The 57,671-nt window shown below is 46.2% G+C and carries 54 protein-coding genes and 1 tRNA gene (2 of these 55 cut by a window edge); 23 read left to right on the forward strand and 32 right to left on the reverse strand.

Annotated elements, in window-relative coordinates; genetic code table 11:
• The 3 genes in view from CWI76_RS10320 to CWI76_RS10330 are tightly spaced (at most 40 nt apart) and all read left to right on the forward strand, a layout consistent with a single transcriptional unit that may run on beyond the window.
• On the forward strand, positions 1-1,722 hold the 3' portion of the coding sequence (locus CWI76_RS10320) for a sensor histidine kinase (protein WP_126760276.1). It extends 9 nt beyond the left edge of the window; only the last 1,722 of its 1,731 coding nucleotides appear in the window; the start codon falls outside the window, past its left edge; the stop codon is at positions 1,720-1,722.
• Positions 1,723-1,762: 40 nt separating this feature from the next.
• Entirely contained in the window at positions 1,763-2,668 is a 906-nt protein-coding gene (rdgC, locus tag CWI76_RS10325; protein ID WP_126760277.1) for a recombination-associated protein RdgC, read from the forward strand.
• Complete coding sequence (locus CWI76_RS10330; RefSeq protein ID WP_126760278.1) at positions 2,665-4,338, forward strand: dipeptidyl-peptidase 3 family protein; 1,674 nt, start codon at positions 2,665-2,667, stop codon at positions 4,336-4,338. The genes rdgC and CWI76_RS10330 overlap by 4 nt, the downstream gene beginning before the upstream one ends.
• Positions 4,339-4,394: 56 nt before the next feature.
• Here the strand turns inward: CWI76_RS10330 and CWI76_RS10335 are convergent, their stop codons facing one another.
• The 3 genes from CWI76_RS10335 to CWI76_RS10345 form a co-directional block, all read right to left on the reverse strand.
• Positions 4,395-4,625 (reverse strand): hypothetical protein, encoded by a 231-nt coding sequence (locus CWI76_RS10335; RefSeq protein ID WP_126760279.1) that lies wholly within the window; start codon positions 4,623-4,625, stop codon positions 4,395-4,397.
• A gap of 18 nt (positions 4,626-4,643) precedes the next feature.
• On the reverse strand, positions 4,644-5,603 hold the full coding sequence (locus CWI76_RS10340) for a hypothetical protein (RefSeq protein WP_126760280.1): 960 nt from the start codon (positions 5,601-5,603) through the stop codon (positions 4,644-4,646).
• A gap of 288 nt (positions 5,604-5,891) precedes the next feature.
• Positions 5,892-6,605 carry a tRNA1(Val) (adenine(37)-N6)-methyltransferase gene (locus tag CWI76_RS10345; protein ID WP_126760281.1) on the reverse strand — a complete coding sequence of 238 codons (714 nt, stop codon included), beginning with the start codon at positions 6,603-6,605 and terminating at the stop codon, positions 5,892-5,894.
• Positions 6,606-6,660: 55 nt separating this feature from the next.
• On the opposite strand from CWI76_RS10345, the gene srmB reads away from it, so the two are divergent.
• Positions 6,661-7,878, forward strand: a complete 1,218-nt coding sequence (srmB, locus tag CWI76_RS10350; protein WP_126760282.1) for an ATP-dependent RNA helicase SrmB — start codon at positions 6,661-6,663, stop codon at positions 7,876-7,878.
• 1 nt (position 7,879) lies between these two features.
• Here srmB and CWI76_RS10355 read toward each other — a convergent pair whose 3' ends face one another.
• Both CWI76_RS10355 and thiI read right to left on the reverse strand, forming a co-directional pair.
• Entirely contained in the window at positions 7,880-8,248 is a 369-nt protein-coding gene (locus tag CWI76_RS10355; protein WP_241968017.1) for a VanZ family protein, read from the reverse strand.
• A 47-nt stretch (positions 8,249-8,295) separates the two neighbouring features.
• On the reverse strand, positions 8,296-9,786 hold the full coding sequence (gene thiI, locus CWI76_RS10360) for a tRNA uracil 4-sulfurtransferase ThiI (RefSeq protein ID WP_126760283.1): 1,491 nt from the start codon (positions 9,784-9,786) through the stop codon (positions 8,296-8,298).
• 126 nt (positions 9,787-9,912) lie between these two features.
• On the opposite strand from thiI, the gene CWI76_RS10365 reads away from it, so the two are divergent.
• The 3 genes from CWI76_RS10365 to dxs are packed head-to-tail and all read left to right on the forward strand — an operon-like array spanning position 9,913 to position 12,917.
• The gene (locus CWI76_RS10365; protein ID WP_126760284.1) at positions 9,913-10,149 is read left to right on the forward strand and encodes an exodeoxyribonuclease VII small subunit; all 237 of its coding nucleotides are present in this window, start codon (positions 9,913-9,915) and stop codon (positions 10,147-10,149) included.
• Positions 10,146-11,033, forward strand: a complete 888-nt coding sequence (gene ispA, locus CWI76_RS10370; protein ID WP_126760285.1) for a (2E,6E)-farnesyl diphosphate synthase — start codon at positions 10,146-10,148, stop codon at positions 11,031-11,033. Before CWI76_RS10365 ends, ispA begins: the two co-directional genes overlap by 4 nt.
• Positions 11,034-11,036: 3 nt before the next feature.
• Complete coding sequence (dxs, locus tag CWI76_RS10375) at positions 11,037-12,917, forward strand: 1-deoxy-D-xylulose-5-phosphate synthase (RefSeq protein WP_126760286.1); 1,881 nt, start codon at positions 11,037-11,039, stop codon at positions 12,915-12,917.
• Here the strand turns inward: dxs and CWI76_RS10380 are convergent.
• From CWI76_RS10380 to yajC, 10 genes are read right to left on the reverse strand one after another with little or no spacing between them, the layout of a single operon-like run.
• Positions 12,879-13,352, reverse strand: a complete 474-nt coding sequence (locus CWI76_RS10380) for a phosphatidylglycerophosphatase A family protein (protein ID WP_126760287.1) — start codon at positions 13,350-13,352, stop codon at positions 12,879-12,881. The two genes, dxs and CWI76_RS10380, sit on opposite strands and share 39 nt — an antisense overlap.
• 3 nt (positions 13,353-13,355) lie before the next feature.
• The gene (thiL, locus tag CWI76_RS10385) at positions 13,356-14,354 is read right to left on the reverse strand and encodes a thiamine-phosphate kinase (protein WP_126760288.1); all 999 of its coding nucleotides are present in this window, start codon (positions 14,352-14,354) and stop codon (positions 13,356-13,358) included.
• Between the two features lie 11 nt (positions 14,355-14,365).
• Entirely contained in the window at positions 14,366-14,785 is a 420-nt protein-coding gene (nusB, locus tag CWI76_RS10390) for a transcription antitermination factor NusB (protein WP_126760289.1), read from the reverse strand.
• An 11-nt stretch (positions 14,786-14,796) separates the two neighbouring features.
• A complete protein-coding gene (ribH, locus tag CWI76_RS10395) occupies positions 14,797-15,261 on the reverse strand; it encodes a 6,7-dimethyl-8-ribityllumazine synthase (RefSeq protein ID WP_126760290.1) in 465 nt (154 codons plus the stop codon).
• A gap of 50 nt (positions 15,262-15,311) precedes the next feature.
• The gene (locus CWI76_RS10400) at positions 15,312-15,920 is read right to left on the reverse strand and encodes a lysophospholipid acyltransferase family protein (RefSeq protein WP_126760291.1); all 609 of its coding nucleotides are present in this window, start codon (positions 15,918-15,920) and stop codon (positions 15,312-15,314) included.
• A 6-nt stretch (positions 15,921-15,926) separates the two neighbouring features.
• Complete coding sequence (locus CWI76_RS10405) at positions 15,927-16,799, reverse strand: DUF3014 domain-containing protein (protein WP_126760292.1); 873 nt, start codon at positions 16,797-16,799, stop codon at positions 15,927-15,929.
• Between the two features lie 18 nt (positions 16,800-16,817).
• Complete coding sequence (gene yaaA, locus CWI76_RS10410) at positions 16,818-17,600, reverse strand: peroxide stress protein YaaA (RefSeq protein WP_126760293.1); 783 nt, start codon at positions 17,598-17,600, stop codon at positions 16,818-16,820.
• A gap of 30 nt (positions 17,601-17,630) precedes the next feature.
• A complete protein-coding gene (secF, locus tag CWI76_RS10415; protein ID WP_126760294.1) occupies positions 17,631-18,578 on the reverse strand; it encodes a protein translocase subunit SecF in 948 nt (315 codons plus the stop codon).
• Between the two features lie 12 nt (positions 18,579-18,590).
• On the reverse strand, positions 18,591-20,438 hold the full coding sequence (gene secD, locus CWI76_RS10420) for a protein translocase subunit SecD (protein ID WP_126760295.1): 1,848 nt from the start codon (positions 20,436-20,438) through the stop codon (positions 18,591-18,593).
• Positions 20,439-20,457: 19 nt separating this feature from the next.
• Positions 20,458-20,793, reverse strand: a complete 336-nt coding sequence (gene yajC / locus CWI76_RS10425) for a preprotein translocase subunit YajC (protein WP_126760296.1) — start codon at positions 20,791-20,793, stop codon at positions 20,458-20,460.
• 187 nt (positions 20,794-20,980) lie between these two features.
• Here yajC and CWI76_RS10430 point away from each other — a divergent pair, with 187 nt between their 5' ends.
• Together CWI76_RS10430 and CWI76_RS10435 are read left to right on the forward strand one after the other, a co-directional pair.
• Positions 20,981-21,607 (forward strand): trimeric intracellular cation channel family protein, encoded by a 627-nt coding sequence (locus CWI76_RS10430; protein WP_126760297.1) that lies wholly within the window; start codon positions 20,981-20,983, stop codon positions 21,605-21,607.
• Positions 21,608-21,609: 2 nt separating this feature from the next.
• The gene (locus tag CWI76_RS10435; protein WP_126760298.1) at positions 21,610-24,987 is read left to right on the forward strand and encodes a hybrid sensor histidine kinase/response regulator; all 3,378 of its coding nucleotides are present in this window, start codon (positions 21,610-21,612) and stop codon (positions 24,985-24,987) included.
• Here CWI76_RS10435 and CWI76_RS10440 read toward each other — a convergent pair.
• Positions 24,965-25,663: a response regulator gene (locus CWI76_RS10440; protein WP_241968018.1), complete on the reverse strand. Its 699-nt coding sequence runs from the start codon at positions 25,661-25,663 to the stop codon at positions 24,965-24,967. The genes CWI76_RS10435 and CWI76_RS10440 overlap by 23 nt on opposite strands.
• 72 nt (positions 25,664-25,735) lie before the next feature.
• Positions 25,736-27,964, reverse strand: a complete 2,229-nt coding sequence (locus CWI76_RS10445) for a TonB-dependent receptor (RefSeq protein WP_126760299.1) — start codon at positions 27,962-27,964, stop codon at positions 25,736-25,738.
• 233 nt (positions 27,965-28,197) lie between these two features.
• On the opposite strand from CWI76_RS10445, the gene CWI76_RS10450 reads away from it, so the two are divergent.
• Genes CWI76_RS10450 through CWI76_RS10460 form a run of 3 tightly spaced genes read left to right on the forward strand, consistent with a single transcriptional unit; the run spans position 28,198 to position 32,360 of the window.
• Positions 28,198-29,493: a GntP family permease gene (locus CWI76_RS10450; RefSeq protein WP_126760300.1), complete on the forward strand. Its 1,296-nt coding sequence runs from the start codon at positions 28,198-28,200 to the stop codon at positions 29,491-29,493.
• A 27-nt stretch (positions 29,494-29,520) separates the two neighbouring features.
• A complete protein-coding gene (locus CWI76_RS10455) occupies positions 29,521-31,188 on the forward strand; it encodes a long-chain fatty acid--CoA ligase (protein WP_126760301.1) in 1,668 nt (555 codons plus the stop codon).
• Positions 31,185-32,360 (forward strand): E22 family MetX-like putative esterase, encoded by a 1,176-nt coding sequence (locus CWI76_RS10460; protein WP_126760302.1) that lies wholly within the window; start codon positions 31,185-31,187, stop codon positions 32,358-32,360. The genes CWI76_RS10455 and CWI76_RS10460 overlap by 4 nt, the downstream gene beginning before the upstream one ends.
• A gap of 52 nt (positions 32,361-32,412) precedes the next feature.
• Here CWI76_RS10460 and CWI76_RS10465 read toward each other — a convergent pair whose 3' ends face one another.
• Positions 32,413-34,197 (reverse strand): TIGR03545 family protein, encoded by a 1,785-nt coding sequence (locus CWI76_RS10465; RefSeq protein ID WP_126760303.1) that lies wholly within the window; start codon positions 34,195-34,197, stop codon positions 32,413-32,415.
• Between the two features lie 6 nt (positions 34,198-34,203).
• Positions 34,204-34,710, reverse strand: coding sequence for a TIGR03546 family protein (locus CWI76_RS10470; protein ID WP_126760304.1), 507 nt, complete (start codon positions 34,708-34,710; stop codon positions 34,204-34,206).
• Between the two features lie 185 nt (positions 34,711-34,895).
• Between CWI76_RS10470 and CWI76_RS10475 the strand changes: the two genes are divergently transcribed.
• Complete coding sequence (locus tag CWI76_RS10475) at positions 34,896-36,359, forward strand: RimK family protein (RefSeq protein ID WP_126760305.1); 1,464 nt, start codon at positions 34,896-34,898, stop codon at positions 36,357-36,359.
• A complete protein-coding gene (locus tag CWI76_RS10480; RefSeq protein WP_126760306.1) occupies positions 36,359-36,850 on the forward strand; it encodes a GNAT family N-acetyltransferase in 492 nt (163 codons plus the stop codon). Before CWI76_RS10475 ends, CWI76_RS10480 begins: the two co-directional genes overlap by 1 nt.
• Here CWI76_RS10480 and glpQ read toward each other — a convergent pair.
• The 3 genes from glpQ to rcsF are packed head-to-tail and all read right to left on the reverse strand — an operon-like array spanning position 36,828 to position 39,320.
• Positions 36,828-37,892 carry a glycerophosphodiester phosphodiesterase gene (gene glpQ / locus CWI76_RS10485; protein WP_198678611.1) on the reverse strand — a complete coding sequence of 355 codons (1,065 nt, stop codon included), beginning with the start codon at positions 37,890-37,892 and terminating at the stop codon, positions 36,828-36,830. The two genes, CWI76_RS10480 and glpQ, sit on opposite strands and share 23 nt — an antisense overlap.
• Positions 37,889-38,932, reverse strand: coding sequence for a cysteine synthase A (locus tag CWI76_RS10490; RefSeq protein WP_126760307.1), 1,044 nt, complete (start codon positions 38,930-38,932; stop codon positions 37,889-37,891). Before CWI76_RS10490 ends, glpQ begins: the two co-directional genes overlap by 4 nt.
• A gap of 25 nt (positions 38,933-38,957) precedes the next feature.
• Positions 38,958-39,320: an Rcs stress response system protein RcsF gene (gene rcsF, locus CWI76_RS10495; RefSeq protein ID WP_126760308.1), complete on the reverse strand. Its 363-nt coding sequence runs from the start codon at positions 39,318-39,320 to the stop codon at positions 38,958-38,960.
• A 323-nt stretch (positions 39,321-39,643) separates the two neighbouring features.
• On the opposite strand from rcsF, the gene CWI76_RS10500 reads away from it, so the two are divergent.
• The 3 genes from CWI76_RS10500 (at position 39,644) to cfa (ending at position 42,348) form a co-directional block, all read left to right on the forward strand.
• Complete coding sequence (locus tag CWI76_RS10500) at positions 39,644-39,982, forward strand: P-II family nitrogen regulator (protein WP_126760309.1); 339 nt, start codon at positions 39,644-39,646, stop codon at positions 39,980-39,982.
• 10 nt (positions 39,983-39,992) lie between these two features.
• Positions 39,993-41,165, forward strand: a complete 1,173-nt coding sequence (locus CWI76_RS10505; RefSeq protein WP_126760310.1) for an ammonium transporter family protein — start codon at positions 39,993-39,995, stop codon at positions 41,163-41,165.
• A gap of 73 nt (positions 41,166-41,238) precedes the next feature.
• Positions 41,239-42,348: a cyclopropane fatty acyl phospholipid synthase gene (gene cfa, locus CWI76_RS10510; protein ID WP_126760311.1), complete on the forward strand. Its 1,110-nt coding sequence runs from the start codon at positions 41,239-41,241 to the stop codon at positions 42,346-42,348.
• A gap of 23 nt (positions 42,349-42,371) precedes the next feature.
• On the opposite strand, the gene CWI76_RS10515 is transcribed toward cfa, so the two are convergent.
• A complete protein-coding gene (locus CWI76_RS10515; protein WP_126760312.1) occupies positions 42,372-43,412 on the reverse strand; it encodes an AI-2E family transporter in 1,041 nt (346 codons plus the stop codon).
• A gap of 65 nt (positions 43,413-43,477) precedes the next feature.
• Here CWI76_RS10515 and CWI76_RS10520 point away from each other — a divergent pair, with 65 nt between their 5' ends.
• Positions 43,478-43,969, forward strand: a complete 492-nt coding sequence (locus tag CWI76_RS10520; protein WP_126760313.1) for an Mpo1 family 2-hydroxy fatty acid dioxygenase — start codon at positions 43,478-43,480, stop codon at positions 43,967-43,969.
• A 175-nt stretch (positions 43,970-44,144) separates the two neighbouring features.
• Here the strand turns inward: CWI76_RS10520 and elbB are convergent, their stop codons facing one another.
• Positions 44,145-44,795 (reverse strand): isoprenoid biosynthesis glyoxalase ElbB, encoded by a 651-nt coding sequence (gene elbB, locus CWI76_RS10525; RefSeq protein ID WP_126760314.1) that lies wholly within the window; start codon positions 44,793-44,795, stop codon positions 44,145-44,147.
• Positions 44,796-44,803: 8 nt separating this feature from the next.
• A complete protein-coding gene (locus CWI76_RS10530) occupies positions 44,804-45,811 on the reverse strand; it encodes a hypothetical protein (RefSeq protein ID WP_126760315.1) in 1,008 nt (335 codons plus the stop codon).
• 103 nt (positions 45,812-45,914) lie between these two features.
• Between CWI76_RS10530 and CWI76_RS10535 the strand changes: the two genes are divergently transcribed.
• The 4 genes from CWI76_RS10535 to CWI76_RS10550 all read left to right on the forward strand — a co-directional run bounded on the left by CWI76_RS10535 (position 45,915) and on the right by CWI76_RS10550 (position 49,007).
• Entirely contained in the window at positions 45,915-46,556 is a 642-nt protein-coding gene (locus tag CWI76_RS10535) for a c-type cytochrome (RefSeq protein WP_126760316.1), read from the forward strand.
• 20 nt (positions 46,557-46,576) lie between these two features.
• On the forward strand, positions 46,577-47,578 hold the full coding sequence (locus CWI76_RS10540; protein ID WP_126760317.1) for a c-type cytochrome: 1,002 nt from the start codon (positions 46,577-46,579) through the stop codon (positions 47,576-47,578).
• A 78-nt stretch (positions 47,579-47,656) separates the two neighbouring features.
• Positions 47,657-48,199, forward strand: a complete 543-nt coding sequence (locus CWI76_RS10545) for a DUF3750 domain-containing protein (protein ID WP_126760318.1) — start codon at positions 47,657-47,659, stop codon at positions 48,197-48,199.
• Between the two features lie 148 nt (positions 48,200-48,347).
• On the forward strand, positions 48,348-49,007 hold the full coding sequence (locus tag CWI76_RS10550) for a LiaF domain-containing protein (RefSeq protein WP_126760319.1): 660 nt from the start codon (positions 48,348-48,350) through the stop codon (positions 49,005-49,007).
• Here the strand turns inward: CWI76_RS10550 and CWI76_RS10555 are convergent.
• Positions 49,001-49,213, reverse strand: coding sequence for a hypothetical protein (locus tag CWI76_RS10555; RefSeq protein WP_126760320.1), 213 nt, complete (start codon positions 49,211-49,213; stop codon positions 49,001-49,003). The two genes, CWI76_RS10550 and CWI76_RS10555, sit on opposite strands and share 7 nt — an antisense overlap.
• A 107-nt stretch (positions 49,214-49,320) precedes the next feature.
• Here CWI76_RS10555 and CWI76_RS10560 point away from each other — a divergent pair, with 107 nt between their 5' ends.
• Positions 49,321-51,507: an OsmC domain/YcaO domain-containing protein gene (locus tag CWI76_RS10560; RefSeq protein ID WP_126760321.1), complete on the forward strand. Its 2,187-nt coding sequence runs from the start codon at positions 49,321-49,323 to the stop codon at positions 51,505-51,507.
• Positions 51,508-51,567: 60 nt separating this feature from the next.
• On the opposite strand, the gene CWI76_RS10565 is transcribed toward CWI76_RS10560, so the two are convergent.
• From CWI76_RS10565 to rpoD, 6 genes are all read right to left on the reverse strand, one after another.
• Positions 51,568-52,485, reverse strand: coding sequence for a tetratricopeptide repeat protein (locus CWI76_RS10565; RefSeq protein WP_126760322.1), 918 nt, complete (start codon positions 52,483-52,485; stop codon positions 51,568-51,570).
• A gap of 102 nt (positions 52,486-52,587) precedes the next feature.
• Positions 52,588-54,129 carry a S10 family peptidase gene (locus tag CWI76_RS10570; protein ID WP_241968019.1) on the reverse strand — a complete coding sequence of 514 codons (1,542 nt, stop codon included), beginning with the start codon at positions 54,127-54,129 and terminating at the stop codon, positions 52,588-52,590.
• A 194-nt stretch (positions 54,130-54,323) separates the two neighbouring features.
• A complete protein-coding gene (locus CWI76_RS10575) occupies positions 54,324-56,399 on the reverse strand; it encodes a S8 family peptidase (protein ID WP_126760323.1) in 2,076 nt (691 codons plus the stop codon).
• 124 nt (positions 56,400-56,523) lie between these two features.
• A tRNA-Ile gene (locus tag CWI76_RS10580) sits at positions 56,524-56,599 on the reverse strand.
• A gap of 93 nt (positions 56,600-56,692) precedes the next feature.
• The gene (locus CWI76_RS10585; RefSeq protein WP_126760324.1) at positions 56,693-57,487 is read right to left on the reverse strand and encodes an amidohydrolase family protein; all 795 of its coding nucleotides are present in this window, start codon (positions 57,485-57,487) and stop codon (positions 56,693-56,695) included.
• A gap of 130 nt (positions 57,488-57,617) precedes the next feature.
• A protein-coding gene (gene rpoD / locus CWI76_RS10590) for an RNA polymerase sigma factor RpoD (protein ID WP_126760325.1) crosses the window boundary here: on the reverse strand, positions 57,618-57,671 show its 3' portion. Its footprint extends 1,791 nt past the window's final position; the window shows 54 of its 1,845 coding nt (coding positions 1,792-1,845); its start codon lies off the right edge, out of view; its stop codon occupies positions 57,618-57,620.

Consider the following 57,671-nt stretch of genomic DNA (forward strand, 5'->3'; position numbering starts at 1 on the left):
TCGAGTATTTCAAAATCCCTTCTTACCAACGTACTTTCAGTCTATTTCGTATTGACTCTGATTGTGACGTCGGTGCAAGTTGTGGGGGAATATTACGACACCAAAAATATGTTGGTTCAGGAGCTGCACAATCAACAAAGCACGTTTAGCCATTCTTTGGCGCGCTCGCTGTGGGAATACAATACGCCACAAATTGAAGCCATTGCGGACGGCCTTATCAATATTCCGGCGATAGCAGGATTGGTGATTCGTGATGATACTGGGCGTATTGTTAGCCAACTGGGGCGCACCCCGCCGCTTCGCGCCTTTCCTACTATATCGGCAGATAGTTACGAACTACCCGAGCGCGATGGTGTATTTGGTTACTACTCCAAATTAGTGTTTGAGTTTTCTGGTGATTCAACCCAGGTTGGCGATGTGACACTTTACACCACCCGTGATATTGCCATTCAGCGCATTAAAGTAAGTCTTTACTTCATTATCGGCTCAGCGATTGTCAAAAGTACCTTTTTAATCATGCTGTTTAGCGTGGCGTTTCATCGCATGTTGAATCGCCCCATGCGTGATTTAATCAGTCAAATTCAAAACTTCCGACTCGACGATCTTGAACATTCAAAATTACACATTCGTAGCCTACGAAACACGGAGTTTTTGCTACTTGAGCGTGCTTATAACCAACTGGTCGAGAATCTCAAAGAGTACCAAGAAGATCTTGATAGAGCGCAGAAGCAGCTGTTGCATGTGAATCAAAAGTTGGATGAGCAAAATGGTATTCTCGAGCAAGAAGTGGCACGTAAAACCAGTAATCTCAGTCGCGTTCTGGTTGACTTGGAACGGCAAAAAAATGACCTCGAGTTACGGCAAGACACACTGGAAAACGAAATTCGCCAACGACGTGTGGTTGAAACCGATTTGCGCGAAATTAATACGCGCCTTCAAGAGTCGCTCAGTGCGCTTGAACGCACCCAAGATCAACTGATTGAATCAGAGAAGATGGCTTCTCTCGGTGGTCTCGTTGCCGGTATCACGCACGACGTCAACACCCCAATTGGCATCTCGGTCACGGCGGCAACATATATTCGTGATCAGTTAACCGAAGCCGAAGAAGCGTTGAATAAAAAGGCACTGACCCAAGCACAGCTTACGAAGGTGTTTAAGCTCAGTAAGGAATCGCTCGATTTACTTGAAAGTAACCTAGCTCGTGCATCGGATTTAATCAGCAGCTTTAAACAAGTTGCCGTAGACCAAACTTCTGAAGTAGTTCGCGAAATTAACATTAAAGACTACTTAAACGGTGTGATTCAAACGCTCAATCCGCGCCTAAAACCGTTTAAACCACGCATTCTGATTGAATGCCCTGATGATATTGAAATTCGCTGCCCAGCAGGTGCCTTTGCGCAGATTTTCACAAATTTAATTATCAATTCCTTGATTCACGGCTTTGAAAATAAGCAAGATGGTGAGATTGGCATTACCATTGAGCGCAACGATGACAAACTTGTGATTGATTATCGCGACAATGGGAAAGGTTTGACGCAACAGCAACTCGATCAGTTATTCGATCCGTTTTTCACCACCAAGGTACAACAAGGTGGTAGTGGTTTAGGAACACATATTATTCGAAATCTCGTGACCCAAACCCTCAACGGTACCGTTGAAGCTGAAAGTGAACCGGGACAAGGCTTAACCTACCGCATGACATTAGCGGTAACATTTATCTAATTCATTTCGATATCTCGAAGTTATTAATCAAGGACATAACATGTGGTTTAAGAACTTGCGAATTTATACGCTCGCAGATGATTTTGTTTTACCCGAAAACCTCGAACAACGCCTAAGTGATCATGCTTTCCGTCCATGTGGCCGTCAAGAATTAGCAAGCTTTGGTTGGAGCTCGCCATTCGGTCAACACAGTGACGTTCTATTTCATCAAATTGGTCACGCGTATTTATTTTGTGCGCGAAAAGAAGAAAAAGTATTGCCTGCCGCAGTAGTGAGCGCTGAAGTTGATGAAGTGGTGAATCAAATTGAGGCTGAACAGGGTCGTAAAGTTGCCGGGAAAGAGAAGCAAAACCTTAAAGAAGACATTATTCACCGACTGTTACCGCAAGCATTTACACGGTTTCGACTAACTTGGGGCTTACTTGATACCGATTTGAATATTGTTGTTGTGGATGCGTCCGCTGCAAATCGCGCTGAAGACTTTCTCGGCATGCTTAGAAGCAGTTTTGGTTCTCTGCCAGTCAAACCATTATTTAGCGAGAATCCAAGCGAGCTTTATTTCACGCAGTGGTTAAAAGATGGCAAAGCACCGGGTAACTTCGATTTTGGTGATGAAGTTGAATTACGAGATAACAGTGATGACGGGGGTATCGTCCGTGTGCGTCAACATGCGTTGACAGGTACTGAAATTGAAACTCATCTTGCCCATGGTAAACAAGCGACAAAAATAGGTTTAGACTGGAACGAACGTCTCACTTTTGTGCTAGAACATGATCTAGCAGTAAAACGTTTCAAGCCAACAGACTTATTAGTTGATGAACAAGATAAGCTTGTTGATGCGACCCCAGAACAAAAAATTGATGCTGATTTTGCTCTCTTGGCTGGAGAGATCCGTGCATTTTATCCAGACCTTGTGAGCTTATTTGCCCAAAGGAACGAACAATGATTAAAACAATCCGTTTTCCACTGACTGCACTGGCAGTCAGCCTAACACTGCTCGGATGCAGCCAAGAGCCTGCACCGGTTGAAAAGGCGCAATCCGAAGCTCCGGCTGTTGAATTAGTCGCCGATGCCAAATCACGCCTCGACATCTACTACCCAATGGACTTAACAGCTGATTTAAGCCACCTTTCTGAGCGTCAACGCCATGTGGTTGAACTGTTAATTGAAGCCTCTGAAATCATGGATGACTTATTCTGGCAGCAAGCCTATGGTGCGAGCGCAAGCAGTCTTTTGAATCGCATTAGCGACGAGAACGTGAAGAATTTTGCGGCAATCAATTACGGCCCATGGGATCGTTTAAATAACGACAAGCCATTCTTAACTGGATTTGGTGAGAAGCCAGCCGGTGCCAATTTCTATCCGTCTAATATGACCAAAGAAGAGTTCGAACAAGCCGAATTTGAAGGCAAAATCGACCTTTACACTCTGGTTCGTCGCAACGATCAAGGTGAGCTTTACGCGGTCCCATACAATGAGGCATACCGTACACAGTTAGAGAAAGCTGCAGGGTTATTACGCGAGGCCGCTGAGTTTGCTGAAGACGAAGGTTTCAAAAACTATCTCACCATGCGTGCTGATGCGTTTTTGAGTAATGAATATCAACCTTCTGACTTCGCTTGGATGGATATGACCAACAATGCGATTGACGTGGTGATTGGCCCTATTGAAAGCTATGAAGATCAACTTTATGGCTATCGTGCCGCGTTCGAGTCTTATGTGCTGATTAAAGATCTCGAATGGAGTGAAAAGTTAGCGGTGTATGCGCAGTACTTACCTGAGCTACAACAGAATCTTCCGGTACCAGCTGAGTACAAAGCCGAAGTGCCTGGCGCAGGTGCACAGCTCAATGCTTATGATGTGGTTTATTATGCCGGTCACTCGAATGCCGGAAGTAAGACTATCGCCATCAACTTGCCAAATGACGAAGAAGTGCAGTTACAAAAAGGCACGCGTCGATTACAGCTGAAAAACGCCATGCGCGCGAAGTTCGACGCAATCATGTTACCGATTGCCGACGAACTCATTGTGCCTGAGCAACGCCAGCACATTACCTTTGATGCGTTCTTCGCCAATACCATGTTCCATGAAGTTGCACACGGTCTTGGTATCAAAAACTTGGTTGGCCAATCTGGCACAGTGCGTGAAGCGCTTAAAGAACATGCTTCAGCGCTAGAGGAAGGCAAAGCCGACATTCTAGGTTTGTATATGGTCACTCAGTTGTTAGAAGCTGGCGTGATAACTGAAGGCGTTCTAGAGGATTACTACACCACGTTCTTAGCGGGTATCTTTCGCTCGGTTCGTTTTGGTGCCTCAAGTGCACACGGCAAAGCAAACATGATTCGCTTTAATTACTTTGAACAAGCCGGTGCGTTTTCACGCAACGAGCAAGGTCAGTATTCCGTGAATATGGATGCCATGCGCGCCGCCATGAATAGTTTGTCAGAGAAAATTTTAACCCTTCAAGGTGACGGCGATTACCAAGGTGTTGGCGAACTCTTTGATACCATGGGCAACATTAGTCCGCAGTTACAAGCTGATTTAGATCGCTTGTCGGCTGCCGACATTCCTGTGGATATTACTTTCCGCCAAGGTAAGAGTGTTCTAGGTCTTTAATAGATTGAAGGGAGCCAAGATATTTGGCTCCCTTTTCCTGCCGTTTTGTTCATGATTCACGCGCGCTCAAATTTATTCACAAACCAGTAAAGCGCAGCACTCGGTATTCCTGAAACGAGTGTTAAAACGAACCAAAAAAAACCATTCAATAAATAAATATCCTTACCTGCTCTTCGGGTAGCAAGCGCATTTGAATAAACGGCAATGGCTAATACAACATGAACTGTGGCTGTAAGCAGTAGATAAAAAATACCAAGGCCTGAAGTAAAAGAATGTTCTAAAACCATCTACATTTCCTTTTGCGATTAATTACAACTGTATGAACAAAGATATTTTCCATCGCCTGAATATCTACATGATGTGAAAAATGTATTATTCGTACACACTGTACCTGAAAACTCAACGTTAAAATAAGAACCGTAGTTCTGAAATCCATTAAAACTACTGAGACTTCCGAAATTAAAGTTTCCTGAGAACTCGCTCTCTTCCGTCGGTATTTGATTATTTTCGCAATCGAATGCACTACCCTCTACTACCTCAAATGTATTTCCATCTCCCGATATGATTACATCAGCAACCCCCCCATCGGGAAAGTTTATCGTTTGAGGTAACCCAAATAAACTTCCCTCTACAGAGAGAGAAAAGGCACCTGAACCTGTTGTAAATGTAATGTTCGCTTTGCTTAGGAAGTTATTCCAAGTGTTTATGAATGATTGACTCACCGGATACCATTGAAGCATTTTGTCAAATACATTTTTTCTAAATTGGGAGTCTAATATAAATTCGTAAACTCCTTTATCCGAAGCTTTGCATGATTTCCCGTTGTTTCCCGACGTATAATTCGCTATTTCTCGAAAAACTTTAGATTCCTTCGGTGATGACCCTAGCCCTGAGACACTAACTGACGATATGAGATCGCTCAGCATATTAGGTGATGACTCAAACTCAGCAATTAAATTTCTTCTTGATTCAAAAAACTCCTGAACAGCTAACTTCACATCTTCTCCCGTTTCGAGCCCACTTACGCGCTGCCAACCAAGCTCCATGTCAATGTGGACTCGATACAAAAATAGTTTCTCAGTCTTTAAGTCTATTACATAATGCGAAGATAATTCTCTAAAGGGGTTAATCTTATATGCATTTTCAAGAACTCTAGATTTATGCTCTTCAACTGAACAAGCGTTACACTCTAGTAAATAAGGTGATGCGAGAGCCTCATTTAGTAAAGTCACTGTAAAGGCAATTAGAATAAATAACTTTCTCATTGTTCATTCCTTTTCTTATAATATTGAAAGATCAGACTAAATACTCGTGATGGACATTTCAAATAAATTCACATACCTCATAAATACCTACAATGATCCTTTTAAAACTATAAATTTTCTAACATCACATATTAGCCATCTTTCATGTGAAATTAGCGACATTCCTGTAGATACTACTTTTCGCCAAGTTAATTGCGTACTTGGAGCGTAACCACCAGTCTTAGCTAATGGTCTTGAGTAAAGCACTGCGCACTGGTTCCATTAATATGCTAAATAAGTGAGAGATTTTTATTCAAAGTTTAAATAAAAGTCTCTCGTTATTTGTTTAAAGCCCGCCGTGTATTGCCCTGCTTCGTCGCGAATTACTAGTTTTTCGAACTTCGTAGATTCCGCTTTTGAAGCGCTAATAAACTCCAATAAGATTAAATAAGGTGCTTTTTTCGGGGTGCTCTGAACCTTGTATTGGCGCGCCAATTGCAAGTTCATGGCCGCTAATTCAGAAACAATTGTATCCTGTGCTTGTATTGGTGCAACCACCGCAATTCGACCATTTGGCGCAAGTAACTGAGCGGCCCGTTGTAACCACACTCGCCAAACATCGCCTGTGCCCTGACGTGCCAATTCACGCTCTTTGCTGGCGCTCGCCAGATGGTTGGCGAAGTACGGTGGATTCATGACGATGAGGTCGTACTGATTCTCACGATAAGCCGCGGTTGTGACATCACCTTGTGTGATCATGATTTTGTCGGGCCACGGCGATGCCAACGCATTCTGTTGTGCTTGAATGGCAGCGCGTGCATCGAGTTCAATCGCCTCAATTTTTGCTGATGCCGTGCTTCGTTGCGCCAACATTAATGCAAGAATGCCACAGCCGGTGCCCATATCGAGTATGCGTTGCGCCATATCGACCTCAACCCAAGCTCCGAACAGCAGGCTATCGGTGCTAACTTTCATCGCACATTGGTCATCTTTCAGGTAAAATTGCCGGCATTGAAAGCCCATAGGCTTCTCCGTAAGAAATTTGCGTACTACTTATCCGTAACGACAGGAACTAAGCATGACACCCGATTGGGAACAATTAGAACTGGATGACGAGCTCATCGATGTTCTCAAGGCTGCTGACATTAACAAGCCAGCGAAAGTACAGCAAGCAGTTATTCCGGCAGCTCTGGATGGTCAAGACTTATTAGTCAATTCACCAACAGGTACTGGTAAAACGCTCGCATTTTTATTGCCGGCTATCCAACACCTCTTGGATTTCCCTCGTCGCCAACCTGGTTCAGCACGCATTCTTATTTTGGCACCAACACGCGAACTGGCACAGCAAATTGCTGAACAGGCCGACGCTTTTGGTGAAACAACAGAACTCAAAACGGTACTCATTACCGGCGGCGTAAATTACGGTTCGCAGCATCAGCAACTCCAAGCGAGTCACGATATCTTAGTCGCAACGCCAGGACGTTTGCTTGATTTGATTGGCGCTGACCAATACGAGCTTGAAAACGTTGAATGGCTGGTTATTGATGAAGCTGATCGTATGCTCGACATGGGCTTTAGTAGTGCCGTGAAACAGCTGGTTAATGAAGCGCGTCACCTGAAGCAAACATTACTGTTTTCCGCCACACTTGAGAGTGCTGGGGTGAAGCGGTTCTCTGCCGAAATTCAAAAAGAACCACAGCACATTACTGTGGAGCCGCCGAAGCGCGAGCGCGGTAAAATCTTACAGCGTTGGTATCAAGCCGATACTGCTGAGCACAAGTTGAAGCTGCTTGACCGTGTGTTAGCCGAAAATACTGGACGCCGAATTGTCTTCGTTCGTACCCGTGAGCGCGTTGAAGAACTATCAGGCAAGTTACAGTCGGCAGGTATTAAAACCCTCACGCTGCGGGGCGATATGCCGCAATCAGACCGTCAGCGCATTATTGCGCGCATGGAGAAGTTTGAAGACAGCACCCTGATCGCAACGGATGTGGCTGCTCGCGGTATTGATGTTGAAGATGTTGAGTTAGTGGTGAACTTCGATTTGCCGAAGACGGCCGATGTTTATTTGCACCGAATTGGTCGTACTGGTCGCGCTGGCAAATCTGGTTTAGCTATTGCTTTGGTTGAAGCGCACGACGCTGAATTACTTGGTCGTATTGAACGCTATCAGAAAGTCAAACTTGAACGTCGCGTATTCGACGATTTAAGACCGCAATATAAATTCCCAACGCCGGGAAAAGCCAAGAAGAAAAAGGCCAAGAAAAAAGAAGCGAATAAAAAGAAAGCGAAGTAATTTACTTCGCTTTTTTCTTTTGACGAGATTGGTTGCGGCGAAACCGCCAGTAAGCCCATGCATAATACGTTGAAGCACCTGCAGCATCAGCTACGAGATCGCCAACGCTCGCGCTTCGATACGGTAACATTCCTTGAACCCACTCAATGGCGACACCGTATAAGGTAAGGACAATCAACGCCGCCCAAATTGGTATCGGGAAAGCACGATGAAACGTCAACGCCAACACAAAAAACGCCACAAAATGTACCACCTTGTCAGCATTCTCAAAGCGCGGTACTTGGTTGCTTGATACTTGCATTAAAAATGCTGCAGACAACCCAATCAGTACGATTAAAAATATAAGCCGCGCGATGTTTCTTGACGTCATTTACTATCCTTACTGCTATCGTCTAAATGATTTGGTTTACGTTTTACTTACTTCTTCACCGGCGGCTGATAAACCGCCACGTTCTGATATCCTTGCTCTTGTAGATAAAGCGCCTGCAATTTACTCATAACGCCTTTCTCGCAATACAGTAAATAGGTTTTACTATTATCCAAGTCGGCAAAGGCCGTTGCCAGTTTAAAAAACGGAATATGCCGCACCACAATATCGTCTTTCGGTGCCACAAAAGGCTTATTATCCACTTCATCCTGGCTGCGAATATCGATGATTTCATGAGTCTCGCTTGTGACGCTCTGCACCGCGTCCACTTTTTGCACGCGCTGCTCAGTGGTCTCGCCAATTTGACTCACATCTTCAACGCGCGATTGGCGCACCACGTGCTTAATTAACTCGATATCGAGTTGGCTCTCCGCTTCAGCTAAGGCATCACGCTGTGCTTTTACGGTCGGCTTATTCGAAATGACACCACAATATTCTGGCATACTTCGCGCAAAGTCGGCGGTGCCAATTTGTTGCGCAATGTTAATGATTTCTTGCTTATCCATGGTGATTAATGGGCGCAGTACCAGTTTGTCAGTGGCCTCATCAATCACACTTAAGTTGCTTAAGGTTTGGCTCGAAACCTGACCTAACGCCTCGCCCGTCACAATGGCTGCCGTGTGTAAATTATTAGCGACAATCTCTGCTGCTCGCAGCATTTGACGCTTCAACACCACGCCCATTAAGCCGTTATCAACTTTGGTCAGTATTTCTTCAACCACCGGCGCAAAATCAATGCTAATAAACTTCAACGGATGCGAACTGGCGTACTGTTGCCATAAATAATAGGCCGTTTGCCGAACACCCGTTTCGTGTTGCGCACCACCTAAGTTAAAAAAGCAAAAGTGCACGCGAGCGCCACGGCGAATTAATTGAAAACTGGCCACACTTGAGTCAAAACCGCCAGAGAGTAAGCTCAGCACAGTTTCTTGTGTTGGCAACGGGAAGCCGCCTAAACCTTGCTCTTTGTGACCAAATACTCGAACCACATCATGGTCAATTTCAACGCGAACTTCCACGTCGGGCTTCTTCAAGCTCACCTTACTGCCAGCGCAGTGTTTCAATATGGCGCCACCTAAATAACGCTCTAAATCGAGTGAGCGAAACGGGTGCTCGCCTTTGCGTTTCACTCGAACCGCAAAGCTCTTGCCTGGAATAATATCCTGCCAACACGCCAACACTTCATCCATGATTGGGGTGAAGTCGGTCGGGTCGCCTTCCGGCAGCGGTAACTCGTGCGAACGGCTGAACCAAGAAATACCGGGTATTTTTTGTAAAATCTCACTGACCTGATTCGCATCTTGATGTGCGTCATCGGCCACAACGACTTCAATTCTATCCCAACACCAGATCACCTTGGCGTTTACATCGTTACGTCGCAAGATACTTTTCAGATTATTTACCAGTACCTTGCCATAGCGCTTCCGAACGCCTTTACTTTTAATGGTGATTTCTGCGTGCAATCGAACTATAAATTTCATGAGATTATTTGATGCCGTTACTGTTACTGAGTGTAAAAAGGCGGCATTATACCTGATTTGACCACACTGCGGAATCAAGGTAACTTGTGCGCCATTATTCCACGTAGCTACTGGATACCAAGCCTTATGAGTGATTTGTCATTTGAACAAGCCATGCAACAACTTGAAAAAATTGTTGTGCAGTTAGAACAGGGTGAGTTGCCACTTGAACAAGCGCTTGAGCAATTCGAGCAAGCCGTGAAGCTATCTCGTCTTAGCCAACAAAAATTGCAGCAAGCCGAGCAAAAAGTTAGTCAATTGCTGCAACAGCAAGGGCAAGAAACACTCGCGCCATTTCAATCCAACGCTGAGGATGACGCGTGAACCTAGCGCAACAACTCAACGATACGAAAGAACATATTAATCAGTACCTATCACGCCTGCTGCAAGAACGCGTTGCGATAGCCCCACGCTTGAACGAAGCGATGCACTACGCACTGGTGTTAGGTGGCAAACGTGTGCGACCGTTTCTAACCTTGCATGTTGGTGCGTTATGCGGCGCGGATCAGCATAGCTTAGAGCGCGCAGCTGCAGCGGTAGAATGTATTCATGCTTATTCGTTGGTTCATGACGATTTACCAGCCATGGATAATGATAGCCTGCGACGCGGGCATCCAACCTGTCATATTGCGTTTGACGACGCCACCGCGATTTTAGCCGGTGATGCGCTGCAAACGTTAGCTTTCGAACTATTGAGCAGTCCGGATAAGAAGCTCAACCCAAATCGCCAACTGGAAATGATTCATGTATTGGCCGACGGCAGCGGTGATCGCGGTATGTGCGGCGGTCAGGCGCTTGATTTAGCTGCAACCGGTAACGCCGTGCCAGAATCTGAGCTGGCTCAAGTACATATACATAAAACCGGTGCACTTATTCGTGCCGCGGTACAATTGGGCGTTTTAGCAGGGCATGATGACGCCCAGTCTTATCGCGCGCATTTTGACGCCTTTGCACATTATTTAGGGCTTGCTTTTCAAGTACGCGATGACATTCTGGACGTCATCGGTAATACTGAATCTCTCGGCAAAACCCAAGGCAGCGATATCCAAGCCAACAAAACAACCTATGTTAGTATACTGGGCTTAGAAGGCGCGCAGCAGCGCTTGCACGATTTACACCACAAAGCGCTTCATGCGCTGGGCAAAATTCCTTACAATACCCAATTATTGGAAGCATTCGCAGATCATCTGCTGAACCGGGATCATTAATACATGTCGTTATCTAGTAGTCACTCAGCCGCTTCAACACCGTTGTTGGACAGCATCAATACACCTGCAGACTTACGTTTATTGAACGAACGTCAGTTACCGCAGTTATGTGCAGAAGTGCGCGAGTTTCTATTAAACTCGGTGAGCCAAAGTAGTGGTCACCTTGCTTCAGGCCTAGGCACCGTCGAACTGACCGTTGCGCTTCACTATGTGTATTCGACACCACATGATCAGCTAGTCTGGGACGTTGGCCACCAAGCCTACCCTCATAAAATATTAACCGGTCGCAAAGATCGTTTGCATACCATTCGACAAAAAGACGGGTTACACCCATTCCCTTGGCGTCCTGAAAGTGAATACGATACGCTGAGCGTTGGTCACTCGAGCACATCCATCAGCGCGGCTTTGGGCATGGCTATTGCCGCGCAGCGCAATAACACCCAGCAAAAAGTGGTCTCGATTATTGGCGATGGCGCGATAACCGCAGGTATGGCGTTTGAAGCGCTGAACCACGCCGGTGATATCAAACCCGATATGTTGGTGATTCTGAACGACAACGACATGTCGATTTCTGAGAACGTTGGCGCCCTGAATAATCATTTGGCACGCGTACTTTCCGGAAAAGTGTATACCTCGATTCGCGAAGGTGGCAAAAAGCTACTGCAAGGCATGCCTGGTATTTCGCATCTGGCTAGCCGTGCCGAAGAGCACATGAAAGGCATGGTTGCACCAGGTACCATTTTTGAAGAGCTTGGCTTTAATTACATTGGCCCAATTGATGGGCATGATGTGAACTTGTTGGTTGATACATTGCGCAATATGCGCAGTTTGAAAGGCCCGCAATTTTTGCATATCGTCACGCGCAAAGGGAAAGGCTACGCACCGGCTGAAAACGACCCTATCGGTTACCACGGGGTACCGAAATTTGACCCTTCGCAAACCTCTTTGCCAAGCAAGAAAGCGGCAACGCCATCGTATTCTAAGGTGTTTGGCGATTGGCTCTGCGAGATGGCCGCTATCGATGAAAAACTCATGGCCGTGACGCCAGCAATGCGCGAAGGCTCCGGCATGGTTGAGTTTTCACAGAAGTTTCCGCATCAATATTTTGATGTCGCTATTGCCGAGCAGCACGCAGTCACCTTCGGCGCTGGCTTAGCCATTGGCGGCTACAACCCTGTTGTGGCTATCTATTCGACGTTCTTGCAGCGTGGCTATGACCAGTTGATACATGATGTGGCACTGCAGAATTTACCCGTATTGTTTGCTATTGACCGTGCCGGAATTGTGGGGGCTGATGGCCCAACCCATCAAGGTGCATTTGATATCAGCTATATGCGTTGTGTGCCGAACTTAGTCATTATGACACCAAGCGACGAAAATGAATGTCGTAACATGCTATTTACCGGTCATCTGCATCAAGGCCCAGCAGCGGTTCGTTATCCGCGTGGCAATGGTACTGGTATTGCCATGGATGAGCAGATGCAGAAACTCGAAATTGGTAAAGGACGAATGGTTCGCGAAGGCAAGAAAGTTGCGATATTAAACTTCGGGACACTCTTAAGTGAGGTGATGAGCTGTGCCGAAGGCATCGACGCTAGTGTTGCTGATATGCGCTTCGTAAAACCTCTTGATACCGCATTGATCGATGCTTTAGCGGCAGACCATGACTTACTAGTTAGTGTTGAAGAAAACGTCATCGCAGGTGGTGCTGGTAGCGCGGTCAGTGAATATTTAGCGCAACACGGTAAAACGGCGCAAATGCTTCATATCGGCTTACCTGATGAATTTATTAAGCACGGTAGTCAGGAAGAGATTCGTGCCGAACTCATGCTTGATGCAGCAGGCTTAGAGGCTCAAATCAAGCAGCGCATGGACACCATGTAACACAATGGCGCTGGCCGCTCCGGCCAGCAAGTCATCCACCATAATTCCTGCCCCGCCTTTTAAGTTACGATCACACCAACCGATTGGTCCTGGCTTCACGATGTCAAAAAAGCGAAAGAGCACAAACGCGGCTAGCACATTGTACCAAGTGAATGGCAAAGCAATCATCGCGATCATATAGCCAGCTATTTCATCCCAAACAATGGCCGGATGGTCATGAACGCCCAATGTTCTTGCGGTATAACCACAAATCCATAAACCGGCAACCGCTGCGATAATCGTGATCAGGGTGTATGTTAGCAATCCAGTAAACTGCATCGCGAACACGAATGGAATAGCCGCTAGTGTACCAAATGTACCGGGAGCTTTTGCTGCGAGCCCACTACCAAAACCAAAAGCCAAGCAATGAATGGGATGCAACAATAAACGTTTCATGGATTACTCTGCGGAAGTATCTGCTAAGGGACGGAAATGTTCGAATCCGTAGGGGGTGTCAGGTAGTTGCCAAGGTTCGTCATTATGCAACAACTGAACTACTTCGGCTTCATTCGTGATGCGGCCAATGCAAACTGGTTTACTTGGGCTATGCGCAGTTACTGTATCAAATAAGCCGCGTTGAGCTTCCGGAACGGTGAAAAGTAACTCATAGTCATCGCCGCTGGTTAACGCGTACGCCAACGCTTGCTCTTCTGAAAGACTCTCAGTTAATGCCAGTGAAAGTGGTACTTCATCCACACTTACCCGAGCGCCGACGTGTGATGCCTTCAGAATATGTCGTAAGTCGGCAAGTAAGCCGTCAGATACATCAATTGCGCTGCTGGCGATGCCACGAAGCGATTGCCCTAAAGCAACGCGAGGAGATGGAAAATAAAGACGCTCAGTGAGTTTACGTTGGTAATCTGGATTCAATTGCTGCCGATGCTGACGCGCAGCTAAAGCCAACCCTGCGTCGCCGAATGTACCGCTCACATAAATCCAATCGCCTGGTTTTGCGCCACTGCGGCGCAATGCTTTACCCGTTGGCACGAATCCATGAGCAGTCACCGTTACTGACAAAGGCCCCTGCGTTGTATCACCACCAATCAATTGGCAATTGTAATAATCGCAAATTTCGCGCAAACCGTGGGCAAAACCAGTTAACCACTCTTCGTTAATTTCAGGCAAGGTAATGGCAAGACTAATCCAAGCGGGTTCAGCGCCCATTGCGGCTAAATCGCTCAGATTAACTGCCACAACTTTATGACCTAAGGCGCGGGCTGGTGTTTCGCGATCAAAGTGAACGCCTTCAACCATGGTATCGGTGACAATCACTAGCTCACTGTTTTCTGGAACTCGTGCAATTGCACCGTCATCGCCAATACCTAAGTCAACGTCATCACGCTGAGGTAGACGATGCGTGAAATAGGTTTCAATAAGATCAAACTCGCCAAAGGCCATAGTGATAACGCTTACTGTCGTGCAGCACGTAATGAATCAATGGCTTTATCAAGAACTCCGTTAACAAAACGATGACTGTCATCGGCACCAAACGCTTTCGCCAACTCAATCGCTTCGTTTATCGCCACTTTATAAGGAACATCGAGACGCTCACGTAATTCGTAAGCGGCCAGGCGCAACACCGCTCGCTCAACCTGATCGAGATCTTTTAACGGGCGATCCAAAAATGGTTCAAGAACCTCATCCAACGTTGATGACTGCCCAGCAACACCACGTACTAACGCCAGAAAGTAATCAACGTCCACTTTACTGGTGTCGTTGTCAGTTAAGAACTGGGCTTCGATATCGCTCATGCTGTTCTGCGACAATTGCCATGAGTAAATAGCCTGAACGGCAAGTTTTCTTGCCTTACGGCGTGCAGCTGGTTTCATGAATAACTCTCTTAAATTTGACTCAGAACGTTAACCATTTCGAGTGCACTTAGTGCGGCCTCAGAGCCTTTATTTCCGGCTTTGGTACCGCTACGCTCAATGGCTTGTTCAATGCTGTCGGTAGTAATGATGCCAAATGCCACCGGAACTTCATGCTCTAGCGCAACACGACCTAAGCCACTATTGCTTTCACCTGCAACGAAATCAAAGTGTGGTGTACCGCCACGAATGACCGCGCCAATCGCGATAATCGCATCGTATTTACCTGATTTCGCAAGCTTCTTCGCTGTTAACGGTATCTCGTAAGCGCCAGGAACCCGCACCACTGTAATATCGTCGGCGTTCACTTGACCATAGTGCTTAAGCGTGGTTAAAGCGCCTTCAAGCAGGCTATCAACGACAAAGTGATTAAACCGAGAAACAACAATCGCAAACTTTTTACCTGGGGCGGCAATTCCGCCTTCAATTACGTTCATGGTTGGATCCTTTTCTAAAAATCGGCGGGATAATAGCACAATTTTGCCAATCAGGCATGTTCTGGATATTTTCCTACGGCGTGGGCAACGGCTGCTTTTACTCGCTGTAATTCTTCGTCAATGTTTCCAGTGATCATAAACGCCGGCGTTATTTCGACGACTTTTCTGGAAAAATCGAGTGCGATAGGAACCACAGGTACCTGCGCTGCTTGCGCTATGTGAAGAAAGCCTTTCTTCCACTCGTTTACTTTCTTGCGCGTGCCCTCTGGTGAGAGGGCAAGAATTAATTCATCGCGCTGTTGAAACTGCGCAACCATTTGTTCGACCACACCACTCGCTGCACGTCTATCGACAGGAATACCACCTAACCAGCGCAGTAACCCATTCACCGGAAAACGAAAGATAGTGTGCTTACCGAGGTAACTTAAATTAAGGCCTAGCGCTAACATCGCAAATACCCCAATAAAGAAATCCCAGTTCGACGTGTGCGGTGCCACAGGAATGATGGCTTTCTTAACTTGTGGCAGGTCGCCAACTACGCGCCAGCCACCCAGCAGACGTAAGCCGACTCGTCCTACCCAACGACTAAAGGCATTCCCGCGTAACGGAAATGCCCCTTTTATGTGGTCAGGTATCGACGCTGAATGAGCTGTTGTCATTAGTTGTTACTGAGTTAACGCTTCTTGAATTGCTTCAAGCTTAAGTTTAATTCGACGAATGTTATCTGGACCAGTACGCAACATTTGTTTTTGTGCTGCTGGCAGAGCTTCAAGTGTCGGATCGGCATAACGATACATCACACTATCATCATTTAACTCAATAACCGTTCCAACCGACGGCGTTTCAAGTAACACGTTGATGGCTTCTAACAGCATTTCGTTCGGATCTTGGTCAGGATAACCGATTTCTCCAAGTGCCTGTTTAACGAGCGGCTGATAGCGTTCAAACAGCGACACGAGTACTTCAGTATCGAGACTTACAAACCAATCAACCATAGGGTTGTAGCGATCATAACTACGCGGGTCGATATAAATTTTGCCGTTTTGCTCAAGCACTCGAAACGCTGCCGTCGGACCGGCGATAACTGCTTTCTCTCGAATCACTAAGCCTTGGCGTAAGTTATCAACAAACACGACTGTATCGCGAATTAGTTGTTGACCAGTAATTGGCTCTACGTTCTGTTCTGCGGCCTTAAGTTCGTCTAACACCGCGCTTGTGCTTTCTGCCATCTCGGGCAACGGTTGTTCTGGCTCAGCTTCTGGCTCAGGCTCTAATTCGACCGTTTCACTAATTTCAGGAATTGGCTCATCTAGCTCCGTTGACTCTTTCGGATCGGGCTCAGGTTGCGGCTCTTTTGATTCCTGAGCCGTTGGTGCAGGTTGTTTGATCTCTGGTTTTTGAGCACTTTCTTGTTGCTTTGCAAGATAGAACACCACCGCAATAGCTATCGCTAGCAAAACAATAACACTGATAATCAGCTTGCCTTTGTGCGTAGACGTTGTCGCTGCTGGTGATGGATCTTGCCCAAAATCTCTCATTGCTTGCCCCTTGCTCGATTATTTTTGATCGCGCTCAGCGCGATAAAAAACCAATTCCGTATCGTTCGACTCATCGGCATTAAAGCGATAGCCTCCTGCATTGAACTGGCGCAATTCAGTCACGGACTTCGGTTGTTCGGTCATAATAAAGCGTGCCATCATGCCTCGCGCTTTCTTAGCCCAGAAACTAATCACCTTAAATTCTCCGTTCTTCTCATCCTTGAAAACAGGCGTTACGACTTGTGCATTTAAGCGTTTTGGTTGCACACTCGAAAAGTATTCTTGTGACGCCAAATTAACCACAAGCTCCGAATCAATGGCTTCCAAATCTTCATTGAGCATGTCAGTAATTTCATCACGCCAAAACTCATACAAATTGTGCCCGCGAGCCGTATCGAGTTTCGTACCCATTTCCAGACGGTAAGGTTGCATTAAGTCCAATGGTCTCAATACACCATATAGACCAGACAATATGCGTAAATGTTCCTGAGCATAGGCAATTGCATCGACTGATAATTTTTCAGCGGCCAATCCGCTATATACATCACCGTCAAATGCATAAATAGCAGGACGCGCATTATCTTTAGTAAATGGGGTATGCCACTCGGCAAACCGAGCGGCATTTAACCCCGCCAACTTGTCACTAATCTTCATCAGTTGACTGAGTTGCTGTGGAGACAACGCTTGGCATCGATCGACTAACTCTTGCGCCCGCTCGAGCATACGCGGTTGCGTGTACTCTTCGGTTGGCAATGGGCTGTCGTAATCCAAGTTCTTTGCTGGTGAAATAACTACAAGCATTGTTTTCTCCACGGTTGAGAAGAATTATCCCTATGGTAGCGGGTCTAAATCTTCACCTTCTTTTTCAACTTCTGGTGGCATTAAATCTTCACGACTTACGCCTAACGCTAGCGCAAGTGAGCTGGCAATATAAACCGATGAATAAGTACCAATAATCACACCGAATAGTAACGCGGTAGCAAAACCATGAATCAACTGACCGCCTAAGAAAAACAGCGCAATTAAAACAAGGATTGTAGTTAATGACGTGACTACGGTTCGGCTCATGGTATCAGTTAGGGCACCGTCAATCGTTTCCTCTGAGGTGCCTTTATGGTACTTACGAAAGTTTTCCCGAACTCGGTCACAAACAACCACGGTATCGTTAATTGAGTAACCAATAACCGCCAACAATGCTGCCAATACCGTTAAGTCAAACTCTAGACCAAGAACTGAAAATAGCCCAAGCGTGATAATCACATCGTGTGCAAGAGCGCCAACAGCACCCAAGGCCAAGCGCCATTCAAAGCGCAGAGCAATGTAGATAAGAATACAGAGCAACGCTGTTAGCATCGCCAATCCGCCCTGCTCAGTCAGCTCATCACCTACTTGCGGACCGACAAACTCGATGCGACGCATCTCAACTTGCCCATCAGAATCCGACTGCAACAAGGCAAGAATTTCGTTTCCTAGCTCCTGCGCTTTAACCCCTTCGCGCGGTTCAATACGAATCAATACGTCTTGCTGGGTACCAAAGTTCTGCACCACCGCACCGCCAAAGCCGTTAGCATCAAGGGTTTTACGAACCGCAGGTAAATCGGCTGCAGTTTCATAACCGACTTCAATAACCGTGCCGCCAGTAAAATCGAGGCCCCAATTAAGCTGGTTGACACTCAAACTAACAATTGAAGCAACAATCAATAAACCACTAATTAGCCACGCAACCATGCGATAGCGCATGAATGGGATGGTTTTATCTGTTTTAATAATTTCGTGCATAGCTGTCCCCTTTTATACCGACAATTTATCGATGCGTTTGCCACCCCACACAGCATTGATAACTGCACGGGTACCGACAATTGCGGTAAACATCGAGGTGATGATGCCTATTGCTAACGTCACTGCGAAACCTTTCACTGGCCCAGTACCGACAGCAAACAAAATAACAGCGACAATTAACGTGGTAATATTCGCATCCATGATGGTTGAGAATGCACTGTCGTAACCATGGTGAATGGCTTGCTGCGGGCTACGCTTGGCTTTAATTTCTTCGCGTATTCGCTCGAATATCAGCACGTTTGCATCAACCGCCATACCAACGGTTAAAACAATACCAGCCATACCTGGCAAGGTTAATGTCGCACCTGGAATCATCGACATGACACCAATGATTAAAACGAGATTGGAAGTCAGTGCAAGGTTTGCAACCAAACCAAACTTTTTGTAGTACAGCACCATGAAAATTACGACGAGTACGAAGCCCCAAACGATGGCTTGTGTACCCAGTGCAATGTTTTCTTTACCGAGGCTTGGCCCGAGGGTGCGTTCTTCCACTATTTGAATTGGCGCGATCAGGGCACCCGCTCGAAGTAGCAAGGCTAAATTCTGAGCTTCCTGCTGCGAGCTAATTCCTGTAATACGGAAGTTACTGCCCAAGCGCGCTTGAATAGTCGCCACGTTGATAACTTCGGCATGACGCTCAAACACAATACGGTCATTTTCGTCGCGCTCGCCTGTGGCCTTAAACTCGATAAATAAGGTCGCCATTGGTTTACCGACGTTATCACGAGTGGCCAATGACATTTTATCGCCACCTGCACCATCTAACGAAATACTCACTTGCGGACGCTGGTTTTCATCAAAGCCCGAAGTTGCATTCACAATATGGTCACCGGTAAGAATTACGTCTTCGCGTAACAGCGTGTTCCCACCGTTACGGTTTGGAAACAATTCAGAGCCAAATGGGACACGACCCATTTCTGCATCACGAAGACTGTTTTCGTCGTCAACTAAGCGGAATTCTAAGGTTGCTGTTGCGCCCAAAATTTCTTTAGCACGCGCGGTATCTTGAACACCCGGTAGTTGCACTACAATACGTTCAGCGCCTTGACGCTGAACGACTGGCTCTGCAACACCCAGCTCGTTCACACGATTACGCAAAATAGTGACGTTTTGTGAAATGGCATAATCTTGTGTTTCTTTCAGCTTCGCTTCCGTCATACGCAAGCGGAGTGTTTGCGTCGCTTCTTCTTCAATCAGCGTATAACCAGGATAACGGTTATCTAAGTATTGCTCTGCCGCAGCGTAATCTTCTGCTGTACGAAGTTCTATCACCACATCAGAATCTTGACGACGAATACTCGTTGAACGAATGCGCTCTTCACGAAGTTCAGCTCGAACGGTATCTCGCTGTTGATCTTGAATTTTACGCACGGCTTCTTGCATGTCCACTTCCATTAAGAAGTGCACACCACCGCGCAAATCAAGACCTAACTTCATTGGTGTTGCACCAATGCTAGCGAGCCAATCTGGTGTTGCCGGCGCTAGATTCAACGCAACAATGTAATCAGTACCGAGTTCACGTAGCAGCGCATCGCGTGCTTGCAGTTGCTCAACATCAGAATTCACCCGAACAAGAATTTGATCATTCTCGAGTGATACACCTTTCGCGGCGATCTCAAGTTCTTCTAATGTTTGCTCAACACGACCAAGCGTATCGGTATTCACAGTCGCGCTCCGGCTGGCAGAGATTTGTACGGCGTAATCTTCGCCATAAATATTAGGTAGCGCGTACAAGGCAGCTATCGCCAAAATGACGATAACCATCAAGTTTTTCCAGAGCGGAAACTTATTTAACACGTTAAATCCTTATCTCTTATTACAGAGACTTCATCGTACCTTTTGGCAGTACTGCAGTAACCGCTGATTTTTGAACAGTGACTTCCATACCTTCTGCGACGGTGATCACCATAAAGTCTTTATCTTCTGAAATTTTGCTGATACGGCCAACAAAACCGCCGTTCATCAATACTTCGTCACCTTTGCTGATACTTGCTACGAGTTCTTTATGCGCTTTTACGCGTTTTGCTTGCGGACGGTAAATCATGAAGTAAAAAATTAAGCCGAACATGACCAGCATGAAAACAAGTTCCATACCGCCACCTTGTGGTGCTCCAGCTTCTTGTGCGTATGCTGTTGGAATTAAGAAATCCATGAATATCCCCTTACTGTATTTTTAAGTTATTGAGATTAGAGATGGGGCTGAATATATTGCAAACAAGCCCAATTTTCTAATTTTTAATGAATGGCGGGCATTCTAACGAATTTCTGCTTAAATAGGGAGTAAATTGACGTAAACTGCTATTTAAGCCAGTACAAATAATAGGATAAATAAAAACAACATGGATCTCGTCACGCTATTCTATTGGATTGACCACCTTGGTGTCGCCGTTTTCGCGGTCTCGGGCACATTATTGGCGTTTCGTAAAAACATGGACGGCTTTGGCGTGATTGTCCTAGCGACGGTCACTGCCATTGGCGGTGGTACAACGCGCGATCTTATTCTCGATATGCCGGTATTTTGGGTATACGACCCCCAATATCTTTATACCGTTGCTCTTGCTGCATTGAGCACGATTCTGTGGTTACGTTACAAAGATTATATTCATCAAAAGACCCTACTTCTAGCCGATGCCGTTGGGGTTGGATTTTTCACTGTGATGGGTGCGCTTAAAGCATCAGAAGCTGGGTTTTCACCACTTATTTGTATCATTATGGGTACCATGACCGCATGTTTCGGCGGCATGCTACGCGATGTCCTTGCTCGCGATGTACCCATGGTATTAAAAGGTGAGCTATACGCTACGACCTGTTTAATAGGCGCCTCCGTATTTGTCTTGATTGAACCCTATTCGCAGTTAGCGGCCATTCTCGTTGGTGGCGCAACAACGCTACTTATTCGTCTTGGTGCCATTCGCTGGCAATGGTCATTGATAGTGTTTCATGAACACCACGACGGGCATCGCTAACCATGCTCAGTACCGGCATGGCAATACTCATTGCGGTAATCTACATCGCTGTTCTATACAGCATAGCCTACCGCGGTGAACGCAAGCCGCCGAATCAGATCAAACCTTATCGCTACGCTCTGGCTCAGGGCATCCATTGCACCACATGGGCGTTCTACGGCACCATTACCCAATCGGCTTATTACGGTTGGTCGGTTGCACCCACCTATGTCGGTGCCATGCTGGTGTTTTTGTTTGCTCATCGCATTCAAATGCGACTTCTACACGTATGTAAGCAGCAGAACCTGACATCTATTGCCGATGTTATTAGCCACCGTTATGGCAAATCACCGACACTCGCTGTCACTGTCGCGTTAATTGCGTTAATTGGCATTGTGCCGTACATCGCATTGCAATTACGCGCTGTAACGGGGAGTTTTGCTGCCGTCACTGGGCTCGCAGATAAACCTTTGCCATGGTTTGGTGATGTGGCTGCCCTCGTTGCGCTTGCCATGATGATGTTTGCTATTTTATTCGGTACCCGTCGAATGAGTTTGGCCGAACAGCATTCGGGCCTAATGGATGCCGTTGCATTCGAATCGGTAGTAAAATTATTAGCGTTCATGGGCGTTGGTGCGTTCGTTAGTTATGCGATGTTCGACGGCCTTGCCGACGTCTTTATACAGGCCTCTCAAACTGCCGAAATCAGTACCATTCTCGCAGGGCGTGAGCAAGGTGCATTTGTTTATGTTACCCACATTTTGCTGGGTGCAATCTCGATGTTCTGTTTACCTCGCCAGTTTCACGTTAGCTATATTGAGAATACTGACCCTGAGGAATTAAGAACCGCACGCTGGGCTTTTCCGCTTTATTTGTTTGCCATCAACTTATTTATTTTACCAATCGCATTAGCTGGCCTTTTGTTAGTACCTGAAGCGGCACAAACTGATACCTTTATGATCACCTTGTTGCTTGAGGCTGATCAGCCCCTTGTGACCACTGTCGCATTTGTTGGTGGCTTAGCATCAGCCACCAGTATGGTCATCATCGCCACGTTAGCGCTCAGTATTATGATGTCGAACGATGTCGTTATGCCATTTTGGCTAAAAGCGACCAAAAGAAAATTACGCAATGTGTCGTTTACGTCGCAACGAATCCTGGCCATACGTCGCACCACCATTGCCATCATTATTATTCTAGCTTTTGGCTTTCATAAACTTACCGAAGCGAATTTGCCGCTGGTTAATGCTGGTCTTCTCTCGTTAGCGCTACTGGCTCAGTTAGCGCCTGCGCTTCTAGGAGGAATTGTTTGGCAACGTGGCAACTATGCTGGTGCCAGTATCGGTATTGCCGCCGGCACCGCGTTGTGGCTATGGTTATTGTTTTTACCATCAATTCAGTTAAACCGTGGACTTTCTGACACCGAGCTTAGCTTTGGTGTGCTCGTTAGTTTGGGGCTTAATTTGCTCATTTATGTGCTGGCTTCGCTCGGTATTAAATCGAGTGACGTTGAACAACAGCAACGCCGTTTATTTACCGACCCAACCGGCGGACATGCTGAGCTTTATCAACATCAACCTATTTCTTGGGGCCGTTTACGTCAGCTGCTAGCGCGCTTCTTTGATTCGGTTGAGCTCGAACGGTTAAGCGAACGATTAAATCATGATTTAACCATTGACCATGCTGAGGAACTTGTTCCTGGCGTGCTTTTAGCGCGCATTGAGCGCGAATTGTCGGCGGTGATTGGTAGTGCAGCGAGTCGGATTCTATTGGATACCGTGACGCAGCAACCATCAGTGCCCATAGCCCAAGTAGTGACTTGGGCCACTGAAGCTTCACAATTGTACAAGTTTAATCGCGAATTATTGCAAGCCTCTGTTGAGAATATTCCTCAAGGCATTAGCGTTATAGATCAAGATTTAAGATTAGTAGCTTGGAATCATCGCTATGTTGAAGTATTCGACTATCCTCCTGGGTTTTTACAGGCTGGTATGCCGGTAGCCGATTTACTTCGCTATAACGCGAAACGCGGCTTGATTCATACCGGAGCTGATAGCGATCTCGATGATGAGGTTGAAAAACGTTTGAATTATCTTCGTCAAGGCAGTGCCTACCGTTATCAGCGTCAGCAAGGCGATCACGTGATCGAGCTACAAGGTGCACCGATGCCAGGTGGCGGTTTTGTTACTACCTACACCGACATCACCGAGCTCGTTGAGGCGCAACGCGCGCTTGAAAAAGTAAATCTTGAATTAGAGCAGCGTGTTGCTGATCGAACCGCTCAGTTGCTTGAAGCAAAGCAAGCGGAAGAACGTGCGCATCAAAGTAAATCACGATTTTTTGCCGCAGTGAGTCACGATTTAATGCAACCATTTAATGCCGCTACATTATTTTGCGACATGCTTACGCAACGCTTAGACGGCGATTCGGCGAAGCTCTCTCGACAGATTCAGCAATCTTTACAAAATGCGGAAGAACTTCTGACCATGCTGCTGGAAATGACGCGACTTGAGGCTGGTAATTTACCAGTTACGAAACAACACATTGCACTTCATGACGTTATTCAGCCTCTGGTGGAAAGCCAGCGCATTATTGCTGCTGAGAAAAACCTCGAAGTTCATTATGTCACGACGCATGCACAGCTATACACTGATCGAAAAATGATTAGTCGCATTATTCAAAACTTACTTTCTAATGCCGTTCGTTACACCGATAAAGGCAAAGTTTTAATTGGCGTAAAACGTTATGGCGATACGGCTCAGTTGAAAATCTTTGATACGGGACGCGGTATACCTGCTGATCAACGAGATAAAATATTCCGTGAGTTTCATCAAGTGAGTCATCACGGTGATAACCCCGGACTCGGCCTTGGGTTAGCCATTGTTGAGCGGATGTGTCGGCTGCTTGGAATTCCTTTATCTCTTGAATCGACGGTGAACAAAGGAACGGTATTCACATTATCTCTCAGTCATGTCACCTGGCAAAAAGCGATACCTTCTGCGCCGCGGCAGCATGCAACAAGTACCGAATGTTTCTTAGATAACACGGTAGTTTGGCTACTCGACAATGATGCACAAGTACTACAAGCCATGGAGCAACTGTTTTCGCATTGGGGGGCCAATGTATTTGTCGCGACGAACCGTGATCAGTTACCGTGGCAAAGCCATCAACCTGATTTGCTGGTATTTGATTATCACTTAGACAATCAGGATACCGGTATTGCAGTACTTGAAGCTGTTCGCGAGCATTTTGATGATGCTAACATTGCAGCAATTATCAATTCCGCAGACCCTGACGAAACGGTGCGCGAGCAAGTGATTGCTAAATCTGCTTTATTTACACCAAAACCGATAAAAACCGCCGCCTTGAAACGCCTGATTAAACGTCTGATACGTCGCTAAACTCACTCGCATTGAGCATTTGTTTAAAGAGGATGCCTGCTTGTGTACGGTTGATCACGTTGAGCTTTCTCAAGATTGCCGACACGTGTTGTTTGATTGTCGTTTCTTGCACATTCAACTCAAAGGCTATTTGCTTGTTCAGTAGCCCATCAGCTAGGCACTCCAAAACGCGAAACTGCTGCGGCGTTAGTTGCTCTAATCGTTGTGCGAAATCAACATGTTGCTCAGAAGCTTCAGCTTCTACCGCATCACGCAAATGTTCAGGAAGCCAAATATCACCAGCTAATACAGTATGAACAGCTTGTTGCAACTCGACGAGAGGCATCGATTTCGGAATATAAGCACTTGCACCAAAGGCCATGGCTTGCCGAATCGTTTGTAATTGTTCATTCGCTGAAACAATCACCACAAGAATATCAGGGTAACGGCTTCGTAGTGAGGTCAGTCCGGTTAAACCGCGATTGCCTGGCATGGTCAAATCCAAAAGCACCAACTCAACTTGCGGTTGCTGTTCTATGGCTTCAAGTAATTGGTCAAACGAGGCAACTTCCAAAATTGGAGCTTCGAGAGTTTCGAGCAGGGCTTGCTTTAAAGCTGCTCGAAATAAGGGATGATCATCTGCAATGATTGCTCGCGCCATGGTGAAACCTATGGAATTTTTTACTGATGTAGCCATGCTAGCGCGTCCGCAGAGAAAAGTCAGTGGTTACCTGCCTTATCCTGCAGGTAACCACTGCGTGGGGTTGGATTAAAACTTATACCCCACAGCCAGGGAAACAGTACGTGGATCACCGTAATAACCGACAACAGCATCATCGCCGAAGGTTGGTCCAAAGTTGTAACCACCAACACGATATTCTTCGTCAGTTAAGTTCTTTCCGTGTAAACCAACATTCCAGTTGCCACTATCAGAGTACCAAACCACGCTGGTATTCAATAAACCGTAGCCATCTTGATCAAGCGGTGATGGTGCTTCAAACATCTGCACGTCATCACGATAAGCATAGTTTGCTGACCAAACAATTTCGCCAACCGCTGTTTCAAAGGTTTTATTGAAACCGAGGCTATAAGTTAGCTCAGGTGTATTCTGGAACGACCAAGCGTCGGTAACATCTGTGGTTTCACCGGTTGCCGGCTCTTCATAAACCACCGAGTCGAATTCGGCGTCGATATAACCAAGCATCGCGGTGAAGTTTAAGGTGTCGGTTGCCGCAAATACGGATTCAACTTCAAAACCTTTTACCGTTGATTCACCAGCGTTTAATACTTGTGACGAAATACCTGCCGGCACAACACGTTGCACGGTAACTTGCATGTCTTGATAATCAGAATAGAAGATAGCGCTGTTCAAACGCATACGACCGTCTAATAATTCAGACTTCACACCGAATTCAACAGTATCAACAATTTCAGGATCATACGGTTCGTTGATGGTTGGGTTTAATGACTGATCGGCACGCATATCCACGCCACCAGATTTGAAACCATTGCTGTAACTACCATATACCATCACATCGTCAGAAACTTTATAGTTCAAGGCAACATGTGGTGAGAACCGGCTCCAATCGGCTTTGGTGGTAAACTCTGAGTTCACAGCAAATGGGTCGCCAAAGCTATCAGCTGGATCACGGTTGATGAAGTGCACACCCAAATAGGTGTAACGGTATACGTCCGCTTCTTTTTCATCTTTGGTGTAACGACCGCCAACCGTCAACGTCAGGTCATCGGTCATTTGATAGTTACCTTGGCCAAACACAGCAAAACTATCGGTTTGAACGCAGCCGCCGTTATCAACCGTCACCCCGCCTAAAGCTTCTAGGTACATTGGTAATACGGTACCGAACACACCGCAAGCTTCGCCATCATAGAAGTACACCCCACCGACAAAATCGAAGTTGTCGTTGTTGGTGTAGCTTACTTGGAATTCTTGGGTAAATTGCTCGTCTTCATAAATGGCCGGAACCATGAAAATAGGCTCACCAGTCGAGTTAAAATCGATGTTGGTATTGGTGTAACCTTCGCGACCAGCAGTAACCGATTTGAAGCCCCACTCTGCATTGATATCCCAGTTATAAATCAACGACCAGCCTTCAGTTTCCACCAAGTTATCGACCGGCATAGCAGTGTTCGAATCGTACACATTATCCAGTGGCTCTTGACCAGTCACAGTACTTGTCAGTAAGCGATGTGCACCCTTCGAATTCGACTCATCTTCTGTGTTGTCATACGAGAATTTCAAATCCATGGTCTCGTTGATCAACCATTTCGCAGATAATCGATAGGTCAGTAAGTCTTTGTTGTAGTTCTCGTCGCCGGTATTCAAATACGTACCAAAACCGTCGCGTTGCAATGATGCAATGGCACCACCAACAAAGAAGTTATCAGTGAGAGCCGTCTGACCTGAGATTTTCAGATCGCGCTGGTTATAGCTGCCAATGGCACCTTGTACCGACAACTCGTTATAACCGGTTAATTCCTTGGTGACATATTTTAACGCGCCACCAATGGTATTTTTCCCATACAGCGTACCCTGCGGACCACGCAATACTTCAATACGCTCAATATCAAACACTTCAAGCACCGCACCCTGAGGACGGGCAATATAAACATCATCAATGTATACCCCAACGCCTGGCTCAAAACCCCATAACGGATCTTGCTGACCGACGCCACGAATGTAGGCGGTAAGCGTTGAATTTGTACCGCGGCTGACCTGAATTGTGGCATTTGGAATGCGCTGTTGGAGTTCGGTGATATCTTCAACACCGATTTCTTCAAGATCACCAGCACCAAATGAAGACACCGATACCGGAACTTCTTGCAGACTTTCAGTTTTACGACGCGCAGTTACTTCAATGCGCTCAAGGCCTTGCATCTCGTCTTCATTGGCCTGTTCTTGCTGCGCATAGGCTGGCATCGCCATTACCGAGGCAATGGTCATCGCAAGTAATGAGCGGCGAAAAATGGGTTGACTCATGATGTCGTTCTCCCGGATTGTTAAGTTGTTTTGTATGCTGTTTATTTTAATAATTTTCAGTGCAACGAAAGCTAACTGTTGTCATGGCCTATGTACCCTAGCCTAAAGTTTTGCTTTTGTATTCTGTACGTTAGTACTATGTAAAAAAAAGTGCGCTTGCAGCATGATACGTCACATCAATGCAGCAGTTCAGGTCATGGCACTCCTGAAACCAACCTTTAAAGAGGTAATGCATGTTAAGCATGATAGGACTAGTTGGGGGCTTAACCCTGCTCATCATTCTGACTTTGCGAGGAATGAACTTATTTATTAGTGCACCACTTTGCGCTGTGCTTGTTGCGCTTTGTAGCAACGTGCCCTTATTTCAGGGCGATTTAAATTTCGTGAGCGCTTATATGAGCGGCTTTTCAGGCTTTGTGGCCTCTTGGTTTTTCATGTTTTTGCTGGGGTCTATTTTCGGCAAGTTTATGGAAGATACCGGTGCTGCCGACAGCGTGGCCAAATGGATCATTGATAAACTTGGTCGCAAGCAGGCCATGCTAGCGGTTGTACTTGCCTGTGCCATTTTGACTTACGGTGGCGTGAGTGTGTTTGTGGTCGCCTTTTCTGTCTACCCAATGGCTCTTTCGTTATTTAAAGATGCCAACTTACCGCGGCGCTTTATTCCTGCTGCATTAGCTTTTGGTTCGGTAACATTTACCATGACCTCAGCTGGCTCGCCAGAAATTCAAAACTGGATTCCGATTGAGTTTTTAGGCACCTCGCCCTATGCCGCTTGGGAAGTTAGTTTATTCGTTGCAATTTTGATGGCATTGTTTGGGTACTGGTGGCTGAATAAACTGATTCGCCGCGCCGTGGCAAATGGCGAGTGTTTTGAGGCACGCCATGATGATCCGAAGAATCTCGAGCGCAAGTTACCTAGTCCTATCAGTGGGTTGGTGCCTTTAATAGTGGTACTCGCTTTGAGCTTTATGTTTCACGAAGAACTGAAACAAAACGCATTGATTATTGCGCTTTCAGGTGGCGTGCTCGCCATCGCCATTATCAACCATAAGTACTTCCAGAATATTTCCCAAGCGCTCACTGAGGCTTCAACCGGTGCTTTAGTTGCAATCGGTAATACGGCAGCAGTTGTTGGCTTTGGTAGCATCGCAAAAGTGACGCCAGCCTTTGAACAAGCGGTTGCCATGATGACGAGCCTGCCTGGCAATGAGCTTGTCGGTGCAGCGGTTGCCGTGAGTGTAATTGCCGGCTTAACCGGTTCTGCCTCTGGTGGTCAAGCCATTGCTCTGCCGGTACTTGGTCCGCATTATATTGATGCTGGCGTGAATCCTGACCAATTGCACCGCATTGTCGCGATCTCTTCCGGCGCGCTCGATTCGTTGCCGCACAACGGTTACGTCGTCACCACCATTCGCGGTATTTGTAAAGAAACCCATCAAGCCGCCTATTGGCCGGTCGCCGCAGTGACCGTCGTGGTTCCGTTTGTCGGGTTAGCGGTCGCTATTGGTCTGTTCATATGGTTCTAATAAACTCGTTCATCACTGAGGCTTGTTATGTTTGAAGTATCGACCAGCACCGCTTCTCATTTACATGGTGACGTTCAACATAGTCAGTTAATGATCATTGACTTGCTACGTCATGCTGTACGTCGCCACCCACAACAAGAGATTGTGTCGCGGCGACTTGAAGGTGACATTCATCGCTACACTTATCGTGATTGTTATAAACGAACCTGCCAGCTTGCGCATGCGCTGAAAGGTCTTGAGATAGAAGCGGGCGATCGTGTTGCGACACTGGCTTGGAATACCTATCGACATGTTGAGTTGTATTATGCGGTGAGCGGTATTGGCGCAGTGATACATACCGTGAATCCGCGACTCATTGCCGAGCAGATTAAATGGATTTTGGATGATGCCGAAGCGAGTTGGCTATTCGTTGATTCAAGTTTTGTCCCCTTGCTTGACGAGTTTGCCAACGACCTTAAAACCGTTAAAGGTGTTGTGATTCTTAGCGATGCAGAGCGGCAACCGCAGCTCGATCATATTTGGCTACCGGTTCACAATTACGAAAACTTGTTAGCAAACCAAACTTCGCAGTTTGATTGGCCTGTTTTTTCGGAAAATACCGCAGCGCTGCTGTGTTATACCTCGGGCACCACGGGCAATCCGAAAGGCGTTTTAACCTCGCATCGCTCGACCGTTTTACATGCGCAAGCAACGATGAGCGCTGAGCTCTTAGACCTGCGAACCGACACAGTATTGATGCCAATGGTGTCGATGTATCACGTTGGCGCTTGGGGTGCCCCTTACGCCGCGCCATTAGCCGGGTGTAAATTGGTGCTTCCGGGCGCCGGCATGAGCGGTGCCGACATGCATGAACTCATCAGCAAAGAAAAAGTCACTGTTGGTTTGGGCGTGCCGACTATTTGGTTAACGCTTCATAACTTCCTGAGCGAACACCAGCTTGATGTTCCTTCACTTGAGCGGGTTTGTGTGGGCGGTGCTGCGTCCCCCCTAGGTCTAGTGAAAACCTACGACGAAAAATACGATGTGTATTGGCAACCCATTTGGGGCATGACCGAAACCGGACCGCTTGCCTGTTCAGCGCCGCCTACGGCTGAATTGAAGGCGCTACCAGCTAGCGAGCGTTATACCATTCAAACCACCGCCGGACGCGCTTGCTTTGGCGTGGATATGGAAATATTTGATGCGGCAGGTCAACCGCTTCCACACGATGGCGTGGCGTCTGGGGAGTTGAAAGTTCGCGGCCCCTGGATTGCCAGCAGCTACTACCGTCGTGATGACCCAGAGGTATTTGCTGACGGATGGCTTGCTACCGGCGATATCGCCGTCATTGACGCTCACGGCTACATGAAAGTGGTTGACCGGAAAAAAGATGTGATAAAGAGCGGTGGTGAATGGATTAGCTCACTTGATATCGAGAATATTGCCAGCCAACACGCCGCTATCAATGAGAGTTGTGTGATTGGGGTCAAGCACCCCAAATGGGACGAGCGCCCGTTGTTACTCGTAGTACCCAACAAGGGCCACGACATTGACAAGCAAGATATCTATAAGTTTTTAGAAGGCAAAATTGCCAAGTGGTGGATGCCTGATGACATTGTTGTTGTCGAGAGTTTACCGCACACCGGAACAGGTAAACTCATAAAAAATGAACTGCGCAAGCAGTATCTCAACTATTTACTGGAGCAATCAGCATGATTCGGTTGATTACACTGATTTTAATCGTTGCGGTTTCTTCAATGAGCTCAGCTCATTCGAGTGAACTTTTAGTGCAGAAGAAAAGCTTTACAACAAAAGATTTTGCCACAGTTAGCGGTGAGGTTATTCCTGAAGTAACCGTTGGTTGGGAAGCCTACGGCGAACTCAACGAAGCAAAAGATAACGTGATTCTGATTACTCATTTTTTCTCGGGTAACAGTCATGCGGCCGGCAAATATACCCCCGACGATCCGCAGCCTGGTTATTGGGACGCTATTATTGGTCCCGGGAAAGCCATCGATACCGATAAATATTATGTGCTTAGCTCTGACACCTTAGTCAATGCATTCCCGCACTTGCCTCACGTAACTACTACCGGCCCTGCCTCAATTAATCCCGAGACAGGTAAACCTTATGGGTTAGATTTTCCAGTGGTCACGATTCGTGATTTTGTCAATGTCCAACATGCGCTGCTCACAAGTTTAGGCATTGAAAAACTGCATGCAGTAGTTGGCGCCTCGATGGGCTCGCTACAGGCACTCGAATGGGCGGCGGCGTATCCAGACATGGTAGAACGGATGGTTTCTGTGATTGGTGCCGGCGCGATGGATGCGTGGACTATTACTGCCTTGGAGCATTGGGCTCGCCCCATCAAACTCGACCCGCACTGGAATAACGGCAACTATTACGAGGGTGAAGCACCATTGCAAGGCTTAGCCAATACGCTCACGATGATCACTCAGCAAGCCATGCATCCGGTTGCGTTCAATCAATCATCACCGAAACAAGATACACTTCCTGCAGCTGCACTCGAAAGCGTAACCAATGGCTTACCTGCGACCGATTTTTGGTTTGGGGCCGCAGCTAAAAATGCACCGCTAGCCGATGCGAATCACATTTTGTATCTGGTTAGAGCCAACCAGCTTTTTGTCGCTGGTCATGAAGAAGATCTTGCTAAAGGTTTAAGCAAAGTGCGCGCCAAGACATTATTTCTGCCAGCTAAGAATGACTTGTTACTGCAGCCATACCTAGCGAAACAGGCGGTAGAAACACTTAAAGAGCAAGGCAAATCACCGCAGTATGCGGAAATTGATGGCAATTTTGGTCACCTAGACGGTGTCTACAATATTCAGTCCAAAGCCACTGAACTTGCCGACTTTATAAATAATTAAGTTGTTAGAAAAAAACACCGGCTGCAGCCGGTGTTTTTTCTGGTGTTTTTGATTAACCGCCCAAGACGCCTTTTAAGCGGTCTTTGAGTTTATCTTCTAGCTGATTTTCAAATTTCGCTTTCAACATTTCTTGTAATTTCGCATCACGCTGGTTGGCATCACCCAGTAAGGACGATAAATTCTCTAAAACATCTTGGTTTTCGCCAAGGAAGCCACCAGATTGCTCCTGCAACTTAGACTTTAACCCTGCTAACTCGGTTTTACCTGCGTCAACAGCTGCGGCTTGTAGAGCACTACCTAGTTGACGATCAAGATCAGAACTGAACGAGAGCTCAGGGGCGTTTAGTGAGCCCTGAATATCAGCGTTGATATCCAAGCGATTCAACTGCCGAAGTGCCGAAGCGATGACTTCAGTCCAGCGGTTTTGTGCTTTCGCTTCCACTTGCATATTCGCAAGACGAACTGTGGCGCCACCATCAAACAGATTATCTCGCAGCGATACTTCACCTTCCGAATCAAGCAAAGCCGCCGCTAAGGTGGCAATAAATTCAGCTTGCTCGCTAAGTTTCAGATTATCAAGTTGAATGCCTTTTACTTGCCACTGCTGTTTAGCGTCAATACCTGCTGCAGTTAGCGCCAGCTCTCCGTTTAAATTCAAGGCTTGCCATAAACTAGAATTGTCTGCGCGTGCCATAAATGTTGTTGGCTGGCCAAGTTGTTCATGCTGATGGGTAATATTCGCCCAATTCACATCAAGTACGGTTTCGCCCCAAGCAAACTCTGTTTTTGCTTTTTTAATCAAAAACGACGGCGGCTCGTTGGCATCACTAAACTCAAACCAGATACCTTCACCACGTTGCGGCTTTACCAGAGTCTCATCAGCTGAACGTGCTAGCATTGGCGCCAACTGTTCATATGCCAGCAACATGTATTGACTCCACTGGCGCATCTGTTCGCCAAACAACACAGCAGTAATTTCACTTAGGCCTTCGCTATTTAACTGCATCAGTTGCTGAGCTCGCTCTAAATCTTGCTGCGGCGCATTTTTGACAGTCTCAAAATCGGCTTTCAAGGTATCAAGCGCTGTCGAGGCGCGCGCTTTAATCTCTTTCACTCGAGCTCTGTCGGCTTCAAATTTTTCTTTTAGAGCGTTGAACTCTTCCCGCTTTTCTTGGAACTGCTGCGGCGTTTTAATTTCAGCTTCAGTGATTTTTTTCAATTCAGCTTCATAGGCTTTTAAGTCTTCCGCACTGGGTAAGCTATTCCGAGCCTCCTCTAACACCGCTTTTTGTTCAGCAATGCTTGCTTTTGCCTGATCAATTGCAGCAGGGGTTTGCAGATCAATGCGCGCAATAATGTCGTCAACATTTGGCATTGATAGATTCAATTTAGCTAAGCCACCTTTGGTCCAATCTTTAACATCTTGCTTGTCGGGTAGCTGATAAACTTCACCCGGCGTCGAACGTTGTTGATGAACGCGAATACCGCTACTGACAACATTTTCAAAATGGAAACGACCAAGCAGTAATTGTTCGACGTTTATCTCGCCAGTGACATCGCCGATTACCAAACGGTTAAACTCTGGTTCTGCAGGATCTGTTACCTGAATACCGGTAATTTTCAAACCCAGCGGGCTCCAGCGATGTTCAACTTGACTAATGTTTACTTCCGCACCGTTTAATGTGCCAATGGAGCGCTCTAAGGTCCATTTGATAATGGTATCGAGCAAAAGCCAAGAGAACGCCATTAACAATGCGCAAATAATGATAAAAGCACTTAGCCCAGTCCAGCGAATGGCGCTCGGACGAACTGTATTCTTCTGTTTTTTTGTAGGCATACCAGCTTACCCCCGCAAATCTGAGTAAATGGCCCAAAAACGGTTCGCTTTTAGCATTTGCACCAGCTTCAATTTATTAAACCAAGTTTGGATGCGCGAACGATACTGGGTGATGATGAAGAAACTCGTAATCAATAGAACTGGCGCAAAGGCAAGACTGATAATAAAGCTGCCCAAGGTTATGCTGTGATGGAATTGCAGCACGCGCCAAAACGCTGACTGATACATGGATTGCCACAGCGGTTGCCAACTCTCGCTGGAGAGCAAGTAAAAACCGAATTGGTGGAACCAAGGATCAAGTAAATACGCAATTCCTGAACAAATGACAAAACTTAAAATAAATCCGGTAAGGTTAATGCGAAACAGTAATGCAATAAGCAGTATTGCTAGATTATGCAGGCGCCAAAGTGGCGTAAAGCCCATCATCATACCGAGGACAAAGGCAAAAGCTAATGCCCAAGCTCCGGACTCAGAGTTGAGCGCCTTTAAAAATTTTGCCAGTAATGTAAGCATAACAACATACTCCGAACTATATTTGTAAGCACAAGAATAGCTTACCTAAATTAATTCGGCTATTTTTCAACGTCTTTTTTACAAAAAAAGAGATGGAAAAAATTACAAAAATATATCTCTCGAAACTATTGTAATTTGCTCAAAATAGGCATAAAAATGCGCGGCAATTTCGCTCTGGAGCCACTATGCAAAACGCAGCTTTAATCATTCTTGACGATATCACCGATTGGCAACCGTACTACCCGAGCCAAGCTACGGTTACCGCAAGTGAATACTTACTACAGTCATCTAGCAAAAGTCGCACACAAATTTTAAATTTGTGCGGTGATTTAAGTTATTTGTCGACCGGCTATTACGTCAGTTTGTTAGCTGAGGCGCGAGGCCAGCGAGTTCTGCCGTCTGTAACAACCATCAACGACTTAGCGAACTTCAGCCACTACCAGTTGTTGCTTGCGAATTCGGATAAGCAGCTGAATAAATTTTTAGCGAATGCTGACAAATCATTACCTGTTCGCATTCTTATTTGCTTTGGTCAAACCGAAGAACCTCTTTTAAGCAGTTTTGCGCGCCAAATGTTTGACCGTTATCCGTGTCCGATAATGTGGGTTGAGTTCAGCTATCAAGGCCGTTGGTTCATCAATCAGTTAGTTGCCGGCGCACTACCTGAATTGTCCGATGCGCAACAGACGTTTTTTGGTGATGCACTCGATAACTTCAGCAAACGAGTATGGCGCAAGGCTCGAGCACCGAAAGAATACCGTTACGATTTAGCGATATTGCATGACCCAGACGAGCCGATTCCGACCAGTGACAAAAAAGCGCTGCAGAAATTTATCAAGGCAGCCAAAGAGGCTGACATTGATGCCGAATTGATTACTGCGGATGATTACAACCGTTTGTTAGAGTTTGACGCGCTATTCATTCGTGAAACAACACGCATTAACCATTACACCTATCACTTTGCCAAAAAGGCAGAAGCAAACGGCATGGTAGTTATTGATGCGCCACACTCGATTCTACAGTGCGCGAATAAAGTCTTTCTGAAAGAGTTACTTGATAAACACGGTATTCCAACGCCACGTACTGAGTTGTTATTAAGTCAGCAAGACATTGATTACGGCGATATCGGTAAACGCCTCGGTTATCCGGTTGTATTGAAAATTCCAGATGGCTCGTTCTCTATTGGTGTAGAAAAAGCAGAATCAGAAGAAGAATTGAAAAAAGTTGCAGCAGAGCTATTTAACAAATCGACGATTTTGTTAGCCCAAGAATTCGTTAAAACAGATTTTGACTGGCGCATTGGCATATTGAATAACCGCCCTATTTACGCCTGTAAGTACTTCATGGCGCGTAATCATTGGCAGATTTATAATCATGCGAGCACCACCAGTCGTGCGAAGTCCGGTGGCTTTGAAACGGTTGGCGTGCATCAAGTACCAAAAGATGTTGTGAAAACCGCCTTGCAGGCAACACGTTTAATTGGTGATGGGTTATATGGTGTTGATATGAAAGTCACAGACAAAGGCCCAGTCATCATCGAAATTAACGATAATCCATCGATTGATTCAGGCGTTGAAGACTTATTATTAGGCGATGAGCTTTACCACATCATTATGCGAGATTTTGCGCGCCGACTGGATGAAAAATAATGAGCGACACAGGCCCTCGTTGGCACATTCGCGCGGCAACTTTAGATGATGTTCAGAGCCTTGTTGGATTAGAAGAGCGCTGCTTTGATTACAGTCGAATGGGCGCTCGGAGCTTTCGGCGTCTGCTGAAGGGAACGAGTGCGCATATATACGTTTGCACTAGCGAAAATGGCCAACTGATTGGTTATTACCTCCTTCTAACCCGCAAAAACAGCCGTCGATGGCGGCTCTATTCAATTGCGGCGGCGCCTGAGGCACGTGGTTCAGGGCTTGGTCGCGTGCTGTTGGAGCATGCGATTCACACTGCGCAAAAACACGGTGCGATAAGTCTGGGCCTCGAAGTTAAGGTGGATAATAGTGCCGCGATACGGCTGTACGAGAAATTAAACTTTGCCGTAATTGATTTGCTGCCGGGGTATTATGACGATGGCACCGACGGTTATCGAATGCGCGTGAGCTTTACCGACGCTACAAATCAGGAAAATCGGTAAAAACGCCATCAACGCCTAAGTCGGTTAACCACTGTTTTAGTTGCTGATAACTTTCGACACCTTCAGGCAAATCGTCAGCACGCAAAGTATAAACGTGAACCTTTAGCCCTGCCTCTTGGGCATGCTGAACAACATTTGAGAACTTAGGCTCGCCCTGTTCATCAAGCCCTAAGTAAATGTGATTTAGCCATATGCCAACGCCATCAGCATAGCTTCGCAGCGTTTCCAATCCGGCCGCTGTGAGCATGGTGTTGTAATCAATATCACTCTCGTTCCAGCTATTCTCGGCAACCAACTGTATCAGCGGCAACGTCGTCATAAACTCACGTTTCAAACGACGTAACACTTCAGGGTCAAAGCTTTGAAGAAAAATAGGTGCAGGGGGAATAGCTTCATTGAATCCATAGCGAGCCAAAAGACCTAAGGTAGCTTGAACCACGTCATAATCTTGGTCTTTGTGCCACCGCGCCGCTTTAAATTCGACGTAGAGCCCCGTATTCATATTTCGCGTTCGGTTTAAACCCAGAATTAATTCAATTTGTTGTGCCAACGACATAATTCGAAAATCACCGCTATTCATTGCGAAACGCTGCGGATAACGTTGCTCACCATCCTTGTTCTTACGCTCAGTCAGCTTCAGTTTCTGTAGCTCAGAAAAGGTAAAATCAACCACATAGTAGTGGCCATTTGGACGGTGCTTATCTGGAAAAACTTCTTTGACGTTGGTGACTTTATCTAAAATGATATCGTGCAATACAACGGGAATATGGTCACGCGTTAACACGACATCTTGTTCGATGTAGTTCGCATTCTGTGCATGAGCTAAAGCAACTGCAACGGCTGAATGTTCAGGAGCATAAGCCGATGCCCCACGGTGAGCGATAATGATCGGTGATTTGGTTGGGTCTTCAGTGGCAATTGCTTCGCTGAGCGGTTGCTCTGGCATTTCATTTTGCGCAGATGAATCTTGTTGTGCCCAACCAACTGAGCTCAATAATCCACCGCAGATAACTAAAACGCCGAAGCCTGTACTAATTTTCATGGTGCGCGGTACCAAACCTTGTCGCCTTGATTCTGATAACGGCGGAGTAATTCAGATATCGCTTCGGGTTCGGTACGAACGCCGCGCTGCTGCAAATAATCTTCGTTGTACAACTTGCTGGCCGAACGCTCGCCGAGGTCACAAGCAAACGTCACAATTGATTTACCGGGCCCTTGTAGAACAGCGGCCTGCAATGCGCCAGCCACGTTTAAGCATGAGCTGCTCCCAAGTACTAAGCCCTCATGATTTACTAAATAGCGAGATAACGTTACTAAATCGTCGTCTGGCAAGTTTACCGCCGCATCAATACGTGCCTGTTTAAAGTTCTCAACCAACCGCATAATTCCAATGCCTTCGGTAAATGAGCTACCGTGACTCACGTATTCTCCAGTTTTCAGATAGCTGTATATACCTGAGCCATCTGGATCTGTTAACCAAACTTGAATATCAGGGTTCTGTTCTTTCAGAAACATTGAGCACCCAGCAATGGTACCCCCTGTACCGGCAACGGAAACAAGAATATCGACGTTGCCGTTGGTTTGCTGCCAAATCTCAGGACCCGTTGTAAGGTAATGTGCCCGCGCATTGCTGGTGTTTTCAAATTGATTCGCCCACCAATATTCGTCATTTTGTTCAGCCAATCGCCGCGCGGTATGATAGAAGTGGTTTTCGTTTTTAAACGGAACTGGGTCGACCGTCTTTAGTTGCGCACCATGCAGTGTAATCATGCGCTCTTTTTCTTTGCTTTGGTCATTCGGCATCACCGCCAGCATATTCAAACCAAACGAACGCGCCACAACAGCTAAGCCAATACCTGTATTTCCAGCTGTTCCCTCAACAATGGTCATGCCAGGCTTAAGCTCACCTTTGTCCATGGCATCTTTTATCATTTGCAGTGCCGCACGATCTTTTATCGAACCACCAGGGTTCTGCGACTCCAGTTTTACCCAGATATCACATCCGGTTAGCTCTGAAAGTGAATTTAATCGCAATAAATCTGTTTGCCCGATTAGTTCTGCAGAACGCTTAGCAACTTGCATGACGACTCCTTCTACAATAATTCACTTAATGTAACGGCTGTGATTGATGTGCGTCACCAGTGCAAATCCAGCGAGCACGGCACTCATCGGTTTGGTCTTGTTGGCAGCGACGTAGAATCAAACGATTTGCGCCGAGCTCTGCCGCAGCGACTTTCATGCGCAATAATGCTTCTTGTTGGGTTGGCTTGTTCGAGAATACATTGGCTTGGCATGATTCGCCTTGCACTCGACCCAAACTGACAAAGCTTACATCGTTACGGGACAGCTCATAGGGACGCATAAACTCCACCGTTTCTGCCGCAGCAATATCCACTTCATTCACTGGTGACTGATTTGTCGCACAACCAGCGATAATAAACAGGACTGCGACTAAGGATAGAGATTTCATAACGATACCTTTGTTTTCTTTTGCTTAACATTACGGAGCTTACAGCCTCTTGTAAAGATTCAATCATTATATGTTATCCCCGCATAAACCGCATGCGTCAGTGCTTCCCCCCAAGTCATCGCGGCTCAATGCCTACTAACAGTGCAAGATTTAGCCTACTGATAGAAAACTGCACCAATGTAGTGCAAAAATCCTGCATTTTCACTGATTTTAACGTCTTAATTAACGAATTTCTTGGCATGGCATTTGCTTATTTTTAAAGAGACGTTGACCAACAGACTACTAACGACCAAATCAGGTCATCTTTCGATCAAGGAGCAACCATGCAACTAGTTATCGCCATAATTAAACCAGCCAAGCTCAATGATGTGCGTGAAGCACTAGAGCAAATTGGCTGTCAGGGCATGACCATCACCGAAGTTCGTGGCTTCGGTCGTCAAAAAGGCCATACCGAACTTTATCGAGGTGCCGAGTACCGCATCGATTTCCTTCCCAAAATACGCATTGATATTGCTGTTACCGATGAACAACGAGAAGCGGCAATTGATGCTATCCGTGATGCCGCCCATACCGGCAATACCGGCGACGGAAAAATCTTCGTAACACCACTTTCAACGGTAATTCGAATTCGTACCGGTGAAGTTGATCAATTCGCGATATAAGGAGTTAGAAATGACAATTACCGAATTGGGTTATGCTTTAGATACATTATTTATTTTACTAAGTGCGGCGCTAGTCATGTGGATGGCAGCAGGATTTTCTATGCTGGAAGCTGGACTCGTCCGCACCAAGAATACGACCGAAATACTCGTTAAAAATATCTTACTGTACGCGCTTGCGTGCCTTTGTTACTTATTCATTGGTTATCACCTAATGTATGGTCAAGCTGAAACTACCGACTATTCCTCTAATGCCTTCTTGTTTTTTCAAATGGTGTTTGTTGCAACGGCTATGTCAATAGTATCTGGTGCTGTCGCTGAGCGAATGAAATTATCTATGTTTCTGGTTTTCACCGTGGTTCTGACAAGTATCATTTATCCGCTTGTTGGCAACTGGACTTGGGGCGGTGGATTTTTAAACGCCATGGGATTTACCGATTTCGCCGGTTCAGGTGTGGTGCACATGGCAGGCGCATCGGCGGCCCTCGCCGGGGTAATTATTCTCGGACCTCGCAAAGGTAAATATGGTCATAGTGGCGCTATTTACCCAATTCCCGGCGCCAATATGCCGCTGGCAGCACTCGGCACGCTTATTCTTTGGTTTGGCTGGCTCGGTTTTAATGGTGGCTCACTCCTGAGTATTCATAATGCCGAGAATGCAGACACTGTTGCCAACATCTTTCTCAACACCAATTTGTCGGCTGCTTCAGGAGCCGTTTGTGCCTTCATTATTACTCGTCTAGTTTGGCGCAAAGCCGACCTCACCATGATATTGAACGGCGTTCTGGCAGGGCTTGTTGCCATTACTGCAGAACCAGCAGCGGCAACCACAATAAGCTCTGTACTGATTGGGGGCGGCGCTGGAGCCATTGTGGTTATATCCATTGTGTTGCTCGATCGTTTAAAGATTGATGATCCAGTAGGTGCCATTTCTGTTCATGGCATAGCGGGACTTTATGGCCTGCTATGTGCAAGTTTTACATCCGCAACCGCAACCTTATCTATTCAGTTACTTGGCGCCGTTATTATTTTTCTCTGGGTGTTTATTACTAGTTTAGTGTTGTGGTGGTTGTTGGCGCGAGCATTCGGTATTCGTCTCGAAATGGAGCATGAATATATCGGCGCTGATATTTCTGAATGCGGCGTTGAAGCCTATCCAGAATTTGTCGCATCCAAGTCTCGCTAAGGCTACGCCGTCCATCGTGCAAAAGCAGTGATCTTGACTACACTTGTGCATAAATCGTGTTACTGGAGGTAGCATGGCGAACGCACAAAGTTTTATTAGTGAGTTGTTAGCCCCGGCCGATATTCAAATTAATGGAAATCGGCCGTGGGACATGCAATTACGCAATCCGACATTTTTAAGTGATGTACTCGCTCGTGGCAATCTCGCCCTTGGTGAAGCCTACATGGCGGGAGATTGGGAGTGCGAACAACTTGATGTATTTTTTTGCCGGCTATTAGCGAAACGTGTACACGATCACGTTCGACCCTCCCGGCTTATTTGGCACTACCTCAAAAACCGAATACTGAACTTACAATCCCCCCAACGCTCATGGTTGGTTGGTCAGCATCATTATGATCTTGGTAACACGTTGTACCAAGCCATGTTAGATAAACGCATGGTTTATACATGTGGCTATTGGGAACATGCGCAATCTCTCGAGCAAGCGCAAATTGATAAGCTCGAGCTGGTATGTAAAAAGCTACAATTAAAGCCAGGCATGCGCATTCTCGATATTGGCTGTGGCTGGGGTAGCTTCATGAAATATGCCGCTGAGAATTACGGCGTTGAATGTGTTGGAGTAACAGTTTCTAAGGAGCAAGTAGCACTTGGCAAGCAACTTTGTGAGAATTTGCCGATAGAGTTTCGATTGCAGGACTATCGCACGCTCAACGAATCGTTTGACGCCATTGTTAGCCTAGGAATGTTTGAGCATGTTGGCCACAAAAACTATCGCCGCTACATGGAGGTTGTAGCAAATTGCCTTCAACCTAGCGGCCTATTTTTATTGCACACTATTGGCCGTAATCGCGATGTGCGTGGCACTGATCCTTGGATAGCTAAGTATATTTTCCCGAATGGCGAGCTACCGTGCTTAAGTCACATCGACACTGCCTCTCGCGATCTTCTCTGTGCCGAGGACATCCATAATTTCGGCGCTGACTACGACCCCACTTTGATGGCCTGGCACGAAAACTTCGAACGCGCTTGGCCAGATCTCAGCGAACATTACGACAACACATTTTATCGCATGTGGCGATACTATTTGTTGTCTTGCGCAGGCGCTTTTCGCGCCCGCGACTTACAGGTTTGGCAATGGGTGTTTAGCAAACCCAATCTGATTGGTGGTTATCGACGTCCATAAGCGCACGAGGTTGACTCGTTTTGTTAATGATTAAAGTCGGTCATAAATATTTGCCAGACCGCCATGAACAGTGCGGCTACTAGAGGTCCAATTACAAATCCGTTAATTCCAAAAAGGGAAATACCGCCAATTGTCGAGAACAGCACAATGTAATCAGGTAGCTTCGTATCTCGCCCCACTAAGATTGGACGCAATACATTATCTGCTAAGCCAATAATGATAGCTCCGTAAGCCATTAAGATCGTTGCGCTAATCCATTCTCCAGTTGCGTACAAATAAAGCCCCGCAGGAAACCAAACCAGTGCCGCGCCAACAGCTGGAATCAGCGACAAAAATGCCATAATCACACCCCACAATAACGGGGCTGGAATATCTAATATCCAGAAAATAAAGCCACCCAGCGCGCCTTGCACAATCGCGACAACCAAGTTGCCTTTCACTGTCGCTCGAGTCACTTCAACAAATTTTTTAAACAACGCATGTTCTCGTTCATCGCCGATAGGAAGCGCCTTAATCAGTAAATCACGCAAGTGTGAACCATCACGCAACAGGAAAAATGTGAGATACATCATCAAGGCGAGGCTCACTAAAAAGCCAAACGTATTCTGGCCAATGGTCAGTGTTTCTCTGGCTAAAAACTTTGAAGCACCCTGCACGGCGCTTATCACTTGCTCACGAATATCGTTGGGATTGACGCCAAACTCCTGAAGAAGCTGATCGACGATAGGAAACGCGTCGCGCAATTTTATTAACATTGCGCGCGGATCAATGTCACCAGAATCGAGACGTTGATAAAACTGAATGCCTTCTTGTACAAATGCTGTAGCGATAAACATGACTGGAATTACAACCACCAGCATACACACGAGCAGTGTAATCAATGCATTCAGATTAGGGTGTTCCCCCCACTTCCGCTGTAGCAATTGTTGCAGCGGAAAAAAGATAACCGAAACCGCACAGGCCCAAAAAATAGCTGACCAAAATGGCTCAAGTATAAAACCAAAAGCAATGGTCACCGCTGCCAGTAGAATTAGAAAAGCACGACGTTCGAGTTGTTCCCGCATGGGTTGTCCTTGTTCTTTATTAGAATCAGGTTAATATTGGCAATAAAACAATAGGTGAGCAAGCCATGAAAACAATTACAGAACATTTAGCTGGATACGCCGCATATCATCGCGACCGCCGAAATATTATGACCCACCTCGTGGGCATTCCTCTTATAGTGATTGCGATTGAAATTCTATTATCACGACCGACTTGGTTTGTTGCAGAATTTATGCTCTCACCGGCAATTATTGTGAGCGCAATTGCCGCATTGTTTTACCTCAAACTTGACTTGGTCTTAGGTATCTTAATGACCCTGTTACTCGGATTGGCGGTGTGGCTTGGTAGCCATGTCGCGATGTTCGAAACCGCTGTTTGGCTTAGCTGGGGTATCGGACTATTTGTGGTCGGCTGGATCTTTCAATTTATCGGTCACTATTTCGAAGGTCGCAAACCCGCTTTTGTTGATGACATCATGGGTCTCGCTATCGGTCCATTATTTGTCGTTTCCGAAGTTGTGTTCATGCTCGGGGGTAAAAAGAAATTGCATCAAGCCATCGAAGCAAAATTTAAATAAGAAAACACCCTCACAAACTTGCAAATGAGAACCATTCTCACTAATATGCTTATTAAGTTTGTGGGGGTGTCTTCATGCGACGAGCAAAAATTAAATTAACTTTATTCTTTTTAATGGCGCTGCCATTACTATTTAACTTACTTTTAGTTACCGGCAGCTTATTGCTCGGCGCCGGTTAAACCATCGCGAGTACGCGCTCTACCAGCTTGCTGATACCTTTCTCTGCGGCATCTAACGATTTAGCTAACATGTAGGCAGGTGTAGTAACCACGCGATGATTCTCGTCGACAACAATGTCATCAACTGCGCAATCGACATGCTCACCACCAAGTTTTTCAATGGCTGCCGCAGTTTCTGCATCATTGCCGACAGTGACGCGTACGCCCTTGCCATAAATCATAGGCACCATCACTGGCGCGATACACATGTAACCAGCCGGTTTATTTGCATCTTTAAACGCTGAGCAAGCAACTTTCACGTCATTATTCAACTTAGCGCTTGCGCCATTCACAGCAAAATCACACAAGTTTTTTGCGGCGCCAAAGCCACCCGGTAAAATCAATGCATCAAAATCAGCAGCATTGAGTTCCGCTAGCGGTTTAATTTCACCACGAGCAATACGCGCAGCTTCAACCAGCGTATTTCTCGATTCATTACTCACCTCACCGGTAAGGTGGTTGATAACATGGTGTTGCTCAACATTTGGCGCAAAACATTGATAACTCGCGCCAGCTTTTGAAAGATGCAATAACGTTAATACTGCTTCATTGATTTCGGCACCGTCGTAGACACCACTACCGGATAAAATAACCGCAACTTTTTTCATGATTCCTCCTAGAAATTCCACATCGTCCAAATGCCAATTTCGTTTTGCTCTTGCTCAATCACAAGACTATCAACGTGACTTTGTTTTGCAACGAAGGCAATTGTTAGGAAGTCGGTCGCATTCCAGTCTAAACCAACTTGAAAGTAGTCACGTTCTAGGTCAGGACTTAAACGACGACTTGGATGTACCCAATCATAGCGCACAAATACTGAGTAGTCTGGCAGTAAGCGGTTACTCGCCCAGATACTCCAGCCATCGCTGGCATCTTCTGCCATTTTGTTCACTTGCATCCAATTATCATTGTAAGCGTATTCAATGCCAACTCGCGTGCCTTTTAATTGGTAGCTTAGTGCAATATTCCAACGTTGAGCGACATGATACTTGGGGTTCTCATCTTTATCTTGAGTTCGTGTGCCTTCATACCAGCCTGTTGCAAGGTCAATCGCATTCGAGATATGCCATACAGCAGCCAGCTCAATATCGACTTGATCACCAACTCGAGGTTTTTGAAAACCACCACCAGTAATTGCGGAAACCGCAAAAGAAAAATCTTGATTAGTGAAGCCATAGTGAAGCCCAAGATCAGTTGGTGCGGCTAGTTTATTCTTTGGGTTTAGGCTCGGATCGATATAACGATAACCAACGCGGCGAGCTGCATAATCTATCCACGGCAGTTCGGCAACACCCAATTTAAACTGATTGTGTTTGTCCATTTGATAAGCGATATAAGCATGGCGAAACCAAACGTCGGTTGGATCTTGCTGGCGATGCCATTGCACATCGGTTGTGACTTTTAACTTCCACTGATCACTCCAGCCGTGATCGAGATCAAGATAGAAGCGTTTTAAATCAGGCTGCCACCCTTCTGTAGCAGCTTGGTGGTCATCGATTTGGAGATTACTGAAGTTAACAAAAATTTGGCTCGAAAGCTTTGTATTATTGGCGACTGCAACGCTAGGCATACCCCATAATAAACTTGCAACCAGTACACATTGACAGGCGAAAGCTCGTTTCATCACATCTCCTTGAAGATATTTCCTTACATTTATTATGGATTATATATTAGAATGTTCTAAAGTATTATCTGCTTCGTCAATTTAATGGAAATAAGGATTCGCCATGAAGCTCAAACCAATTGTAATGATTGTTGCATCATCACTTCTCATTCCGTCTGTGTTCGCGGCAAGTGATGCTCAGCGCGGACAGCAACTCGCCATGCAAGGTGATGGTAGTGGTGCGCCATGTTTAGCTTGTCATGGCGCGAACGGTGAAGGCAATGCAGCAGGTGCGTTTCCGATGCTAGCTGGACTCGATGAAGGATACTTGTTCCGTACCATGAAAGCTTATCAAGATGGTACTCGCGTGAATCCAGTAATGAGCATGAACATTGATAACTTTAAAGAGCAAGACTTACTCGACCTTGCCGCTTATTTCTCTCAGCTTTCAGTACCAAAACCTTCGGCTCCATCAGCGACAACTGAACTTCTCGAAGCCGGCGAGAAGCTTGCAACACTCGGTAATTGGGATGCCTATATTCCGCCGTGCAGCAGTTGCCATGGTCCAAACAATCAAGGCGTGGATGAGAATTTTCCTCGTATTGCCGGTCAGCACGCTAGCTATATTGAACAACAGCTAAAAGCGTGGCAGCAAGGTCAACGCACGTCTGACCCAGTGCAGCTCATGGAAGCAATTGCTAAGCGCCTGAGTGACGAGCAAATTAAAGCGGTTGCAGCATACCTCGCCAGTCAGCCGGCGCAGTAGTTAAGACAAGGAGACGACTGATGACAACGTTATCGAAAATCACATTTGGCATGGCCGCTTTATTTACCGCGAGTTTCTCGGTTGCTGTAATTGGTGCGCAGTCTAAAGCACCGGAGGAAATTAAACTACCAACACCAAAACCGGGACAGTATGAGCATAAGGCACCTACTCTAGCGGATATTCAAAACGACAAAGACCTTCACCCAGAACTACGTAAAGTTATTTTGAAGGGTCGTGACTTATTTATGAATACGCAACAACTGCGTGGCGAGTACGTCTTCAACGATATGAATTGTAAATCGTGCCACATGGGTGAAGGCCGAATGGCTTGGTCCGGTCCAATTTGGCCAGCCGCAACAACTTTACCTGACTTTCGCGGCAAAAATGGTCATGTGAATTCACTTGAAGAGCGCATCGCTGGATGTTTTTCATTTTCAATGAACGGCACACCTCCTGCATACGGTAGTGACACCATGTTAGCGCTGTCGGCTTATCATCAGTACATGGCCAAAGGCGCAAAAATGTATGACAAAAACATTGCTGGTCGCGGTTTTGGGCATTTAGGCAAAGACATACCTGAAGCAACGACATATGCCAATGGCGAGAAGGTTTATCAAGCAAACTGTGCGATCTGTCATGGCTCAGATGGGGCAGGTAAAAAATTTGCGGGTGAAATCGTCTATCCACCGCTTTGGGGTGACGGCTCTTATAACTGGGGCGCAGGTATGACTCGAATCTTCACTGCCGCCTCATTTATCCAAAACAATATGCCACTGGGTCAACCAGGTCGTTTAACCGACCAAGAAGCTTGGGACGTTGCGCTATTTATCAATTCTCAAGAACGTCCGCAAGATCCTCGCTATACAGGTGATGCAAAGGAGACACGTGAGAAATTCATGAATTTCCATAACGCAACGGTTTACGGTACTGAGGTTAACGGGAAAATTTTGGGGCAACACGACAACACTGGCGAGAAGCCTTTCTTGAAGCCTGAAGCGTTGAAGCCTCGCACATTCAAGTAATCTAACTGCTCGATTTTGACGTATTAGAAGCCTGTGTTAAAACTGCACAGGCTTTTTTAATTTTCTAACGAGACAACTATGTACAGAACACTTGTTGTTACTTTGATTACTGCGTTACTCATTGGTTGCTCATCAGGCGATTGGCGAACTGCCTCTCGCGAACCTGCAGGTATAGCACCTAGCCCAGCTATTGAAACCCAACCGGTGATTGAAGTTTATGCGGCCGATGCATTTGGTTGGCGCGGCTGGTTCGCGGTACACACCTGGATTGCGGTAAAACCAGCTAACGCCAAGGAATATACGGTATATGAAGTGGTGGGTTGGCGCTTAAATCGTGGCCAGCCAGCGCTACACAACTATAAAACAGCGACACCTGACCGTTACTGGTACGGTGCTAAACCGGAAAAAGTGTTATCTATGGTTGGCGATAAAGCTGGTGAACTGATTCCTCAGATTATCGACGCGGCGGAGCGCTATCCGTGGGCGAACGAGTATGAAGCCGTTCCTGGCCCCAACAGTAATACATTCCCAGCGTGGGTAGGTCTTCAAGTGCCGGAGCTTCGGCTTGATCTGCCCTTCAGTGCGATTGGTAGTGGTTATGCGGATAATGACCAAAATTAAGGGAATTCTACGAATTAATTGTCAAATTGATAACTAATGCTTGGCTAATTGACAATTAACGCTTTGATTAATAAGGATTTAGCATTATTGGTCTAGATATTGCATGATTTTTGACTATAGTAATTAAAGTCATGACAAGGAACCAACCATGCCAGTAAAACTTGAAGACCGACCAATCGAGCAGGTTCGCGAAGAAACCGTCGATAAACTCATCGTTAATTATAGCCACGCGATTATTTCTTCCGAGGCATTTGAACGCCGACTTGATGAAGCCATGGCAACGGATTCTCATCAGCAATTAGTGGCCTTAGTTGAAGACCTGCCGTTAGAAGCTGACGCCAGTTACGACGCCAAAAAAGAGCGTTCGTTTACGCCTAATTATGGTGCTGGAGAGGCCTCTCAAGATGACAGGCTTGTCAGTATTTTGGGTTCAAGTGTTCGTGAAGGTCAGTGGGTTGTACCAAAGAAAATTAATGTCATTGATGTTTTAGGCTCAACCAAAATTGACTTCACTGATGCTATTTTCCAACATCAAAACATTGAAGTAAACGTAGCGAATGTTTTGGGTAGCCTCGAAATCTTTGTTCCTGAAAGTGTGAATGTCACCATTCGCATGTACGATATTGTTGGCTCATCCGAGAACAAAGCACCATCAATGGCCGGTCGCCAAGCACCACAAATAACCATTACGGGCTACAGCGTTTTGGGGTCGGTCGAAGTTTCAGTAAAACAAACCATGAAGGAAAAATTCGTCGCATTTGCGAATAGCATGCGCCAGGCTCTCGGTATTTCTAAAAATACCTACTGATTATTAATCACTTCTTGTCGTTCGCGCATGTACTCATCGTAAGATTTGTTCGTGCGCTCAAGACACTCATGGTATGGAATGCCTTGTTCTTCAACGCATTGGCGTAATTGCTCGCGTTGCATTTCTTGGTAAGCGCCACGATATGTACAGCCATTTATCAACAAGCTCAAACAAACCACGCTAAGTGTCACTCTTAATCCGGTCATACTGGCGCTGCCCCTATCGCAGGTTAAAGTTTGAATTCACCAAGACAATTTAACCTAAAAACGGGATAATAGCCGACGAATTCTTAATTTGTGGTTTAGATGAGCTCATGGAAATCAAAGTAAACTTTTTAGATAACTTGCGTCTTGAAGCCAAGTTCGATGACTTTACAGTCGTCACCGACCAACCCATTCGTTATAAAGGGGATGGCTCCGCACCAAGTCCGTTCGACTATTTCCTAGCATCATCAGCTATGTGCGCGGCGTACTTCGTGAAGGTTTACTGTCTTTCGCGCAATATTCCGACGGACAATATACGTCTATCACAGAATAATATTGTCGACCCCGAGAATCGTTATAACCAGATATTTAAAATTCAGGTCGAGTTACCTGAAGATATTTCTGAGAAAGACCGTCAAGGCATTCTGCGTTCTATCGACCGTTGTACAGTTAAAAAAGTGGTACAAACCGGCCCCGAGTTCCAAATTGAAGTGGTTGAGAATCTCGATGAAGATGCGCAAGCGCTATTGATGGGGCCGCCAGAAGGCAGTTCTCTCACCTATATTGAAGGCAAAGATTTGCCGCTAGAGCAAACCATTGCCAATATGACGCAAATTCTTGCCGATCTTGGCATGAAGATCGAAATCGCTTCATGGCGCAACATTGTGCCACATGTATGGTCATTGCATATTCGCGACGCCGCCTCGCCGATGTGCTTTACCAACGGCAAAGGCGCAACCAAAGAAGCGGCATTGGCTTCAGCATTAGGCGAATTTATTGAACGACTCAACTGCAATTTTTTCTATAACGACCAGTATTTCGGAGAGGAAATTGCGCATGCTGACTTCGTTCACTACCCAAATGAAAAGTGGTTCCCGCTGACCGAAAATGACGCCATTCCTGATGGGTTACTGGATGATTATTGTTTGGATATTTATAACCCAGACAACGAATTGCAAGGGTCTCATTTAATCGATACCAACTCCGGTCGTGCTGATCGTGGTATTTGCGCGCTACCGTTTCAGCGTCACTCCGATGGCGAAACTATTTATTTTCCATCGAACCTAATTGAAAACCTCTACTTGAGTAACGGTATGAGTGCCGGCAATACCTTGCCAGAGGCACAAGTACAGTGCCTATCGGAGATTTTCGAGCGCGCCGTTAAAAAACAAATTATCGAACATGAAATTGCGTTACCTGATGTGCCGGCCGAGGTGCTCGCCAAGTACCCTGATATTGTTGAGGCCATTCAAGCACTCGAGGCACAAGGGTATCCAATACTTGTGAAAGATGCCTCATTAGGCGGACGCTTCCCAGTTGCTTGTGTCACCTTAATGAACCCGCGCACTGGTGGCGTGTTTGCTTCGTTTGGTGCGCATCCAAGTTTTCATGTAGCGCTGGAGCGCAGTCTTACGGAGTTGATGCAGGGCCGTAGCTTCGAAGGTTTGAATGACTTTTTACCGCCAACTTTTAATAGCATGGCCGTGACTGAGCCAAACAACTTTGTCGAGCATTTTATCGATTCTTCCGGTCTCGTATCATGGCGATTCTTCAGTTCGCGCAGCGACTATGAGTTTTGCGAATGGGACTTCTCTGGCACCAACCAAGAAGAAGCAGAAAATCTTTTTGGTATTCTTGAAGGCATGGAGCTTGAGGCTTACATGGCGGTTTATACTGAGCTTGGTGCACCTGTATGTCGAATTTTGGTACCAGGTTACTCCGAAGTTTATCCAATTGAAGACTTAGTTTGGGACAATACCAACAAAGCGCTCGATTACCGTGAAGATATTCTTAATCTGCACCGTCTTACTGACGAACAGCTTGAAGATCTAGTTGAACGCCTAGAAGACAGCCAATTGGACAACTACATCGATATCATCACACTCATTGGTATCGAGTTCGACGAAAACACCGTGTGGGGCCAATTAACCATTCTTGAGCTCAAGATTCTTATCTATCTTGCCTTAGGCCGTCACGAAGATGCTTACGATTTAGTTGAAGCCTTTCTTCAGTACAACGACAACACAGTTGCACGTACCTTGTTCTACCGTGCGGTGAGCGCGGTTCTAGAAATTGCATTAGACGACGATATGGCATTGGAAGATTACCTACCAAACTTCAAACGTATGTTTGGTGAGCAAACGATGGCAGACGTAGTAGGTGCGGTGGAAGGCTCGGTGCGCTTCCCAGGTTTAACCCCAACCAATACGCAGTTAGAGGGACTTGATCGCCATCTACGTTTAATTGAAAGCTACAAAAAATTACACGCCGCTCGAGCTGCAAAAGCTCAAGGCTAAGAATTTACCAGCGGTACGCGTTGTTGCTATGCGCATCACGGTACCGCTGGTCATTTATGATTAGTTGCCTTGCCCGCCTGAAAGCACATCTCGTAAGCTGCCCTGACCTTTCTCAGGTTTGTTGACGGCACAAACACTGCCGGTATCGGCACAGCCGACACCTTGTATACGCGACCCTACCGAACGGTTGTCGAAACTTCCTGAGGCATCAATCTGGTCTATCAAGCGACCCAGTTGGCTACGGAAATGATTGGCATCGGCCGTTACTGTTATGCGTTCCATACCCGCTTCAGCCGCTTGCAAACGTTTCGCTTCTTCGGTGTTATTCATACCGGCTTGTGCGAGTTGTTGATTGATCCGTCGTAACTGCTTTTGGGCATCAGCATGACCAGTACGCGCGAGCTTAGCATAGAGCGCGCCAGCCGCGGTTAAGTCTTGTTCCATTAATGTGCCAGTTTGCTTAAAGCGCGCTATCACATATATTGCGCTTACGAGGTTGGTATCAGCTGCGGCTTGTACCAACTGAACGCCTTCTTGTTGCGTCTCTAGGTCAGCTGCTGCGAGCAACTGCATGCCACGTTGGTATTGCGCTGGGGCGTAGCCTAAATCAACGGCTCGCTGAAGCCATTGCTGTGCCTTTTCGTCGCTTTGCTCTACCACAAAGCCGCGACTGTGCCAGTCCGATAACACGAACATCGCCATCGCATTACGACGACGAGCGCCTTGTTCAATAAATTCTTTGGCTTTTTCGAGATCTTGTTCGACACCATCGCCGCTAGCGTATGCCATTGCCACAACGGCGGCCGCATCACCACTGCCTTTGCGCGCAAACCGTTCCAACTCTGCCAAGTCGCGACCACAATCACCTTGCTGACAGATGGTGACATTTTGTGTGGCATCGGCATGCACTGGCAAAATTGTGCCAATGGCAGCTAAGAGACCGAGAATAACTAGAGATTTATTTAAAGAGAAAAACATTTGAGCTCTCACAACAACGTTATCGAGAGCTCAAATTTAGCAGTTACACCACCTCAACGACAGGTTGACGTCGTAAGCAATTGTTTCCGCGGTTACATTTTTTTAATTCGATTTACCAATCTGCGAGCGAATAAAATCACGCGTATCTTTCAGTAATGCTTGGCGCGCAGGTTCATGCACGTACATCATATGACCGCCGTGATAATAACGATAGATGATGTCATCACTCGCAATGCCATGACGATTCAAGGTGTACTCGGCGTCGAAAAACGGCGTGATCAGGTCATAATAGCCAGAGCCAACCATAACTTTTAGCATTGGGTTGCTACGCAGCACAAAGGCTAAGTCAGGTGCCGTATTCACATAATGAGGTTCCCATGAGCGCCCTTCAGGCAGCGGGCTCCAGCGCCATTTACCAGATAGCTCTGGATCGGCCGGATTCAAGTATTTCCGATTCCAATCAATCCCCAAATCATTACGCATGTAGTGCATGAGTGATGCTTTATACGCTGGCGAAATTGCTCGTGCTGCATCAGATTCTGGGCGGGCTGCGACATCGTCGCGCTCATCGTTAATATAACGGCTATCGAGTAAACCGACGGCAACGCCTTCGTCACGGCGTAATTCCTTCGCAAAACGGAACGCGTTAATTCGTAAATCCACTTGCTCAATATATTCTTTGCTAAGGCCGGTGAAACGCTGAAGCTGACTCACCAAGCGCGCCCGCTCCTCTGAACTAAGTAAGTTACCTTGAAACAGTGCTGGTAACAGTTCCTGTGATGCAAAGTCACGGCTCTGCTGAATGAAGGTTTCAAAATCACCTGAGTTATCAACCTTGCCGTGATACCACGCGGTCGCGGCCATGGTCGGAATATAGGTGATATAAGAAATGATGTTGTCATCCACATACGGCGTTGAGCCTTGATAATCGAGCGCCTGTGACACAAAAACAATACCGTTCACATTTATCACGTAATCATCGAGTAATACCTTGGCTACCGCAGCAGCTCGCGTCGTACCGAAGCTTTCGCCAAGTAAGAACACTGGCGAGTTCCAACGATTGTTCTTGGTTAGCCATTCAGCAATAAACGCGGCCATTGACTTCGCATCTTCGGTTAAGCCCCAAAAGTCTTCTTTCTTACCCTTGACAATTGCTCGTGAAAAACCGGTGCCTACCGGGTCAACGAACACCATATCGGTAACATCAAGAATGGTTTCCGGTGCATCTTTCATGGTGTATGGCGCAGCGCCCGGATGCTCCGCATCACTTGGAACCACAATGCGTTTCGGGCCATAGCCGCCCATGTGTAACCAGTTTGACGACGAACCTGGGCCACCATTCCAAATAAACGCGACCGGTCGGTTTTGTTTGCTTCCCACCACATAATCGAATGAGAAAATCGCCGCAGTTGGGTCGCCTTCGTTATTCCGAATATAGGTTTCACCAGCATCCACCGTGTACGTTAACCGCGTACCGTTAAACGTACCTTTATGCTGCGAACGGAAATTGGTCGGTTCTGGAACGGGTTGCGCTGTTGCTGCACTCTCTTGTTTAGCTTCTGGATCTTGCGCATTGATTGCCGCTGGCAACATCATTGCTGTGAAAAGAGATAAGCAAACTAAGTAGTTTTTTAATGGTTTCACGTTGTTACTTCCTATCTGAGTGTTGTCAGCAGATTACCACAAATAAGAATTACAAAACCATGTGTGATGGGAACGATTCGTCCTTCTCAAAATGAAAGTTTGGTTGGCCCGCGAGTACCAGAGAGAAAAGGCGCCATAGGCGCCTTTTTGCTTCACATGACTAGCTATCAATTGCACGGCGGTTTCCGCCACATCTACTTTATTTCCGACGTAATATCAGTAGTAATTGTAAATGGTGTAGCAATACTTATGTATCCCGTAACGCGCAAGGTGTAAGTTCCAGGGGTATCAGTCCAAAATTGTAGCTCCTCTGGATTTTCCAAAGAAGCACTAGAAGCCACTTCAACCCCGTCAGGATTTACAAGATAAAAATCTAAGTCAGCCACACCTGTCCAACTCAATGATGAAGTAATGCTCACATCATTTGGTGTGATTTCTAGAGGAAACTCCTGTACTTCAAGATTTTCCGCTGAAACTCCCATAGTGCCAGAATTTATCTGCTGACTGATTGAGAAACTAACATCAGGAGCCAATAAATCCCCATCGACATCTATACGATCAAACATGACATGTTTATTTAAAATACGTACTTCTAAATCATGCACACCTTCACCTAAGTCATCAAACGCAATCACAACTTCCTGAGGTGATGTTTCGGACGCATTGGCAGCATATATTGTTTCAGTGCCGAGTGAACGCCCATTCATGATAACTTCAATCGAAGCAGGATTAGAGTTAGTTGCTAAGAAGTGAAAACGTACTCTTTCACCGCGGATTTTTGCAAAGATTGATGCGTTATTATTCTTTGCCACAGCAACAGATTGCTGAAACGCTGTATCGTACGATTTAGTTTGCCATTTACCTAAGTAAACCAATTCGTCATTATTATTATCAAATTGCGCCCAATACCCTTGGCTAGACCACTGGGTATTACCACTCATGAAGCTCGGACGGTTACCTGACGTAATCTTCGCCAAATCTACAGCAGCTTTAACATCAATATAGCCCGCTCCAACCTCGTGTGGTGCATAATTCATCGGCTCCGCAGAGTCCTTAAGAATTTGTTCGATTTGGTCAGGTGATAGGTCTGGGTTTACTTCTAGCAATAGCGCTGCCACTCCAGCAACAAATGGAGTCGCCATCGAGGTGCCACTTATCGTGTGATAATAAGCCGCATACTCAGGATGTTCGAGATCAACCACTGGTCCCATAGCACCAATCACGGTATTTGGAGCACGAGTCGAAGTGATATTTTGACCGGGTGCGGTAATGTCGGGCAACTTATATACATGACCAGCTACGCCACGACTCGAAAAGTCAGCAAGTTCCTTTTCACTCGTACCTGCCGCTACATTAATTACCCAAGGAGCTATAGCGTATTGATTCAAGGTGTCTTCGTCGGGGCCGGAATTTGATGCTGCAAAACTAACGACCATACCTTTGCTATAGGCCTCAAAAGAAGCTTTGTTAATCGGGTTATTTGGATCGAACTCTGCACCATCACCACCACCCCAGCTATTAGTAATGATATCAATCCCAAGTCGGTCTTGGTTCGCAATGGCATAATCGAAACCCAACAGCGCATACAATATCGAGAGACCTTCGCCAGCACCAAGACCAATGATACTCGCTCCCGGCGCAATCCCATCATGATAGTATGCTCTTCGTTCATCATTCACCGACACCATGCCGCTACCAGCGACAGTACCGGCAACGTGAGTTCCATGACCTGAGGTGGTATCGCTATTAGGAACTCCCTCAATAAATGCATTGCGTCCGCCTAATAAATCAAGATCACCTAAAATTTTAACGTTTTCAATGGTCTTAGTCTGGAATTCAAGATCTGGGTGGGTGGCATCGACGCCAGAATCAAGTACTGCTATGGTAACGCCGTGGCCATCTAAACCGTAATAATCATGCACATAATGACCACCCGTAATTTCTCCGGACGTATAATTACTATATTGCAAAGGAGCATTCGCATAGATACTGCTAACTGCGGAGTTTTTAATTAATGCCTCTAACTGACCTTTGGTTACCGTAGCACCTGCCATGGGCATCGTTTTAAGTGATAGATAAGGTATTCCAAGATTCTGCAAAACTGGATCAATATTGCTATTTTTATCAAAAGAGACAATAACTTCGTACGGTCCGGCTTTAGTTTCGATGTCTTGTGCCAGTTTAGGGTCGAGTAACGCATCCGCCTGAACTGATGTAGTGATTAGTAACCCAGAAGCCAAAATACCTAATGATGATAGTTTTTTGTTCATGTTGTTCTCCAAAAATATCGTTTTTGACTCGAGCAGAATTACACCAGAGCTGAATTTTGGATATAGGGGTTTTCCCCTAAATTTGGAGTGCACCTTGCTTTAGAATTAAAGATTACTATCGAAATGGTGGCCCCTCCCAGATTTGAACTGGGGACCAACCGATTATGAGTCGGCTGCTCTAACCACTGAGCTAAGGGGCCATTACAGGTAGGTGGTTAATCCCGTGGGATTAACAAAGCGGGCGCAAGTATATGAAATTTCGACCCGCTTGTCATGACCCCGAATGGGGTTTTTTATAGGTTTATGTGATAGAAATCGGCGGCGTTGCCAGCGAACACTTTATCAATGGCTTTGTCATCACCGAGTGCTTCGCACACGGTTTCAATATCACGCACATTGAACGGACGCTCGGCGCGCGTTGATGGCAAATCAGTACCAAACATTAAGCTTTCAGGGTTAATCGCATAAATAGCTTTCACCGCCTTGGCAACATCTACTTCGGTACGTCCGAAGCCAGATGCCTTAATATGAACCCCATTGTCTGCCAGCTTCTGAATTTGCGATAAGCCAGAGCGTGCCATGCCTAAGTGGTCAACTGACACCTTCGGTAGCTTCAAGAGCTTTGGCATTACTTCATCAAGTTCGCGGCTATCCACGTAGATTTCTAAATGCCAGCCTGCTAAATCCCAAATGCGTTGGCCAAAGTCGACTAAGTTATCAAGACCACTGACCACGCGGCGTTTTAAGTTCACGCGAATGCCACGAATGCGGTGGTCACGTAGCTTTAATATTTCTTCATCAGAGACACTACTTGGCAAGTTAGTGATGCCAACAAATTGATCACCCATATCTGCCAAGGCTGCTTTTAAGTAGCTTTGATCAAACCCCTGCACAGAGCCCGACACAATCACGCCGCCACGAATATTAAAATCCTTGGTACGATGACGATAATCTTCAATGGAAAACGGCTTCGGTAGAAAACCTTGATTCTCTATCAACGGAAATGAATCGTTGTAGATATGAAAGTGGGCATCGATAATTCGACGCGGTTGCTGTATTTCGGTGTTGTTCTGATCAACTGCGATCATATTTCATCCTTTTCAGCGAAGTTAGGCACATTTTAACAAATTTCGCCCTAAAAATAAAAAAGCCCTAGCCACAAGGGCTAGAGCTTCTTAAGACGTTTTTTACGTTAAATCGTTCAGAATAAATCTGAACTTACTCGTCCAAGAACGATTTTAACTGCTCAGAACGACTTGGATGACGTAGCTT

The organism is Pseudidiomarina marina (genome assembly GCF_003987045.1).
Lineage (GTDB): Bacteria > Pseudomonadota > Gammaproteobacteria > Enterobacterales > Alteromonadaceae > Pseudidiomarina > Pseudidiomarina marina.

What these genes read in the sequence shown, in the direction of transcription:
- CWI76_RS10460 (WP_126760302.1), top strand. Translation starts at nt 31,185, where the DNA reads ATGATTCGGTTGATTACACTGATTTTAATCGTTGCGGTTTCTTCAATG.
- CWI76_RS10575 (WP_126760323.1), bottom strand. Translation starts at nt 56,399, where the DNA reads ATGAACAAAAAACTATCATCATTAGGTATTTTGGCTTCTGGGTTACTA.
- CWI76_RS10585 (WP_126760324.1), bottom strand. Translation starts at nt 57,487, where the DNA reads ATGATCGCAGTTGATCAGAACAACACCGAAATACAGCAACCGCGTCGA.
- CWI76_RS10380 (WP_126760287.1), bottom strand. Translation starts at nt 13,352, where the DNA reads ATGAAACGTTTATTGTTGCATCCCATTCATTGCTTGGCTTTTGGTTTT.
- CWI76_RS10515 (WP_126760312.1), bottom strand. Translation starts at nt 43,412, where the DNA reads ATGCGGGAACAACTCGAACGTCGTGCTTTTCTAATTCTACTGGCAGCG.
- CWI76_RS10490 (WP_126760307.1), bottom strand. Translation starts at nt 38,932, where the DNA reads ATGCAAGTTGCTAAGCGTTCTGCAGAACTAATCGGGCAAACAGATTTA.
- CWI76_RS10345 (WP_126760281.1), bottom strand. Translation starts at nt 6,605, where the DNA reads ATGGGCTTTCAATGCCGGCAATTTTACCTGAAAGATGACCAATGTGCG.
- CWI76_RS10435 (WP_126760298.1), top strand. Translation starts at nt 21,610, where the DNA reads ATGCTCAGTACCGGCATGGCAATACTCATTGCGGTAATCTACATCGCT.
- CWI76_RS10565 (WP_126760322.1), bottom strand. Translation starts at nt 52,485, where the DNA reads ATGTTTTTCTCTTTAAATAAATCTCTAGTTATTCTCGGTCTCTTAGCT.
- glpQ (WP_198678611.1), bottom strand. Translation starts at nt 37,892, where the DNA reads ATGAAAATTAGTACAGGCTTCGGCGTTTTAGTTATCTGCGGTGGATTA.
- CWI76_RS10470 (WP_126760304.1), bottom strand. Translation starts at nt 34,710, where the DNA reads ATGCTTACATTACTGGCAAAATTTTTAAAGGCGCTCAACTCTGAGTCC.
- CWI76_RS10535 (WP_126760316.1), top strand. Translation starts at nt 45,915, where the DNA reads ATGAAGCTCAAACCAATTGTAATGATTGTTGCATCATCACTTCTCATT.
- secF (WP_126760294.1), bottom strand. Translation starts at nt 18,578, where the DNA reads ATGCACGAAATTATTAAAACAGATAAAACCATCCCATTCATGCGCTAT.
- nusB (WP_126760289.1), bottom strand. Translation starts at nt 14,785, where the DNA reads ATGAAACCAGCTGCACGCCGTAAGGCAAGAAAACTTGCCGTTCAGGCT.
- CWI76_RS10550 (WP_126760319.1), top strand. Translation starts at nt 48,348, where the DNA reads ATGCCAGTAAAACTTGAAGACCGACCAATCGAGCAGGTTCGCGAAGAA.
- CWI76_RS10520 (WP_126760313.1), top strand. Translation starts at nt 43,478, where the DNA reads ATGAAAACAATTACAGAACATTTAGCTGGATACGCCGCATATCATCGC.
- CWI76_RS10440 (WP_241968018.1), bottom strand. Translation starts at nt 25,663, where the DNA reads ATGGCTACATCAGTAAAAAATTCCATAGGTTTCACCATGGCGCGAGCA.
- CWI76_RS10465 (WP_126760303.1), bottom strand. Translation starts at nt 34,197, where the DNA reads ATGCCTACAAAAAAACAGAAGAATACAGTTCGTCCGAGCGCCATTCGC.
- CWI76_RS10340 (WP_126760280.1), bottom strand. Translation starts at nt 5,603, where the DNA reads ATGAGAAAGTTATTTATTCTAATTGCCTTTACAGTGACTTTACTAAAT.
- CWI76_RS10555 (WP_126760320.1), bottom strand. Translation starts at nt 49,213, where the DNA reads ATGACCGGATTAAGAGTGACACTTAGCGTGGTTTGTTTGAGCTTGTTG.
- CWI76_RS10400 (WP_126760291.1), bottom strand. Translation starts at nt 15,920, where the DNA reads ATGACAACAGCTCATTCAGCGTCGATACCTGACCACATAAAAGGGGCA.
- CWI76_RS10505 (WP_126760310.1), top strand. Translation starts at nt 39,993, where the DNA reads ATGACAATTACCGAATTGGGTTATGCTTTAGATACATTATTTATTTTA.
- thiL (WP_126760288.1), bottom strand. Translation starts at nt 14,354, where the DNA reads ATGGCCTTTGGCGAGTTTGATCTTATTGAAACCTATTTCACGCATCGT.
- CWI76_RS10450 (WP_126760300.1), top strand. Translation starts at nt 28,198, where the DNA reads ATGTTAAGCATGATAGGACTAGTTGGGGGCTTAACCCTGCTCATCATT.
- CWI76_RS10355 (WP_241968017.1), bottom strand. Translation starts at nt 8,248, where the DNA reads ATGACGTCAAGAAACATCGCGCGGCTTATATTTTTAATCGTACTGATT.
- CWI76_RS10545 (WP_126760318.1), top strand. Translation starts at nt 47,657, where the DNA reads ATGTACAGAACACTTGTTGTTACTTTGATTACTGCGTTACTCATTGGT.
- yaaA (WP_126760293.1), bottom strand. Translation starts at nt 17,600, where the DNA reads ATGCTTGTAGTTATTTCACCAGCAAAGAACTTGGATTACGACAGCCCA.
- elbB (WP_126760314.1), bottom strand. Translation starts at nt 44,795, where the DNA reads ATGAAAAAAGTTGCGGTTATTTTATCCGGTAGTGGTGTCTACGACGGT.
- CWI76_RS10530 (WP_126760315.1), bottom strand. Translation starts at nt 45,811, where the DNA reads ATGAAACGAGCTTTCGCCTGTCAATGTGTACTGGTTGCAAGTTTATTA.
- CWI76_RS10405 (WP_126760292.1), bottom strand. Translation starts at nt 16,799, where the DNA reads ATGAGAGATTTTGGGCAAGATCCATCACCAGCAGCGACAACGTCTACG.
- CWI76_RS10445 (WP_126760299.1), bottom strand. Translation starts at nt 27,964, where the DNA reads ATGAGTCAACCCATTTTTCGCCGCTCATTACTTGCGATGACCATTGCC.
- CWI76_RS10455 (WP_126760301.1), top strand. Translation starts at nt 29,521, where the DNA reads ATGTTTGAAGTATCGACCAGCACCGCTTCTCATTTACATGGTGACGTT.
- CWI76_RS10335 (WP_126760279.1), bottom strand. Translation starts at nt 4,625, where the DNA reads ATGGTTTTAGAACATTCTTTTACTTCAGGCCTTGGTATTTTTTATCTA.
- dxs (WP_126760286.1), top strand. Translation starts at nt 11,037, where the DNA reads ATGTCGTTATCTAGTAGTCACTCAGCCGCTTCAACACCGTTGTTGGAC.
- CWI76_RS10480 (WP_126760306.1), top strand. Translation starts at nt 36,359, where the DNA reads ATGAGCGACACAGGCCCTCGTTGGCACATTCGCGCGGCAACTTTAGAT.
- CWI76_RS10560 (WP_126760321.1), top strand. Translation starts at nt 49,321, where the DNA reads ATGGAAATCAAAGTAAACTTTTTAGATAACTTGCGTCTTGAAGCCAAG.
- ribH (WP_126760290.1), bottom strand. Translation starts at nt 15,261, where the DNA reads ATGAACGTAATTGAAGGCGGAATTGCCGCCCCAGGTAAAAAGTTTGCG.
- CWI76_RS10540 (WP_126760317.1), top strand. Translation starts at nt 46,577, where the DNA reads ATGACAACGTTATCGAAAATCACATTTGGCATGGCCGCTTTATTTACC.
- CWI76_RS10365 (WP_126760284.1), top strand. Translation starts at nt 9,913, where the DNA reads ATGAGTGATTTGTCATTTGAACAAGCCATGCAACAACTTGAAAAAATT.
- CWI76_RS10475 (WP_126760305.1), top strand. Translation starts at nt 34,896, where the DNA reads ATGCAAAACGCAGCTTTAATCATTCTTGACGATATCACCGATTGGCAA.
- srmB (WP_126760282.1), top strand. Translation starts at nt 6,661, where the DNA reads ATGACACCCGATTGGGAACAATTAGAACTGGATGACGAGCTCATCGAT.
- CWI76_RS10330 (WP_126760278.1), top strand. Translation starts at nt 2,665, where the DNA reads ATGATTAAAACAATCCGTTTTCCACTGACTGCACTGGCAGTCAGCCTA.
- rdgC (WP_126760277.1), top strand. Translation starts at nt 1,763, where the DNA reads ATGTGGTTTAAGAACTTGCGAATTTATACGCTCGCAGATGATTTTGTT.
- CWI76_RS10500 (WP_126760309.1), top strand. Translation starts at nt 39,644, where the DNA reads ATGCAACTAGTTATCGCCATAATTAAACCAGCCAAGCTCAATGATGTG.
- thiI (WP_126760283.1), bottom strand. Translation starts at nt 9,786, where the DNA reads ATGAAATTTATAGTTCGATTGCACGCAGAAATCACCATTAAAAGTAAA.
- rcsF (WP_126760308.1), bottom strand. Translation starts at nt 39,320, where the DNA reads ATGAAATCTCTATCCTTAGTCGCAGTCCTGTTTATTATCGCTGGTTGT.
- yajC (WP_126760296.1), bottom strand. Translation starts at nt 20,793, where the DNA reads ATGGATTTCTTAATTCCAACAGCATACGCACAAGAAGCTGGAGCACCA.
- cfa (WP_126760311.1), top strand. Translation starts at nt 41,239, where the DNA reads ATGGCGAACGCACAAAGTTTTATTAGTGAGTTGTTAGCCCCGGCCGAT.
- CWI76_RS10430 (WP_126760297.1), top strand. Translation starts at nt 20,981, where the DNA reads ATGGATCTCGTCACGCTATTCTATTGGATTGACCACCTTGGTGTCGCC.